This is a genomic window from Microbacterium pollutisoli, from assembly GCF_053586795.1.
Window position 1 is genome coordinate 851703 of the sequence record NZ_JBNYWT010000001.1, and the last position, 57671, is coordinate 909373.

At 71.0% G+C, this 57671-nt stretch carries 51 protein-coding genes and 1 pseudogene (2 of these 52 cut by a window edge); 31 read left to right on the forward strand and 21 right to left on the reverse strand.

The window, feature by feature from the left end:
• The 4 genes in view from ACQ143_RS04125 to hemE are tightly spaced (each overlapping or abutting the next) and all read right to left on the reverse strand, a layout consistent with a single transcriptional unit that may run on beyond the window.
• Nucleotides 1-203, reverse strand: the start of a protein-coding gene (locus ACQ143_RS04125; RefSeq protein WP_449569426.1) for a ferrochelatase. 1024 nt of this gene lie to the left of the window's left edge; the window shows 203 of its 1227 coding nt (coding positions 1-203); the start codon lies at nt 201-203; the stop codon falls past the left edge of the window.
• Nucleotides 203-904 carry a hydrogen peroxide-dependent heme synthase gene (gene hemQ, locus ACQ143_RS04130; protein ID WP_449569427.1) on the reverse strand — a complete coding sequence of 234 codons (702 nt, stop codon included), beginning with the start codon at nt 902-904 and terminating at the stop codon, nt 203-205. Before hemQ ends, ACQ143_RS04125 begins: the two co-directional genes overlap by 1 nt.
• Entirely contained in the window at nt 897-2294 is a 1398-nt protein-coding gene (locus tag ACQ143_RS04135) for a protoporphyrinogen/coproporphyrinogen oxidase (RefSeq protein WP_449569428.1), read from the reverse strand. The genes hemQ and ACQ143_RS04135 overlap by 8 nt, the downstream gene beginning before the upstream one ends.
• Nucleotides 2291-3412 carry a uroporphyrinogen decarboxylase gene (hemE, locus tag ACQ143_RS04140; protein ID WP_449569591.1) on the reverse strand — a complete coding sequence of 374 codons (1122 nt, stop codon included), beginning with the start codon at nt 3410-3412 and terminating at the stop codon, nt 2291-2293. Before hemE ends, ACQ143_RS04135 begins: the two co-directional genes overlap by 4 nt.
• 58 nt (nt 3413-3470) lie before the next feature.
• Here hemE and ACQ143_RS04145 point away from each other — a divergent pair, with 58 nt between their 5' ends.
• Together ACQ143_RS04145 and ACQ143_RS04150 are read left to right on the forward strand one after the other, a co-directional pair.
• Nucleotides 3471-4730: a glutamyl-tRNA reductase gene (locus tag ACQ143_RS04145; RefSeq protein ID WP_449569429.1), complete on the forward strand. Its 1260-nt coding sequence runs from the start codon at nt 3471-3473 to the stop codon at nt 4728-4730.
• Nucleotides 4727-5701, forward strand: a complete 975-nt coding sequence (locus tag ACQ143_RS04150; protein ID WP_449569430.1) for a LacI family DNA-binding transcriptional regulator — start codon at nt 4727-4729, stop codon at nt 5699-5701. The genes ACQ143_RS04145 and ACQ143_RS04150 overlap by 4 nt, the downstream gene beginning before the upstream one ends.
• A 12-nt stretch (nt 5702-5713) precedes the next feature.
• Here the strand turns inward: ACQ143_RS04150 and ACQ143_RS04155 are convergent, their stop codons facing one another.
• From ACQ143_RS04155 to ACQ143_RS04170, 4 genes are all read right to left on the reverse strand, one after another.
• On the reverse strand, nt 5714-6595 hold the full coding sequence (locus ACQ143_RS04155; protein WP_449569431.1) for a TatD family hydrolase: 882 nt from the start codon (nt 6593-6595) through the stop codon (nt 5714-5716).
• Nucleotides 6596-6602: 7 nt separating this feature from the next.
• The gene (gene metG, locus ACQ143_RS04160; protein WP_449569432.1) at nt 6603-8162 is read right to left on the reverse strand and encodes a methionine--tRNA ligase; all 1560 of its coding nucleotides are present in this window, start codon (nt 8160-8162) and stop codon (nt 6603-6605) included.
• Nucleotides 8159-8680 carry an ArsR/SmtB family transcription factor gene (locus ACQ143_RS04165; protein WP_449569433.1) on the reverse strand — a complete coding sequence of 174 codons (522 nt, stop codon included), beginning with the start codon at nt 8678-8680 and terminating at the stop codon, nt 8159-8161. The genes metG and ACQ143_RS04165 overlap by 4 nt, the downstream gene beginning before the upstream one ends.
• A 339-nt stretch (nt 8681-9019) precedes the next feature.
• On the reverse strand, nt 9020-10030 hold the full coding sequence (locus ACQ143_RS04170; RefSeq protein WP_449569434.1) for a LacI family DNA-binding transcriptional regulator: 1011 nt from the start codon (nt 10028-10030) through the stop codon (nt 9020-9022).
• Nucleotides 10031-10231: 201 nt separating this feature from the next.
• Here ACQ143_RS04170 and ACQ143_RS04175 point away from each other — a divergent pair, with 201 nt between their 5' ends.
• From ACQ143_RS04175 to ACQ143_RS04190, 4 genes are all read left to right on the forward strand, one after another.
• Nucleotides 10232-12256 (forward strand): beta-galactosidase, encoded by a 2025-nt coding sequence (locus ACQ143_RS04175; protein WP_449569435.1) that lies wholly within the window; start codon nt 10232-10234, stop codon nt 12254-12256.
• A 154-nt stretch (nt 12257-12410) separates the two neighbouring features.
• Nucleotides 12411-13649 (forward strand): sugar ABC transporter substrate-binding protein, encoded by a 1239-nt coding sequence (locus ACQ143_RS04180; RefSeq protein ID WP_449569436.1) that lies wholly within the window; start codon nt 12411-12413, stop codon nt 13647-13649.
• A gap of 65 nt (nt 13650-13714) precedes the next feature.
• The gene (locus ACQ143_RS04185; protein ID WP_449569437.1) at nt 13715-15322 is read left to right on the forward strand and encodes an ABC transporter permease subunit; all 1608 of its coding nucleotides are present in this window, start codon (nt 13715-13717) and stop codon (nt 15320-15322) included.
• A complete protein-coding gene (locus tag ACQ143_RS04190; RefSeq protein WP_449569438.1) occupies nt 15322-16239 on the forward strand; it encodes a sugar ABC transporter permease in 918 nt (305 codons plus the stop codon). Before ACQ143_RS04185 ends, ACQ143_RS04190 begins: the two co-directional genes overlap by 1 nt.
• Here the strand turns inward: ACQ143_RS04190 and rsmI are convergent.
• Nucleotides 16229-17056 (reverse strand): 16S rRNA (cytidine(1402)-2'-O)-methyltransferase, encoded by an 828-nt coding sequence (gene rsmI, locus ACQ143_RS04195; RefSeq protein ID WP_449569439.1) that lies wholly within the window; start codon nt 17054-17056, stop codon nt 16229-16231. The genes ACQ143_RS04190 and rsmI overlap by 11 nt on opposite strands.
• Nucleotides 17057-17079: 23 nt before the next feature.
• On the opposite strand from rsmI, the gene ACQ143_RS04200 reads away from it, so the two are divergent.
• Complete coding sequence (locus ACQ143_RS04200) at nt 17080-18621, forward strand: dolichyl-phosphate-mannose--protein mannosyltransferase (RefSeq protein ID WP_449569440.1); 1542 nt, start codon at nt 17080-17082, stop codon at nt 18619-18621.
• On the opposite strand, the gene ACQ143_RS04205 is transcribed toward ACQ143_RS04200, so the two are convergent.
• Complete coding sequence (locus tag ACQ143_RS04205) at nt 18618-19445, reverse strand: aldo/keto reductase (RefSeq protein WP_449569441.1); 828 nt, start codon at nt 19443-19445, stop codon at nt 18618-18620. The two genes, ACQ143_RS04200 and ACQ143_RS04205, sit on opposite strands and share 4 nt — an antisense overlap.
• Before the next feature lie 41 nt (nt 19446-19486).
• Between ACQ143_RS04205 and hrpA the strand changes: the two genes are divergently transcribed.
• The 3 genes from hrpA to ACQ143_RS04220 are packed head-to-tail and all read left to right on the forward strand — an operon-like array spanning nt 19487 to nt 25462.
• A complete protein-coding gene (gene hrpA / locus ACQ143_RS04210; protein ID WP_449569442.1) occupies nt 19487-23434 on the forward strand; it encodes an ATP-dependent RNA helicase HrpA in 3948 nt (1315 codons plus the stop codon).
• Nucleotides 23435-23491: 57 nt separating this feature from the next.
• The gene (locus tag ACQ143_RS04215) at nt 23492-24433 is read left to right on the forward strand and encodes a quinone oxidoreductase family protein (RefSeq protein ID WP_449569443.1); all 942 of its coding nucleotides are present in this window, start codon (nt 23492-23494) and stop codon (nt 24431-24433) included.
• Nucleotides 24434-24481: 48 nt separating this feature from the next.
• On the forward strand, nt 24482-25462 hold the full coding sequence (locus tag ACQ143_RS04220) for a Gfo/Idh/MocA family protein (protein WP_449569444.1): 981 nt from the start codon (nt 24482-24484) through the stop codon (nt 25460-25462).
• Nucleotides 25463-25469: 7 nt separating this feature from the next.
• Here ACQ143_RS04220 and ACQ143_RS04225 read toward each other — a convergent pair whose 3' ends face one another.
• Complete coding sequence (locus ACQ143_RS04225; RefSeq protein ID WP_449569445.1) at nt 25470-25847, reverse strand: PLD nuclease N-terminal domain-containing protein; 378 nt, start codon at nt 25845-25847, stop codon at nt 25470-25472.
• Nucleotides 25848-25924: 77 nt separating this feature from the next.
• Between ACQ143_RS04225 and ACQ143_RS04230 the strand changes: the two genes are divergently transcribed.
• The 12 genes and pseudogenes from ACQ143_RS04230 (at nt 25925) to ACQ143_RS04285 (ending at nt 38017) form a co-directional block, all read left to right on the forward strand.
• Nucleotides 25925-26791: an NYN domain-containing protein gene (locus ACQ143_RS04230; RefSeq protein ID WP_449569446.1), complete on the forward strand. Its 867-nt coding sequence runs from the start codon at nt 25925-25927 to the stop codon at nt 26789-26791.
• A gap of 124 nt (nt 26792-26915) precedes the next feature.
• A pseudogene (locus tag ACQ143_RS04235) lies at nt 26916-27329 on the forward strand (MFS transporter); the annotation flags it as partial.
• A gap of 64 nt (nt 27330-27393) precedes the next feature.
• The gene (locus tag ACQ143_RS04240; protein ID WP_449569447.1) at nt 27394-28581 is read left to right on the forward strand and encodes an ROK family transcriptional regulator; all 1188 of its coding nucleotides are present in this window, start codon (nt 27394-27396) and stop codon (nt 28579-28581) included.
• Complete coding sequence (locus tag ACQ143_RS04245) at nt 28578-29624, forward strand: sugar ABC transporter substrate-binding protein (RefSeq protein ID WP_449569448.1); 1047 nt, start codon at nt 28578-28580, stop codon at nt 29622-29624. The genes ACQ143_RS04240 and ACQ143_RS04245 overlap by 4 nt, the downstream gene beginning before the upstream one ends.
• 5 nt (nt 29625-29629) lie before the next feature.
• Nucleotides 29630-30496, forward strand: coding sequence for an ATP-binding cassette domain-containing protein (locus ACQ143_RS04250; RefSeq protein ID WP_449569449.1), 867 nt, complete (start codon nt 29630-29632; stop codon nt 30494-30496).
• Entirely contained in the window at nt 30493-31698 is a 1206-nt protein-coding gene (locus ACQ143_RS04255) for a sugar ABC transporter permease (RefSeq protein ID WP_449569450.1), read from the forward strand. The genes ACQ143_RS04250 and ACQ143_RS04255 overlap by 4 nt, the downstream gene beginning before the upstream one ends.
• A gap of 142 nt (nt 31699-31840) precedes the next feature.
• A complete protein-coding gene (locus tag ACQ143_RS04260) occupies nt 31841-32947 on the forward strand; it encodes a sugar ABC transporter substrate-binding protein (RefSeq protein WP_449569451.1) in 1107 nt (368 codons plus the stop codon).
• A 92-nt stretch (nt 32948-33039) separates the two neighbouring features.
• Nucleotides 33040-33828, forward strand: a complete 789-nt coding sequence (locus ACQ143_RS04265) for an ATP-binding cassette domain-containing protein (RefSeq protein WP_449569452.1) — start codon at nt 33040-33042, stop codon at nt 33826-33828.
• On the forward strand, nt 33825-35096 hold the full coding sequence (locus tag ACQ143_RS04270; protein ID WP_449569453.1) for a sugar ABC transporter permease: 1272 nt from the start codon (nt 33825-33827) through the stop codon (nt 35094-35096). The genes ACQ143_RS04265 and ACQ143_RS04270 overlap by 4 nt, the downstream gene beginning before the upstream one ends.
• Nucleotides 35097-35148: 52 nt before the next feature.
• Nucleotides 35149-36417 carry a DUF4921 family protein gene (locus ACQ143_RS04275; RefSeq protein ID WP_449569592.1) on the forward strand — a complete coding sequence of 423 codons (1269 nt, stop codon included), beginning with the start codon at nt 35149-35151 and terminating at the stop codon, nt 36415-36417.
• On the forward strand, nt 36414-37529 hold the full coding sequence (locus ACQ143_RS04280; RefSeq protein WP_449569454.1) for a class I SAM-dependent methyltransferase: 1116 nt from the start codon (nt 36414-36416) through the stop codon (nt 37527-37529). The genes ACQ143_RS04275 and ACQ143_RS04280 overlap by 4 nt, the downstream gene beginning before the upstream one ends.
• Before the next feature lie 8 nt (nt 37530-37537).
• Nucleotides 37538-38017 (forward strand): DUF3817 domain-containing protein, encoded by a 480-nt coding sequence (locus ACQ143_RS04285; protein ID WP_449569455.1) that lies wholly within the window; start codon nt 37538-37540, stop codon nt 38015-38017.
• Nucleotides 38018-38056: 39 nt separating this feature from the next.
• Here ACQ143_RS04285 and ACQ143_RS04290 read toward each other — a convergent pair whose 3' ends face one another.
• Nucleotides 38057-38467 (reverse strand): MarR family winged helix-turn-helix transcriptional regulator, encoded by a 411-nt coding sequence (locus ACQ143_RS04290; protein ID WP_449569456.1) that lies wholly within the window; start codon nt 38465-38467, stop codon nt 38057-38059.
• 180 nt (nt 38468-38647) lie between these two features.
• Between ACQ143_RS04290 and ACQ143_RS04295 the strand changes: the two genes are divergently transcribed.
• Genes ACQ143_RS04295 through ACQ143_RS04305 form a run of 3 tightly spaced genes read left to right on the forward strand, consistent with a single transcriptional unit; the run spans nt 38648 to nt 41609 of the window.
• Nucleotides 38648-38884, forward strand: a complete 237-nt coding sequence (locus ACQ143_RS04295; protein ID WP_449569457.1) for a heavy-metal-associated domain-containing protein — start codon at nt 38648-38650, stop codon at nt 38882-38884.
• A gap of 27 nt (nt 38885-38911) precedes the next feature.
• Nucleotides 38912-40936, forward strand: coding sequence for a heavy metal translocating P-type ATPase (locus ACQ143_RS04300; protein ID WP_449569458.1), 2025 nt, complete (start codon nt 38912-38914; stop codon nt 40934-40936).
• 7 nt (nt 40937-40943) lie between these two features.
• A complete protein-coding gene (locus tag ACQ143_RS04305; RefSeq protein ID WP_449569459.1) occupies nt 40944-41609 on the forward strand; it encodes a Crp/Fnr family transcriptional regulator in 666 nt (221 codons plus the stop codon).
• A gap of 9 nt (nt 41610-41618) precedes the next feature.
• Here ACQ143_RS04305 and ACQ143_RS04310 read toward each other — a convergent pair whose 3' ends face one another.
• The 7 genes from ACQ143_RS04310 to ACQ143_RS04340 form a co-directional block, all read right to left on the reverse strand.
• Nucleotides 41619-41948 carry a metal-sensitive transcriptional regulator gene (locus ACQ143_RS04310; protein WP_449569460.1) on the reverse strand — a complete coding sequence of 110 codons (330 nt, stop codon included), beginning with the start codon at nt 41946-41948 and terminating at the stop codon, nt 41619-41621.
• A 16-nt stretch (nt 41949-41964) separates the two neighbouring features.
• Nucleotides 41965-44241, reverse strand: a complete 2277-nt coding sequence (locus tag ACQ143_RS04315) for a heavy metal translocating P-type ATPase (protein WP_449569593.1) — start codon at nt 44239-44241, stop codon at nt 41965-41967.
• Between the two features lie 76 nt (nt 44242-44317).
• Nucleotides 44318-44527 carry a cation transporter gene (locus tag ACQ143_RS04320; RefSeq protein ID WP_449569461.1) on the reverse strand — a complete coding sequence of 70 codons (210 nt, stop codon included), beginning with the start codon at nt 44525-44527 and terminating at the stop codon, nt 44318-44320.
• Between the two features lie 545 nt (nt 44528-45072).
• Nucleotides 45073-46050, reverse strand: coding sequence for a class 1b ribonucleoside-diphosphate reductase subunit beta (gene nrdF, locus ACQ143_RS04325; protein WP_449569462.1), 978 nt, complete (start codon nt 46048-46050; stop codon nt 45073-45075).
• A gap of 32 nt (nt 46051-46082) precedes the next feature.
• Complete coding sequence (gene nrdE / locus ACQ143_RS04330) at nt 46083-48239, reverse strand: class 1b ribonucleoside-diphosphate reductase subunit alpha (RefSeq protein WP_449569463.1); 2157 nt, start codon at nt 48237-48239, stop codon at nt 46083-46085.
• Entirely contained in the window at nt 48221-48658 is a 438-nt protein-coding gene (nrdI, locus tag ACQ143_RS04335) for a class Ib ribonucleoside-diphosphate reductase assembly flavoprotein NrdI (protein WP_449569464.1), read from the reverse strand. Before nrdI ends, nrdE begins: the two co-directional genes overlap by 19 nt.
• A 4-nt stretch (nt 48659-48662) precedes the next feature.
• Nucleotides 48663-48896: a redoxin NrdH gene (locus ACQ143_RS04340; RefSeq protein ID WP_036312128.1), complete on the reverse strand. Its 234-nt coding sequence runs from the start codon at nt 48894-48896 to the stop codon at nt 48663-48665.
• A gap of 351 nt (nt 48897-49247) precedes the next feature.
• Here ACQ143_RS04340 and ACQ143_RS04345 point away from each other — a divergent pair, with 351 nt between their 5' ends.
• The 6 genes from ACQ143_RS04345 (at nt 49248) to ACQ143_RS04370 (ending at nt 55130) form a co-directional block, all read left to right on the forward strand.
• On the forward strand, nt 49248-50453 hold the full coding sequence (locus ACQ143_RS04345) for an MFS transporter (protein ID WP_449569465.1): 1206 nt from the start codon (nt 49248-49250) through the stop codon (nt 50451-50453).
• Nucleotides 50454-50473: 20 nt separating this feature from the next.
• Entirely contained in the window at nt 50474-51229 is a 756-nt protein-coding gene (locus ACQ143_RS04350; protein WP_449569466.1) for an alpha/beta fold hydrolase, read from the forward strand.
• Nucleotides 51230-51302: 73 nt separating this feature from the next.
• The gene (locus ACQ143_RS04355; RefSeq protein ID WP_449569467.1) at nt 51303-52463 is read left to right on the forward strand and encodes an acyl-CoA dehydrogenase family protein; all 1161 of its coding nucleotides are present in this window, start codon (nt 51303-51305) and stop codon (nt 52461-52463) included.
• A gap of 24 nt (nt 52464-52487) precedes the next feature.
• The gene (locus ACQ143_RS04360; RefSeq protein ID WP_449569468.1) at nt 52488-53759 is read left to right on the forward strand and encodes a DUF445 domain-containing protein; all 1272 of its coding nucleotides are present in this window, start codon (nt 52488-52490) and stop codon (nt 53757-53759) included.
• A 7-nt stretch (nt 53760-53766) separates the two neighbouring features.
• A complete protein-coding gene (locus ACQ143_RS04365; RefSeq protein ID WP_449569469.1) occupies nt 53767-54663 on the forward strand; it encodes an arginase family protein in 897 nt (298 codons plus the stop codon).
• On the forward strand, nt 54660-55130 hold the full coding sequence (locus ACQ143_RS04370; protein ID WP_449569470.1) for a SixA phosphatase family protein: 471 nt from the start codon (nt 54660-54662) through the stop codon (nt 55128-55130). Before ACQ143_RS04365 ends, ACQ143_RS04370 begins: the two co-directional genes overlap by 4 nt.
• A 68-nt stretch (nt 55131-55198) precedes the next feature.
• Here the strand turns inward: ACQ143_RS04370 and hutI are convergent, their stop codons facing one another.
• Together hutI and hutU are read right to left on the reverse strand one after the other, a co-directional pair.
• On the reverse strand, nt 55199-56380 hold the full coding sequence (gene hutI, locus ACQ143_RS04375) for an imidazolonepropionase (protein WP_449569471.1): 1182 nt from the start codon (nt 56378-56380) through the stop codon (nt 55199-55201).
• Nucleotides 56377-57671, reverse strand: the 3' portion of a protein-coding gene (gene hutU / locus ACQ143_RS04380) for a urocanate hydratase (protein WP_449569472.1). 427 nt of this gene lie beyond the right edge of the window; the window shows 1295 of its 1722 coding nt (coding positions 428-1722); the start codon falls outside the window, past its right edge; the stop codon is at nt 56377-56379. The genes hutI and hutU overlap by 4 nt, the downstream gene beginning before the upstream one ends.

The window sequence follows — 57671 nt, forward strand, 5'->3', positions numbered from 1 at the left end:
AACGGGATGACGTCGTCCTGCCCCTCGGGTCCGCCGAAGCCGAGCAGGATGACCGCGTCGTAGTCGACCGGCCCGGTCGCGAACGGTTCACCGGCCCGGGTGGCGGACGTGCCGGCGGGCACCACGGCGCCCTCGGCGACGAACGCGGGGCGGTCGGCGGCGGGCACCTTGGGCCGGCAAGCGGTGGTCGGCTGCGCGTCCATCAGCCCAGCACCTCCGCGAGTTCCGCGACCTCGATGCGCCGCCCGGTGTGGAACGGCACCTCCTCGCGCACGTGGCGACGCGCGTCGGTGGCGCGCAGGCCGCGCATGAGGTCGACGATGCTGACCAGGTTGTCGCTCTCCATGGGCAGCAGCCACTCGTAGTCGTTCAGCGCGAACGCCGAGATGGTGTTGGCGACGACGTCCGAGTACGTGGCCCCCTTGCGGCCGTGGGTGGCGAGCATGTGCGCGCGCTCCTCGTCGGGCAGCAGGTACCACTCGTGGCTCCGCACGAACGGGTACAGGCACAACCAGTCACGGGCGCGTTCGCCGCGCATGAATCCGGGGATGTGCCGCTTGTTGAACTCGGCCTCGCGGTGCACGCCCATGGCGCTCCAGATGCAGGTGAACTCGCGCAGCGCCTCGGTGCGTCGGAGGGTGCGCAGCGCCTTCTGCAGAGCGGCGGCGTCGTCGTCGCCGGGGGCCAGGTGCAGCCAGACCATGAGGTCGGCGTCGGCGCGCATACCGGTGACGTCGTAGAGCCCGCGGAGGGTGACTCCGGCGTCGGCCAGCGCCACGATCTCGTCCGACAGCGCGGTCAGCGCCTCGGGCGTCGGTGCGGCCGTCCGGGGACGCGGACCGGAAAGGATCGCGAACAGCGCGAAGCCGACGGGGTTGTCTTCGAGCGCGTTCTGGTCAGACATGGACTCTCCCTTGTGAGGCGGCGGATGAGGGGGCGGAGGTGAGCTCGCGGGCCAGGGCCCGGGCGTGCGGGACGATCGAGGCGAGGCCGGTGCCGGCGGCGGCTGCGCCGGCGAGGTGGATGCCGGTGCGCGCCAGCGCGGCGGCCTGCGGCGCGTCGACCGGCGGTGCCGCGACGGCGTCGGTCCAGATCCGGTCGACGACGTCGAGGACGTCGACGGTGTCGGCCGGGATGCCGGTGAGGCGGGCGATCTCGCCGGCGATCTCGGCGGGGGTGTCGAGCCCTGCCGCGTCGGCGTCGCGTGCGGACAGCCGGACGATGTGACGGCTCGCGCCGCCGGAGCGTGGGGCCGCGGCCGCCCACTCCCACTTCGCGGTCACGTGGGTCAGTGCCTTGGCGGCGCCGGGTACATCCGGGGCGACGATGACGCCGGTGCCGACCGGGTGACCGTCCAGCCCCGGGGCGTGCACGAGTGCCGCGATGACGCGCACCCGCGCGTGCGCGGCGACCGGCGCGGGATCGGCCGGTGCCAGCAGGGCGCGCGCGGCTGCGGTGCCGGTGGCCACGACGACACGGCGCGCCGCGATCTTGTCGCCGTCGGCGGTCGTGATGTGCACGAGGCCGTCGACCGCGTCGAGCGCGGCGACCACCACGCCGGTGCGCAGCACGGCCCCGTGCCGCACGGCGGCGGCATGGACGGCAGCCGGCAGCTGCCAGACGCCGCCGGTGATCCCGGCCACCGCCGACCCGGCGCGCTGACCGTCGGCGACGGAGGCGGCTGCGGCCAGCAGCGACCCGCCGGCGGTGAACGCGCGCCACAGGGCCGGGTTGAGCTGGGACAGGCGCACGGCCGAGGCCGGCCGCGAGTAGACGCTGCGGCACAGCGGGTCGACGAGGCGCCGCGCGAGCACCGCCCCGCAGCGCTCGGCGACGAGTTCGGCCAGCGACGGCTCCGGCCCGCGGGGCGCCGGCATCGACCGTTCGGCGGCGGCATGCTCGGCGGCCGCCGGCCCGATGATGCGCACGACGTCGTCCGCGAGCGGGTCGGCGGGGATGCCCAGCACGGTCCGCCGCGGCAGCGGTGCGATCTGCACGGCGCCCTCGCCCGGGGTGTCGAGGAAGGCGAGGTGGGCGCCGCCGGTGCCCGGCCGGGTCGCGCGCAGTTCGGGTGCGACGTCGGCGAGCAGCTCGGCGACCCCGGCGGTGCGGGTCGCGAACGACTCGGCGCCCACGTCGACGGACACACCGCCCAGCAGTGCCGGGCGCACCATGCCGCCGGTGCGGTCATCCGACTCGAGCAGCTCGACCGAAAGACCGGCTCGCGCGGCGTCGTGGGCGACGACCAGTCCCGCGATGCCGCCGCCGACGACGACCAGATCGCGTACGGTCACCGCGGCCGCCACTCGTGGACGGTGCGCACCACGGCGGTGAGGGCCTCGGGACCGGTCTCCATCGGCACACCGTGGCCGAGGTTGAACACGTGGGCGCGGGCGGCGCGGCCGGCTTCGAGCACCCGGTGCACGGCGGCGGTGCGCACCGGTTCGGGCGCGAACAGCAGCGCCGGGTCCAGGTTGCCCTGCACCGTGACGTCACGACCGGCACGGCGGTACGCCTCGTCGAGCGGCACCCGGTAGTCGACGCCGAGCGCGTCGACGTCGATCGAGGCCATGTCGGCGAGCACCTCGCCGGCGCCCACCCCGAAGTGCACCAGGGGGATGTGCGGCACGCTGTCGGGCACCGGCAGCGCGCGCACGTACTCCAGCGCCGCAGCCGAGGCGGGCAGCACCGTGGCGCGGTAGTCGTCCGGGGCGACGCCGCCGGCCCACGAGTCGAAGAGCTGCCCGGCGCTGGCACCGGCATCCACCTGCAGCGCGAGGAAGCGCCCGGTGACCTCGGCGAGCCACATGGTGAGGTCGCGCCAGGCGGCGGGGTCCTCGTGGATCATGCGGCGTGCAGCGAGGTGGTCGCGCGAGGGTCCGCCCTCGATGAGGTAGGCGGCCAGCGTGAACGGTGCTCCGGCGAAGCCGATCAGCGGCAGTGGCTCGCCGCGCTCGGCCGACAGCTCGGCGAGCATCTCGGTGGTGCGGGTCACCGCCTCGACGATGGGGCCGCCGCGCTCGGTGACCAGGGCCGGGTCGATGCGCACGGTGTCGGCGATCTCCCGGGCGGTGCGCAGCGGTCGGGCGAACACGGGGCCGCGACCGGCCACGATCTCGACGTCGATGTCCAGCAGCTTCAGCGGCACGATGATGTCGCTGAAGAAGATCGCGGCGTCGACGCCGTGGCGGCGGACCGGCTGCATCGTGATCTCGCTGGCCAGCGCCGGGTCGAGGCAGGCGTCGAGCATGCTGCCCTGCGCGCGCAGCGCCCGGTATTCGGGCAGCGAGCGGCCGGCCTGACGCATGAACCATACGGGGGTGACGTCGGGACGGTCGCCGAGCAGCGCCCGGACGAGGCGCGACGCGCTGGTGCCGTGGACGGAAAGGGGGTGAGTGGATGCCGGGATGATGACGCTCCTGGGATCGGTTAATCGTTATACTAGCCGGGATCTCTGGAGGTTCCGAACGGTGCTCGTCTGCCTGACCGCGCATCAGCGCACCACTCCGCTCGAGGCCCTCGAGCGGCTGTCCGTCATCGGCGACGACCTGGCCCCGCGGCTGCGCGATGCGCACGAATCGATCCGCGGCGCCGTCGTGCTGTCCACGTGCAATCGGTTCGAGGCGTACTTCGACCTGGCCGACGACCCGGAGCTGCCCTCCCCCATCCCCGCGATGGATGCCGCGATGGAGCAGCTGTCGGATCTGGTGGGCCTGCCCTATCGCGCGGTGCGCGACACCGTCGACTTCGCACACGGCAACCGCGTCGCCCATCACCTGTTCGCCGTGGCCTCCGGGCTGGACTCGGTCGCCGTCGGCGAGGAGGAGATCTCGGGCCAGGTGAGCCGGGCCCTCGCCGCCGCGCGCGACCGCGGGATGACGACCGCATCGCTGGAGCACCTGTTCCAGCGGGCCGCCGAGACCTCGCGCGCCGTGAAGAACGGGACCCAGCTCACCGAGTCCGGACGGTCGCTCGTGCGACTGGCCGTCGATCTGGTCTCCTCGCGGCTGACCTGGGCCACCGCCCGGGTGCTGCTGGTGGGCACCGGCCGCTACGCCGCCGCAGCGCTCGCAGCGCTGCGCACTGCGGGAGCCCAGGACATCCGGGTGCACTCCCGTTCCGGCCGGAAGCGCTTCGCGCAGCAGGAGCACCTCACCGTCGTCTCCGTCGACGACTACGCGACCGAGGCCGCTGTGGCCGATCTCATCGTCACGTGCACCACGGTGACGGATCGCTTCGTGCTCGACGCCGACGCGCACGCCGAGGCGCGCGGCACCCGCACCCAGCCGCAGATCATCATCGACTTGGGCATGCCCCGCAACGTCGACCCGCGCATCGGCGACTTCGACGGGGTCGAGCTGCTCGACCTCGACACGATCCGCGTGCACGCACCGGTCGACGAGACCGCCACGATCGGGCAGGCGCGCGAGATCGTCGCGGCGTCCGCCCGCCGTCATGCCGCCGCCCGCCGCGTGCACGAGGTGTCGGGAGAGGTCGTGCACCTGCGCCGCTTCGTGCAGCACCTGGTCGACGACGAGCTGACCCGCAACCGCCGCGCCGGGGCGCCGCCCGAGGTGGAGAGCGCCCTGCGGCACCTGTCGGGCGTGCTCGTGCACCATCTGATCGCCCAGGGACACCGCCTGGCCGCGAGCGGGGCCGGCACCGCGTGGGCCGACGCGGTGCGCACCGTGTTCCCCGACCTGCCCGCCGACTCCGACCCCGCGTCATGAGCCGGGTCACGCTGAAGGACATCGCCGAGCGCGCCGGCGTCTCGACGGCGGCGATCAGTCAGGCGCTCAACGACCGCGGCAACCTGCGGCCCGAGACGAGGGACCGTATCAAGGCCGTCGCGGCCGAGCTCGGCTATGTCCCCAACAAGGTCGCCACGGCCCTGCGCCGCGGCAGTGCGATGTCGATCGGGTTCGTGCTCTCCGAGGAACACGGCGACGAGTCGTCCCGCCGCTGGGCCGTGCAGCGGGCGCGCCAGCTCGACGCCCTCGTGCAGGTCGCGGCGGCGCACGGGTTCACCGTCACGGTGCTGCCGCAGTCGCGACCGGACCTCGTCGGCGGTGCACACGTCGACGTGCTGTACGTGCCCGACGGTCAGGGCAGCCACGAGGTGCTGCGCGCGGCCGCCGCACGCGGCATCCCGATCGTCGCCGACGACCTGTATGTCGACACCGCGCGCGGGGTGAGCATCCGCACCGGATACGACGCGGCCGTGCGCGCGGGCCTGGAGCTGCTGGCCGATGCGGGTGCCGAGCGCATCGCGTTCCTGGTCGATGAGGGCTCGCACCCCCGCGACGAGATCGGCACCACCGCATTCCAGACGTGGAGCACGGTGCGCGGGCGCACACCGCTGGTGGTCACCGTCGATGCCGCCCGGCGGACGCTGTCCCGCGTGGTGCGCGACGTGGTCGCCGACGGCGCCGATGCCATCTTCGCGTTCTGCGAGGACGGCCCCGACATCTACCTGCAGCTCGAGTCACGCGACCTGGTGATCCCGCGCGACGTGCAGCTGGTCGCCCTGTGCACGACCGAGTGCGCGCTCAACGACCGTCTGTCGGTCACCCACGTCTGCGTGCACCCCGAGCGTGCCGCCGACGCGCTGTTCTCCGCGCTGCCGCGGGTGGAGAACACCAACGGCCCCGTGGTCGTCGACCTGCCGTGGGAGCTCGTCAGGGGTTCGACGACGCGGTAGCCGGAGTCCGGGTCACTCGAACGACCCGTAGACCTCGCGCGTGTTGGCCGCCAGCTGTGCGCACAGCTCGTCGACGTCGATGCCGAGTTCGGCGGCCATGAACCGCACGGTCACCGGGATCAGGTACGGCGCGTTGGGCCGGCCGCGGTGCGGGGTCGGCGTGAGGAACGGCGCGTCGGTCTCGACAAGGATGCGCTCACGTGGCGTGACGGCCAGTGCGTCGCGGAGGTTCTGCGCGTTCTTGAAGGTGATGTTGCCGGCGAAGCTCAGCCAGTAGCCGCGCGTGGCGGTGTAGCGGGCCATCTCGGCGTCGCCGGAGAAGCAGTGGAACACGGTGCGCTCGGGCGCCCCGACCCGCTCCAGCGTCTCGAGCACGGCGTCGTGCGCGTCGCGGTCGTGGATCTGCATGGCGATGCCGTGCTTCTTCGCCAGCGCGATGTGCGCTTCGAAAGCTTCGAACTGGGCGGGGCGCCCGTCGTCGTCGGTGCGGAAGAAGTCGAGCCCGGTCTCCCCGATCGCGCGCACGCGCGGCTGTGCGGCCAGTTCGTCGATGACGGCGATGGCCTCATCGAGACGCCCTTCGGCCGCGTATGCGGGTGCCTCGTTCGGGTGGATCGCGACGGCTGCGAGCACGCGGGGGTGGGATGCCGCGGCGTCGGCCGACCAGCGACTCGACTCGATGTCGCCCCCGGCCTGCACGACGCCGATCACGCCGACCTCGGCCGCACGCTCGAGCTGCTCGTCGAGGGTGCGTGGCTCATCGCCGTCCGAGATCTCGAGGTGCGCGTGGTTGTCGTACACCGGCACAGCGAGCGGCTCCGGCGCCGCCGGCCACCGCACGTCGCGGCTGCCGTCGTTGTAGCGCTCGCGGATGTAGCCGCTGGGGTCGCTCATGCCGGGCCTACTGCTCGACGCGCGGGAACAGCGGCGCGAGCGTGTGCACGGTCGTCCGCGGGACGAGCTGCCCCCACCGCCCCGCGTCGCGGATCGGCTGGTCGACGAGCTGCCCGTCCTGCCCGAGCGCGTCCCACAGGGTGGCGGTCGCGGCGGGCATGATCGGCGAGAGCAGCACGGCGAGGGCACGCAGGCTCTCGGCGGCGGTGTACAGCACGGTGCCCAGGCGGGCGCGCTGCGCGTCCACCTTGGCCAGTGCCCACGGCTCGGTCTCGGTGATGTAGCCGTTCACCGCGTCGACAATCGTCCAGATCGCGTCGATGGCCTCGTCGGGCCGGAAGTCGGTCATGTGCCGGTCGGCCGCCGCTGCGGCGTCGGCCACGGTCTGCTGGATCTTCCGGTCGAGCTCGGTGTATTCGTCCGGCGTCGGAACGACGCCGTCGAAGTAGCGGCCGATCATCGCGACGGTGCGGGATGCCAGGTTGCCGAACCCGTTAGCCAGCTCGGCCTGGTAGCGCGCGGCGAGGTCCTCCCACGAGAAGGAGCCGTCCTGCCCGAAGGCGATGGCCGAGAGGAAGTAGAACCGGTAGGCGTCGGAGCCGAACACGTCGGTGATCTCGGTGGGCGCGATGCCGGTGAGCTTGGATTTCGACATCTTCTCGCCGCCCACCAGCAGCCAGCCGTGGGCGAACACACCGCGGGGCACGTCGAGCCCGGCCGCCATGAGCATCGCGGGCCAGATGACGGCGTGGAAGCGCAGGATGTCCTTGCCCACGACGTGGTAGGCCGGCCAGCGCCGCGCGAAGTTCTCCTCGTCCTGGCCGTAGCCGACGGCGGTCGCGTAGTTGAGCAGCGCGTCGACCCACACGTAGATGACGTGCGAGGTGTCCCACGGCAGCGGGATGCCCCAGTCGAACGTCGAGCGGGAGATGGAGAGATCCTTCAGGCCGCTGCGGACGAACGAGATGACCTCGTTGCGCGCCGAGGAGGGGCGCACGAAGTCGGGCTGGGTCTTGTAGAGCTCGAGCAGTCGGTCCTGGAACTCGCTGAGCTTGAAGAAGTAGTTCTTCTCCTGCAGCAGCTCGAGTGGCTTGGAGTGGATCGCGCAGACCTTGAGGCCTTCGAACGGCCCGGTGCCGTCGACGATCTCCGAGTCGGGCTTGAACTCCTCGCAGCCCACGCAGTACAGGGCTTCGTACTCGCCGGCGTAGATGTAGCCGGCGTCGTAGAGCCGCTGGAAGAACACCTGCACGCTCTTCTCGTGCCGCTCCTGCGTCGTGCGGATGAAGTCGTCATTGGCGACGTCGAGGGTCTCCAGCAGGGGGAACCAGGACTCGCTGACGAGCTTGTCCACCCATTCCTGCGGGGTGACGCCGTTGGCCGCGGCCGCGCGCAGCATCTTCTGGCCGTGCTCGTCGGTGCCGGTGAGCATCCAGGTGTCGTCCCCCGACTGCCGGTGCCAGCGCGCGAGCGCGTCGACGGCGACCGTCGTGTACCCGTGGCCGATGTGCGGAACGTCGGACGGGTAGTAGATCGGGGTCGTGATGTAGAAACTGCCGGTGGTCACCCGTCGATTCTAGGCTGGACCGGTTCGATGCCCGCCGCGTGTGACGCCGGCTCGTCGGGCCACGGGGGCAGGTACGTCGGGTAGACGGGGAACAGCCCGAGGTCGGGCTCGCTCGCGAAGTAGCGCTCGGTCTGCCGTCCGCGCATCCCCCGCCGTGACTTCCGCGCCGGCCCTCTCGTCTTCACCTGTGCGAGCCCGGCGAGCGGATCGTGGTCGCACCGGTTCTCGTGGTCGTAGCCGGCCGCGCCGGCCATCTTCTCGCGCAGTTCGGCCAGCGCCACGTCGATGCCGTCGAACGCGCTGCGCTTCAGGTAGTACCAGCGCCACTGCTGATCGCCCACGACACCGACGAAGTCGGCATCGCGCAGCACCCGGAGGTGTTTGGAGATGGCCGTGCGGCTGACGCGGAACTCGGCACCCACCGCGGCCGCAAGCTCGCCCGCCGTGTGCTCGCCGCTGGCCAGCACCTCGACGAGTCGCCGCCGCACCGGCTCTGCCATCACCTCGAATGGATCCATGCCGCGCACCCTACGGCGCACCTCCGACATCCCCGCCGCCGCAGCCACAACGGTGGCCACACGCGCCTTCCTCCCGAAAGAGCCATGTGAGTTCCACGTCACACACGATCTCGCTCACGCGAACGCTGCCACCCTCTCCTCCAGACACCATGTGACTTCCGCTGCACACAACGGCGGCCACAGACATCATGTGACTCCTCCGGACACCATGTGAGCCGGAAGTTACATGGACTGCGAGGAGACACCCTGCGGATTGGTCGAGCAGCCGCGGGCCGGTCGAGCCGCCCAGCGGGCCGGGCGTGGCACCCAGGGGACAGCCGAGCAGACCAACCGCGCGGATCAGGCGCTCTCGCGCACCACGAGCGCGGTGGGCAGGACGACCGAGTCCGGGCGCTCGCCGCGGATGACGTCCAGCAGCATGTCGACCATCAGTGTGCTGATCTGCGTCCAGGGCTGGCGCATCGTCGTCAGCGGCGGCTCGGTCGTCTCGGCCAGACCCGAGTCGTCGAATCCGGCGACGGCGACGTCCTCGGGCACGCGTTTGCCCGCGCGCCGCAACGCCGATACGGCGCCCGCGGCCATGACGTCAGAGGCCGCGAAGACGGCGTCGATGTCGGGGGCGCGCTCCAGCAGCGTCATCATCGCCGCGGCACCCGCCTCGCTCGAGTACACATCCTGCACGACCAGCTCGGGGTCGAACCGGTCGCCCATCTCGGCCCGGAACCCGACCAGCCGGTGCCGGCCGCCCGGCGTGTCGTTCGGCCCGGTGATCACGCCGATGCGGCGGTACCCGCGGCCGATGAGATAGCGGGTCATCTCCCGCGCCGACGCCTCCTCGTTCACCGAGACCGTCGGCACGGCCACCGGGTCACCCAGCGGGACACCCGTGCACACCGTCGGGACGCCGGCCGCGATGAGCGAAGCCAGAAGCGGGTTCGACTCGTGCGACGAGATGAGCAGCACGCCGTCGACGTGGCCCGCGCGCACATAGTTCTCCACGTTCGCCCGTTCCAGGGGCGTGTCGGCCACCAGCAGCACGAGCGTCATGCCGCGCTGTGCCAGTGCCTCGGTCGCCCCCCGCAGCAGCAGCGCGAACGTCGGGTCGTTGAACAGCAGATGCTGCGGCTCGGTCAGCAGGAACGCCACCGAGTTCGCGCGCCCGGTCGCCAGGCTCCGCGCCGCATGGCTGACCGTGTAACCGGTGGTCCGGATCGCCTCTTCCACAGCCGCCCGCGCCTCCGGCGACACCCAGTGCCCGCCGTTGATGACCCGCGACACGGTGCCGTGCGACACGCCGGCCACCGCGGCCACATCACGAATCGTCGGTCGTCGCGCGCTTGAGGGCCCCACGCGCCGACTCTATCGCGCAGCCGCAACCGGAGGCGGTAAGGCCCCACGGCACGACCTTCCTCGCTGTGACCGGTCACAGTTCGGTAACGGCGGCGGGCGCCGAACCGAAAGGCCGCCTAGACTGGGACACGACACTGGGACCGGTCACAGGTGCAGTTCGCACCGTTGCGATCGCGTCCGCGAGGAACGAGGAGAAGGACAATGAGCTCCCCGCGCTGGCCCGACCTGGACGCGATCGCCTACGGCGGCGATTACACGCCCGAGCAGTGGCCCCGTGAGGTGTGGCGCGAAGACGTCGCCCTCATGCGCGAAGCCGGTGTCAACCTCGTCAGCATCGGCATCTTCGCCTGGGGACTGCTCGAGGTCCGCGAGGGCGAGTTCGACTTCGCCTGGCTCGACGAGGTCATCGAGCTGTTGCACGCCAACGGCATCAAGGTCGACCTGGGCACACCGACCGCTTCGCCGCCCGCCTGGTTCTTCGCGAACCACCCCGACGCGCGCGTGGTCACTCGCGACGGCGTCACCCTCGGCTTCGGCGCCCGCGGCATGGCCTCCCACTCCGCCCCCGCCTACCGCGAGGCCGCCGTGCGCATCGCCACCGAGCTCGCGAAGCGCTACGGCGATCACCCCGCCGTCGTGCTCTGGCACGTGCACAACGAGTACGGCGTGCCCGTGGGCGAGGACTACTCCCCCCACGCCGTACGTGAGTGGCGGCTCTGGCTGCAGGAGCGCTACGGCACCCTCGACGCGCTCAACGCCGCCTGGGGCACCGCCTTCTGGGGCCAGCACTACGGCGAGTGGGAGCACATCGGGGCTCCGGCCGCGGCCCCCAGCGTCGTCAACCCCGCCCAGCGCCTCGACTACGCGCGGTTCACCGACCACCAGCTGCGCGCCTGCTTCATCGCGGAGCGCGACGCGATCCGCGCGCACAGCGACCGGCCGATCACCACGAACTTCATGGCGAACCAGCACAACGGCTGCGACCTGTGGGCGTGGGCCCGCGAAGTCGACGTCGTCTCGGACGACCACTACCTGTGGGCCGCCGACGAAGAGGGCGAGATCGGGCTGGCGATCGCCGCGGACCTGACCCGTTCGGTCGGCGGCGGCAACCCGTGGATCCTGATGGAGCACTCCACGTCGGCCGTCAACTGGCAGCCGCGCAACGTCGCCAAGCGTCCCGGCGAGATGGCCCGCAACTCGCTGGCGCACCTGGGCCGCGGAGCCGACGGCATCCTGTTCTTCCAGTGGCGCGCCGGCCGCAGCGGGGCCGAGAAGTTCCACTCCGCGATGGTCCCGCACGCCGGCACCGACTCCCGCGTGTTCCGCGAGGTCACCGACCTCGGCGCGAAGCTGGCCACCCTCGGCGAAGTGCGCGGGTCGCGCGTGGATGCCGATGTCGCGATCCTGTGGGACTTCGAATCGTTCTGGGCGCAGGACCTCGAATGGCGCCCGAGCGAGGACCTCAGCCACGCCGAGCGCATCCGCGCGTACTACGAGCGGCTCTGGCGCGACGGCATCACCGTCGACTTCGCCTTGCCCGGGCACGACCTTTCCGGCTACAAGCTCGTGATCGCGCCCGCCCAGTACCTGCTGCGCACGGTCGACGCCGACAACCTCAACCGCTACGTCGAAGCCGGCGGCACCCTGCTGGTCTCCTACTTCTCGGGCGTCGTAGACGAGAACGACGCTGTGCACGTGGGCGGCTTCGCCGCACCGCTGACGCCGTCACTCGGCATCCGCGTCGAGGAGCACCTGCCGCTCCGGGAAGGCGCGACCGCCACCGTCGAGTTCGACGGACGCCCGCTGCGCACCGACGTCTGGCAGGAGGACCTCGTCCTCGCCGGCGCGGAGGTGCGCGGCCGCTACCTCAGCGGACCGGCCGCCGGCGCCCCCGCCATCACCCGGCGCGCGCACGGCACCGGACACGGCTGGTACGTCAGCACCCGTCCGGACGCGGAAGGACTGGCCGCGATCATGACCGAGGTGTACGCCGACGCGGGCATCGCCCCGGCGGATCTGCCCCCGGGCGTCGAGGCCGTGCGCCGCCGCGGAACCGACGCGGACTACCTCGTCGCGATCAACCACGGGACCGAGACCGTTTCGTTGTCTGTTTCCGGCACGGATCTGTTCACACAGACCGCTGCCGAGGGCATGCTGGAACTGGCGGGCGGCGACGTCGCCGTCATCCGCACGCCGCACACAGCCGGAGAGGGAGGTTCGCACTGACGCTCCCCCTCACCACCCCGTGCGCAGGCATCGCCTGAGCACACCGCACTGAGAAAACCGGTTGCGCCCACCCGGCGCAGCCACCACCATCGGTCGTAAGGGCGCGACCTCACCTCGAGGCCCGCAGGATCGACCACCTATGGAAGGAAAATCCATGCGCAAGATGGCAATCGGCATCGCCGCGCTCGCGGCGTCCAGCCTTCTGCTCGCCGGCTGCGCCGGCGGCGGCTCCGAGGCTCCGGAAGAGCCGGACGAGCCGATCGACGCGAGCGGCGTGACGCTCACCGTCTGGACCGACGAGAACCGCAAGCCCGCCATCGAGGCCGCCGCCGCGGCCTTCGAGGAGGAGACCGGCGCCACGATCGAGCTCGTTCAGAAGAACTTCGAGGACATCCGCGCCGACTTCACCAACCAGGTTCCCACCGGCGAGGGCCCCGACATCACCATCGGCGCCCACGACTGGCTCGGCGGCCTCGTGCAGGCCGGTGTCGTCTCGACGCTCGACCTGGGCGACAAGGCGGGCGAGTTCGAGCAGGTCGCGCTGGACGCGATGACCTACGACGGCCAGCTCTACGCGCTGCCCTACTCGCTCGAGACGATCGCGCTCATCCAGAACACCGACATGGTCGGCGAGGACGCTCCGGCGACCTGGGACGACATGATCGCCGCGGCCGACGCGGCCGGCGCCGAGCGCGCGATCGCGATCAACACCGCCGGTCAGACCGGTGACGCCTACACGATGTACGGCTTCCAGACCTCGTTCGGCGCCCCGGTGTTCGTCCAGGACGACTCCGGCTCGTACACGAGCGAGGTCGGCATGGGCGGCGAGGCCGGCGAGGCGTTCGCGGCCTGGCTCGGCGAGAACGGCGAGACCGGCACCGGTGAGATCTCGACGACCGTCGACTACGACATCAACAACGAGCTGTTCGCGTCCGGCAAGGCCGCGTACACGGTGCAGGGTCCGTGGGCCATCGAGGCGCTGACCGCTCAGGGTGTCAACATCAAGGTGAACCCGATCCCGTCGGCCGGCGGCGAGACCGCGTCGCCGTTCGTGGGCGTGCAGGGCTTCTACCTGAGCGCCGAGAGCGACGAGCCCCTCGTCGCGCAGGAGTTCCTCGTGAACTACCTCGCCACCGAAGAGGCCCAGCAGGCCCTCTACGACGCCGACCCGCGCATCCCCGCGTGGACGACCGTCGCCGAGAAGGTCTCCTCCGACCCGGTGATCGCCGGCTTCCTGGCCTCGTCGCAGAACGGCGTGCCGATGCCCTCGATCCCCGAGATGGGTCAGGTCTGGGACCTGTGGAACGCTGCCCAGGTGCAGATCATCAAGGGCGCCGACCCCGCGGCGACCTGGAACCAGATGATCACCGACCTTGAGGCCGCGATCGGCTGATCCCGCTCCGGGGGTGGATGCCACCGCATCCACCCCCGGATCTCACCTGAGCTGAAGGAGATGACATGACGGTTCCGCAGGGAACGCTCGCCCCGCCGCCGGATGCCACCGCGCCACCGGCACGCCCGGAACCGCACGGCCGCCGCTGGGCGGGCATGGGCTGGGGCTTCCTGGTGAAGCTGTTGATCATGGCGGTGATCAACGCCTTCGGGCTGATGGGGATCATCGCCGCGTTCCGCGCGGAGTCGTGGCTCATCTTCAGCGCAGCGGTCATCCTCCTGGTGGCCGCCGACATCATCTACTTCACCAAGCGCGCACTGCCGCTGAAGTACCTGCTGCCGGGCCTGACCTTCCTGCTCGTGTTCCAGGTGTTCATCTTCGGCTACACCGCCTACATCGCCTTCACCAACTACGGCGCCGGCCACGTGGGCTCGCAGGAGCAGGCCGTCAACGCCGCGCTCAGCCAGGGTGAGCGGCGCGTGGACGGGTCGCCGACCTACCCGCTGTCGGTCGTGGAGCAGGGCGGCACGCTCGGCTTCGCCATCAACGACGACGGCCGCATCATGGTCGGCTCGGCCGACCAGCCCCTGCAGGACGTCGGCGCCGCCGGCAGCGGCGCACCCGACGAAGTGCCCGGCTGGAACGTCCTGCCCCGCAGCGTCCTGATCCAGATGCAACAGGAGGTCGTCGCGCTCCGGGTGCCGATCTCCGACGACCCGAACGACGGGTCGATCCGCACGCGCGAAGGCACCACCGGCGCCGTGTACCTGTCGACGATGGTGTGGGATGCCGAGGCGCAGACCATCACCGACACCACGACCGGAACGGTCTACCACGCCACCGATGCCGGCCGGTTCACCTCCGACGACGGGCAGAGCCTGGCGACCGGCTGGACCGTGAACGTCGGCTTCGCGAACTTCGCCCGGCTGTTCACCGACCCCGCACTGTTCCAGCCGTTGGCGATGGTGACGCTGTGGACCTTCGTCTGGGCGATCCTGTCGGTGCTCATCCCGTTCGCGATGGGCCTGATCTTCGCGATCATCTTCAACGACCCACGGGTGAAGGGCCGCAAAATCCTGCGGACCCTGTTCATCCTCCCCTACGCCTTCCCGGCGTTCATGTCGGCGCTGCTGTTCCGCGGGATGTTCAACGCCGAGTTCGGCGTGATCAACGAGCTGTTCTTCGGCGGGGCCAACATCGACTGGCTGGGCGATCCGTGGCTGGCCCGCGGCGCCGTGCTGTTCGTGAACGTGTGGCTGACCTACCCGTACTTCTTCCTCGTGTGCACCGGTGCGATCCAGGCGCTGCCGTCCGACGCGCTGGAAGCGGCCTCGATCGACGGCGCCGGCCGGTTCCGCCAGCTGCGCTCGATCATCCTGCCGCTGGTGCTGGTGTCGACCGCGCCGCTGATGATCTCGTCGTTCGCGTTCGCGTTCAACAACTTCACCGTGATCTACATGTTCAACAACGGCGGCCCGGCCATCCCCGGGGCGCCCTACGCGCTCGGGGCCACCGACATCCTCATCTCGGCGATCTACGACATCTCCGGGGTCTCCGGCGGCAAGGCCGACTACGGCCTGGCCAGCGCCCTGTCGATCCTCGTGTTCATCGTCGTCGGCCTCATCTCCGCGCTGGCGTTCCGCCAGACCAAGAAGCTCGAGGAGTACCAGTGATGTCCGCTCCCGCACAGCCCGTGACCGCCACCGTGCCGCGCGGTGCCGCCGCCCCGAGCCGCAGCAGTGCGCGCCGCAAGCGCTGGCTGCTCGAGGTCGGCTGGAAGTACCTGGTCGCCGCCGTCATCCTGTTCTACGCGATCTTCCCGCTCGTGTACGTGCTGTCGGCCTCGCTCAACCCGAGCGGGAGCCTGGCCGCCAGCAACGCCCTGTTCAGCGCTTTCGACCTGTCGAACTACGCGAGCCTGAGCGACACCGCGTACTGGACCTGGTACGGCAACACCCTGCTGGTCGGCGGCGTCTCGGCGATCGGCGCCGTGCTGATGGGCGCCGCCGCGGCGTACGCCTTCTCCCGCTTCCGCTTCACGGGGCGCCGGGTGGGCCTGACGGCGCTGCTGATCATCCAGATGTTCCCGCAGGCGCTCGCGTTCGTCGCCATCTTCCTCATGCTGCTGGCGCTGGGCGAGGTGTTCCCCGCACTCGGGCTGAACTCGAAGGTCGCCCTGATCTGCGTGTACCTGGGCGGGGCCCTGGGTGTGAACACGTTCCTCATGTACGGGTTCTTCAACACCGTGCCGATCGAGATCGACGAGTCCGCGAAGATCGACGGCGCCACCCACGCGCAGATCTTCTGGAAGCTGATCATGCCGCTGGTGACCCCGATCCTGGCCGTGGTCGCCCTGCTGGCGTTCATCGCGGCGTTCGGCGATTACATCGTGGCCAAGATCGTGCTGGTCTCCGAAGACAACTGGACCCTCGCGGTCGGCATGTTCCAGTGGGTGTCGAACCAGCTCGCCAGCAACTGGGGGCTGTTCGCCGCCGGCGCCGTGCTCGCATCGATCCCGGTGCTCGCGCTGTTCCTGTCGCTGCAGCGCTACATCGTCGGCGGTCTGACGGCCGGTTCGGTCAAGGGCTGACGCTGCGGGCGGCCAGCGCCGCCTGATACAGCTCGCGCGACGAGCGACCCGTGGCGGTGGCCACCTCGCCGGCGGCATCCTTCAACCGGATGCCGTCGGCGACCAGCCGCAGCACTTCCGCGACGGCCTCCTCCTCCGACACCCCACGCGCCGGAGCGCCGGAGACCACGACCACGATCTCCCCGCGCACCCCGTCGGCGGCCCAGTCCGCCAGCTCCGCCAGCGGACCGCGAACGACCTCTTCGTGCAGTTTGGTCAGCTCGCGGCACACCGCCGCTCGCCGGTCGGCACCGAACGCGTCGGCCATCGCCGTCAGGGTCTCGGCCAGGCGGGAGGGTCCTTCGAAGAACACCATGGTGCGCGGTTCGGATGCCAGTGCCGACAGCGCCGCGCGCCGCTCCCCCGCCTTGCGCGGCAGGAACCCCTCGAAGGTGAACCGGTCGGTGGGCAGGCCGGCCACGGCGAGCGCGGTGATCACGGCGCTGGGCCCCGGGAGGGCGGTCACGGTGACCCCCTGTGCGACGGCTTCGGCCACCAGCGCGAAGCCCGGGTCGCTGACGGTCGGCATTCCCGCGTCGCTGAGCACGAGCAGGTCGGTCTCGGCGGCCTGGGCGACCAGTTCGGCGGCCCGCTGCTTCTCGTTGTGGTCGTGCAGGGCCAGCAGCCGGGGCCGGTTCTCGACGTTCAAGGCGCGCAGCAGCCGCTGCGCGGTGCGGGTGTCCTCGGCGGCGACGACCGGGGCCGCCTCCAGCGCGGCCACCAGCCGCGGCGACGCGTCGCCCAGATTGCCGATCGGGGTCGCCGCGAGGATGATCACCGCCCCAGCATAGGCTTGTCCGCGTGACCTCCGCCGTGCCGCTGCTGCCCGCTCCCGGGTCGTTCGTCGACCGCTGGCGCGAGCGCTACGCGGCCGACCCAGCGCTGCAGCGCCGGTACCGCTGGCTCGTGCCCACGCTGGTGACGCTGCTGGCCGGCGTGCTGCGGATCGTCAACGTCGGACACCCGCACGCGCTGGTGTTCGACGAGACGTACTACGTGAAAGACGCGTGGTCGCAGTGGAACCTCGGATACGCGGTGACCTGGCCCGACGACGCCGACGCGCGCTTCGTCGCCGGCGAGACCGATATCTTCACGACCGACCCGAGCTTCGTGGTCCACCCGCCGCTGGGCAAGTACCTCATCGGCCTGGGCATGGCCGTCTTCGGCGCCGATTCGTCGTTCGGCTGGCGCATCGCCGCGGCACTGTGCGGCACGGCCTGCGTACTGGTGCTGTACCTGCTCGCCAAAGCCCTGACGAACTCCGTGGCCTTCGGTGGCGTCGCCTCGTTCCTGCTCGCGATCGACGGCATCGGCATCGCGATGAGCCGCGTCGCACTGTTGGACATCTTCCTGACCCTGTTCATCCTGCTGGCGTTCTGGTTCCTGGTGCTCGACCGACGCCGCCACCTCGACCGACTCGCCGACCGCGTCGTGTACCTCGACGGCGATCCGCCGCGGTGGGGCCCGCTGCTGTGGAACCGGCCGTGGGTGATCGCCGCCGGCGCGGCGGCCGGCGCCGCCACCGCCGTGAAGTGGTCCGGCGTGTGGGTGCTGGCCGCGATCGGCATCCACCTCGTCGTCACCGACGCGCTCGAGCGGCGCCGGCTCGGCATCGCGGCGTGGCCGATGGATGTCGTGCGTCAGGGTGCGGCATCCTTCGTGCTGCTGGTGCCGGTGGCTGCCCTGGTCTACCTGGCGTCATGGACGGGCTGGCTGGTCACCGACGGCGGGTACGGACGGCACAAGGCCGACTCAGCGCTGGCGAGCCTGTGGGAGTACCACGTCACGATCTACAACTCGATGGCGACCATGGACACCGCGCACAACTACATGTCGCCGGCGTGGGCGTGGGCGTTCCTGTGGCGTCCCACGTCGATGTACGCCGCGAGCACCGCCGACGGCGAGGCCGGCTGCGCGAGCGCGAGCGGCTGCCTGCAGATCATCTACAGCATGCCCAATCCGCTGCTGTGGTACGCCGGTGTCGCCGCGGCGGCCTGGCTCCTGTACCGGTTCGTCGTCGCCCGGGACGGGCGGCACGCGGTGGTGCTGACCGCCCTGGCGGCGACGTGGCTGACGTGGCTGCTGTTCCCCGAGCGCACGACGTTCCAGTTCTACACCGTCGCGATCATGCCGTTCCTGCTGCTCGCGCTCACCTTCGCCCTGCGGGCGATCAGTGGTGCGCGGCATGCGCCGCCCGACCGCCGGCTGACCGGACAGCGCGTCGTCGGGGTGTTCCTCGTGTTCGCGGTGCTGCTGTCGGCGTTCTGGTACCCGCTGTGGTCGGCGATCGAGGTGCCCTACGAGTTCTACCGCCTGCACAACTGGCTGTCCGGCTGGGTCTAGTTCACCTCGTTCGGGTGCGACGACACCCGGCCCCCGCGCTCGAGCGCGGTGATCGCGGCGACCTCGTCACCGGTCAGCTCGAAGTCGAACACGTCGATGTTCTCGCTCATGCGCTCGGCGCGGTTCGACTTCGGGAACACGATGAACCCCTGCTGCAGGTGCCACCGCAGCACGACCTGCGCGGGGGTCTTGCCGTGCGCGGCGGCGGCCGCCACGACCGGCTCTTCCTCGAACAGCGGGTACTTGCCCTGACCCAGCGGCCCCCACGCCTCGATGCGGATGCCGCGCTCGGCGGCGTAGGCCGTCACGTCACGCTGCTGGTAGGCCGGGTGCAGTTCGATCTGGTCGACGGCCGGGACCACGCCGGTGGCCGCGATCACGGCATCCAGATGCTCGGGAAGGTGATTCGAGACCCCGATGCTCGTGGCCTTGCCGGCCTCGCGCAGGGCGACCATCTTCTCCCACGCGTTGACGTAGTGGCCGTTGGCCGGAGCCGGCCAGTGCGACAGGTACAGGTCCACCCGGTCGAGGCCGAGCTTGTCGAGGCTGGCGTCCAGCGCGGCGACAGGCTTGTCCCCGGCCTGCTCGGTGAACCACAGCTTGGTGGTGATGTACAGCTCGTCGCGGGGGATGCCGCTGGAAGCGATCGCCCGGCCGACCCCCTCCTCGTTGCCGTAGATCGCGGCGGTGTCGATGTGCCGGTAGCCGGCTTCGAGGGCCTCGCTCACGATGCGCTCGGTCCCGGCCGGATCCACCTTGAAGACGCCGAAGCCGAGCTGCGGGATGGTGTGGCCGTCGTTGAGGGTGATCGTGGGAATGCTCATCCATTCAGCCTACGGCGGCGCTCGTCATACGATGGAACGCTATGCCCTCTCCCGAACCCCGCATCTCGTACCCGCCCGAGCTGCCCGTCAGCGCCGCGCGCGACGAGATCGCGCGCGCCATCGCCGACCACCAGGTCGTCATCGTCGCCGGAGCGACCGGGTCGGGCAAGACGACGCAGCTGCCGAAGATCTGCCTCGAGCTCGGGCGCACTTCGATCGCCCACACCCAGCCGCGCCGCATCGCCGCGCGCACGATCGCCGAGCGCATCGCCCAGGAGCTGGAGGTGCCCCTGGGCGGCGCCGTGGGCTACAAGGTGCGCTTCACCGACCAGGTCGGCGCCGACACGAAGGTCGCGCTGGTCACCGACGGCATCCTGCTCAACGAGATCCACCGCGACCGCCTGCTGCGCCGCTACGACACGATCATCGTCGACGAGGCCCACGAGCGGTCCCTGAACATCGACTTCCTGCTCGGGTATCTCGTGCGCATCCTGCCCGAGCGGGCCGACCTGAAGGTGATCATCACCTCGGCCACCATCGACCCGGAGAGCTTCGCGAAGCACTTCGCCGGCCCCGACGAGGCCCCGGCGCCGATCATCGAAGTCTCGGGGCGGACGTATCCGGTCGAGATCCGCTACCGCCCGCACGACGACCCGGACGCCCCCGACGACGTCGACGGACTGCTGGCCGCGCTCGCCGAGCTCGATCGCGAGCCCGACGGCGACGTGCTGGTGTTCCTCCCCGGCGAGGCCGAGATCCGCGATGCGGCGGATGCCGTCCGCGGCATGTACTCCGCGCAGGCGCGCCCCACCGAGGTCCTGCCGCTGTACGGGCGGCTGTCGGCGGCCGAGCAGCACCGCGTGTTCGAGCCGTCCACCGTCGCCGGGGTGCGGCGCCGGGTGATCCTGGCCACCAACGTGGCCGAGACGAGCCTGACCGTGCCCGGCATCCGCTACGTGGTGGATGCCGGGACCGCGCGCATCTCGCGCTACAGCAACCGGTCGAAGATCCAGCGGCTGCCGATCGAGCCGGTGTCGCAGGCTTCGGCGCAACAGCGCTCCGGACGCGCCGGCCGCACATCGGCGGGCATCGCGATCCGCCTGTACAGCGAAGAGGACTTCGCGTCCCGGCCCGAGTACACCGAGCCGGAGATCCGCCGCACGTCGCTGGCCGCGGTCATCCTGCAGATGCTGGCGCTCGGGTTCGGCGACATCGCCGCCTTCCCGTTCCTCACCCCGCCCGACAGCCGCGGCGTGAAGGCGGCCTTCGACCTGCTCACCGAGCTGCGCGCGGTGACCCGCGGCCGTGACGGGCGCGGGGAGCCCCGCCTCACCAAGATCGGCCGCCAGATCGCGCGGCTGCCCATCGATCCGCGCTTTGCGCGCATGCTCATCGAGGCGCAGCGGCTGGGCGTGACCCGGGACGTGCGGGCGATCGTCGCCGGGCTGTCGATCCAGGACGTGCGTGAACGCCCCTCCGTGGACGAACCGGGCAAGCGCGCCGAGGCCGATCGGCTGCACGCACGGTTCACCGACCCGACCAGCGACTTCCTCACCCTGCTGAACCTGTGGAACCACCTGCGCACCCAGCAGCGCGAACTGGGCTCGAGCGCCTTCCGCCGCCTCGTGCGCGCCGAGCACCTCAACTATGTGCGCGTGCGGGAATGGTTCGACGTGCACCGGCAGCTGCGGCAGCTCACCGGCGACGCCCGCCGCTCCGACGGCCCCGACGAGGCCGGCACCGAGGCGGCCGCCGACCCGGCGCTCGTGCACCACGCGATCCTGTCCGGCCTGCTCTCGCACATCGGCATCCTCGACACGCGCAGCCTCGCCAAGCAGGGCGGGGGCAAGGATCCCTCGCGACGCAAGCCGCTGGCCGAGTACCGCGGGGCGCGGGGCGCGTCGTTCGCGATCTTCCCCGGGTCGGGGCTCCGCAAGGCCTCGCCCGACGCGGTGATGGCCGCCGAGCTCGTCGAGACCTCGCGGCTGTTCGCGCGGACCGTCGCGGTCATCGACCCGGCATGGGCCGAAGAGCTCGCCGGCGACCTCGCGCACCGGTCCCTCTCCGACCCGCACTGGTCGAAGGATGCCGGGGCGGCCGTCGCCGCCGAGAAGGTGACCCTGTTCGGGGTCGAGATCATTCCCCGGCGCCGCGTGCAGCTGGCCCGCACGGACCGGGAGCTGGCCCGCGAGCTGTTCCTGCGCCACGCCCTGGTCGACGGCGAGTGGAACACGCACCACCTCGACAAGCGGCTCACGGCGTTCGAGCGCCGCAATCTCGAGCAGCGTCGCCGGTTGGAGAAGCTCGAGGAGCGCGAGCGGCGCCGCGACATCCTCGCCGGTGACGAGGCCGTGTACGCGTTCTACGACGCGCGCATACCCGCCGACGTGTTCGACGTGCGCTCGTTCGAGACGTGGTGGCGCGAGCAGATCACGGCCACCCCGCACCTGCTCGACCTCACTGAGGCCGACCTGGTCGACGACGCCACGCGCGCCGACGAGCGCGCCTTCCCGACGCGGTGGCAGCAGCGCGATCAGACGCTGTCGCTGGCCTACCGGTTCGAGCCCGGCGCGCCCGACGACGGGGTGAGCGTCGTGATCCCGCTGCCCCTGCTGGCACAGGTGACCCCGGACGGCTTCGACTGGCAGGTGCCGGGCCTGCGCGACGAGCTCATCGCGGGGCTGCTTCGGGCCCTGCCCAAGGCGATCCGGCGGCATGTGGTCCCGGCGGCCGATTGGGCGGCACGGCTGGGCGCGGAACTGGTGGGCGCCGGTCCCGAATCGCACGACGGGATGCCGCCGACCTCGTTGCGGGCCGCCCTGGCCGCCCGCATCCAGCACGTCGCGCACCAGCCGGTCAGTGCCGACGACTTCGAGATGGACCGGGTGCCGGCCCACCTGATGATGTCGTTCCGTGCCGTGGATGCGCGCGGGCGGACCGTCGGCTCCTCCCGCGACCTGACAGCGCTCCAGCGGCAGCTCGCCGACCGCGCCCGCGACTCGGTGGCGCGCTCGCTCGCCGCGCCCGGCCGCGGCGGCGGGCGCGGCCGGGCGGGTGGCGCGGCGGATGTCGCAGGAGCGGCCGGCCCCGCACGCGGTCCGGTCCCGGGCGGGGCCGACCGCGCCGGCGTGGTCGAACGCCGCGGGCTGACCACGTGGGAGGTCGGCGACCTGCCCGACGTGGTCGACACGAAGGTCGCCGGCGGTGTCGTGCGCGGCTACCCCGCCCTGGTCGACGAGGGGTCTTCGGTCGCGGTGCGGATCGAGGCGACCGCCGAGCGGGCCGCGGACCTCACGCGCACCGGCATCCGCCGCCTGTTGCTGCTGGCCGTCCCATCGCCGGCCCCCTATGTGCTCGAGCGCCTCACCGCGAACGAGAAGCTGGCGCTGGCCGCCTCGCCGTATCCGTCGGCGAAAGCGCTCATCGAAGACGCGCGGGCCGCGGTGGCCGACGCCGTACGCGGTGACACCCCGGTCCGCACGCAGGCGCAGTTCGAGGCCGTGCGCGACCGGCTTTCGGCCGTCGTGGTCGACGAGCTGTTCCAGACGGTGTCGCTGACCGCGCGGATCCTCATGCTGCAGCGCGACGTCGACAAGGCGGTGCGCGCACAGAACTCGATGACGCTGCTGGCGGCGCTCGGCGACGTGAAGGCCCAGGTGGCGGGTCTCGTGCACCCCGGGTTCGTCTCACGCACGGGCGTCACGCGACTGGCCCACCTGCCGCGCTACCTGCAGGGCGCGCTCGAGCGGGTGCAGGCGCTGGCCGACAACCCGGGGCGCGACCGGCAGCGCATGACCGAGTTCGAGCGGGCCGCGGCGCTGTTCGCGGATGCCGGGGGCACCATCCCGCTGCCACCCGACGCACCGCCGGCGCTCGCCCACGTCCGCTGGCTGCTCGAGGAGTACCGCGTGAGCCTGTTCGCGCAGCGCCTGGGCACCGCCGAGCCCGTGTCGCTGCAGCGGATCACCAAGACCCTCGCCGGGCGCTGAGCGCCCCCGCCCGCGGTGCGGCGGAATAGGCGCCGAGCCGGCCCGGTTGGCCTGGATATGACCACTGCGCTGACCTACTCGGCCCTCGGCGGCCCCGACGTCCTCGAACTCAGCGACCTGGGAGCCTCCACTCCCGGACCGGGTGAAGTCCTGGTGCGCATCGAAGCGTCCGGCGTCAACCCGATCGACCACAAGCTCCGCTCGGGGGCGCGCTCCTCGGCCCCACTGACCGGACCCCGCCGCGTCGGCAGCGACGGCGCAGGCGTCGTCACCGCCGTCGGCGCCGATGTCGACGGCTTCCGCGTCGACGACGCCGTGGTCGTGTTCGGCGCGCAGGGCACCGCCGCCACCGACCTGATCACCACCCCGGCCCAGCTCACCCCGCGCCCCCCGCAGGTGTCGGCGGCCCAGGGCGCCGCCCTCGGCATCCCCGTCGGCACCGCCTACCAGACCCTCCGGTCGCTGGCGGTCGGACCGGGCGACACCGTGCTCGTCCACGCCGGTTCGGGATCGGTCGGCCAGGCGGTGATCCAGCTCGCCGTCCTGTGGGGCGCCACGGTCATCGCCACCACGAGCGACCGCCGCGCCGACCGGGTGCGCGAGCTCGGCGCCACCCCGATCTCGTACGACGCAGGAGTCGCCGACCGCGTGCGCGCCGCCGCACCCCAGGGCGTGACCGTGGCGATCGACCTCGCCGGGACGGACGAGGCCCTCGCCTCGTCGATCGAGCTGGTCGCCGACAAGAGCCGCATCGCGACGCTCGTCCGCGGGGCGGACGCCGCCGGCCTCGGCATCCGGGCCTTCTCGGGCGGCAGCCCGCAACCGCTCACTCCGCAGCAGCTGATCTGGCGTGCCGAGGCCGTGCCCGTCACCGTGAACCTCATCGCCGCCGGCCGGTTCTCGGTGGAACTGGGCCCGCAGTTCGCGCTGGCCGATGCCGCCGCCGCGCACCGCGCGGTCGAGGAGGGCGTGGACGGAAAGGTCGTGCTCATCCCCTGACCGGATGCCGGGTACGAGCGACCCGGTGCACACCGATAGTCTCGACGCATGACCGGACTGCGTTGGGGAATCCTTGCCACGGGCGGTATCGCCCACCTGTTCACGAGCGACCTGCGCACCGCCGGCCTCGATGTGCGCGCCGTCGGCTCGCGCCGCCCGGAGGCGGCCGCGCAGTTCGCGCAGACCTTCGACATCGACCGGGCGCACGGCTCCTACGAGGCCCTCGTGGCCGACCCCGACATCGACATCATCTACATCGCCACGCCGCACAGCCACCACCTGGAGACCGCGGCCCTGGCCCTGGAGCACGGCAAGCACGTGCTCATCGAGAAGCCGGTGACCCTCGACGCCGACCAGGCGCGCGCCATCGGCGACCTCGCCGCCGACAACCGGCTGCTGGCGATGGAGGCGATGTGGACGCGCTACCTGCCGCACATGATCCGCATCCGCGAGATCATCGCCGCCGGCACCCTCGGCCAGATCCGGGCGCTGCACGCCGACCACACCCAGCGCATCACCGCCGACCCCGCCCACCGGCTCAACGCCCTGGAGCTGGGCGGCGGGGCCCTGCTCGATCTGGGCATCTACCCGGTCTCGTTCGCCTGGGACATCCTCGGCGCGCCGGAGACCATCACCGCCGCCGGCCGTCTGGGCGACACCGGCGCCGACACCGAGGTGGGCACCGTCTTCACGCACGCCGGCGGCGCCGTGTCGACGACCCTCACCTCATCACGGGCCGCCGGTCCCAACACCGCGCACATCATCGGCACCGAGGCCCGCATCGACATCGACCGGGTCTGGTACTGCCCGACGTCCTTCCGCGTCACCGCACACGACGGCACCGTGCTCGAGACGTACGAAACACCGGTGCCCGGCCGCGGCATGCAGTACCAAGCGCTGTACGCCGAGCAGCTCATCGCGGCCGGGCGCACCGACAGCGACCTGCTGCCCTTCGCCGACAGCATCCGCATCATGGGCACGCTCGACGAGATCCGCGCGCAGATCGGGGTGCACTACCCCGCGCGCTGAGCCGCCGCTACCCCGCCGCGGGCCCGGTGCCGGTGTCGCCGCGCTCGGCGCGCCGCCGGGCGATCTCCGCGCGCAGCCGCTCCTCTTCGATCTCCCGCTCCAGCGCCGCCAGCTGCTGCTCGGTCGACAGGCGCGGTGCCACCGGAGCCGGGGCCGGCGGAGCCGAGGCCCACGGCGCGAACTGCGGCGGGGCCGGGCGCGCCTCGCGCACGGGGTACTCCCGGCCCAGGGCGAACCACAGGATCGTGCCCAGCATCGGCAGCATGATCACCAGGATCAGCCACACCGGCTTCGGCATGTGCTTCACCTGCCCGCTGTCGCGCAGGATGATGTCCACGATCGCGAACACCATGGCGGCCAGCACGATCAGCGAGAGCAGGGGCATGCCGTGAGTCTATGGCCCTGCTGTGCGCGTACTCAACGTGCCTGCGCCGCGGGCGGCCGGACTGTCAGACTGGGGGCATGCCTGAGCTGCAGAGCGCCCGCGTCGCCGTCTACCTCGACTTCGACAACATCGTCATGAGCTGGTACGACCGGGTGCACGGGCGGAACGCCTACTCCCGCGACCGCCAGCGCATCGCCGAGAACCCCGCCGAGCCCGAGATCGCCGAGCGCCTGGCCGCCGCCACGATCGACGTGGGCGCGATCATCGACTACGCCGCCTCGTTCGGCACGCTCGTGCTCACCCGCGCCTACGCCGACTGGTCGTCCCCGGTCAACGCGGAGTACCGGTCGCAGCTGGTGGCCCGCGCCGTCGACCTCGTGCAGCTGTTCCCCGCGGCGGCGTACGCCAAGAACGGCGCCGACATCCGCCTGGCCGTCGACACCGTCGAGGACATGTTCCGGCTGCCCGATCTCACCCACGTCGTCATCGTCGCCGGCGACAGCGACTACGTCCCGCTCGCCCAGCGCTGCAAGCGCCTGGGCCGCTTCGTCGTCGGGGTCGGCGTGGCCGGCTCCACCGCGAAGTCGCTGGCCGCCGCATGCGACCAGTTCGACGCGTACGACACCCTGCCGGGGGTGCAGGCGCCGACCACGGAGAAGCAGAAGAAGGTGGATGCCACCGCTTCCCCCACCCGGCGGCGCACCAAGGCCGACCCCACCGCCGAGCTCCTGCGCCGCGCGCTGCGCCTGGAGCAGGAGCGCACCGACGAGGAGTGGCTGCACCTGTCGGCGGTCAAGAACCTGCTGCGCCGCATGGACCCGTCCTTCAGCGAGAAGGCCCTCGGGCACCGCTCGTTCTCTGACTTCGTCAAGGCCTACCCGGCCGTCGCCGACCTCGACGAGTCCACCAACATCGTGCGCGTGCGTCTGCACACCGACACCTGAAACAGGCCGTGCACTGGCGCACATCGCCTGTGCGCGCACGATCCTTGAACCTGAACGACCTCTCAGCTAGCGTCGCGATCGCGGCATCCCCCCTGCCGCCGCGCTCTACAAGGAGGTACCGCGCCTGGTCGTGACCTTCTCGGTCACCTACCTGAAGATCGCGCTCGAGATGGAGACCAGCGCCATCCTGGCCATCTGCCTGGGCCTGGTGATCCACTCGTTCATGTACGCACCCCAGCCGTCGATCATGTCCGAGATGTTCCCCACCCGGATGCGGTACTCGGGGGTCTCCCTCGGCTACCAGGTCACTTCCATCGTGGCCGGGTCGCTCGCCCCGATCATCGCGTCGTCGCTGCTGTCGAGCTTCGGCAACTGGATGCCGGTGGCGATCTACCTCGCCATCGCCGCGGCCATCACGCTGGTCGCCGTCGTGTCCATGCGCGAGACGAAGGGCATCTCCCTGCACGAGATCGACCAGGTCGACCGCGACCGGCTCACCGCGGAGACCGCCGCGATCCGGACCCCGCAGAATCGCTGATCCGCCGCAGATCGTCGGCCCCGAACCCGTCGCGGTTCGGGGCCGACGCGGTACAGTGGCCGGTGTGGTGCGCCGCAACACTCCACCCGGATCGCAGTCCTCACTGCGGGAAGCGAATCGAGCACGACTGCTCGATGCGCTCAAGCGGCATGGGCGCCTGACGCAGATCGAGCTGGCCGGCAGCACCGGGCTGTCGCCGGCCACCGTCTCGAACATCGTCAAGGAGCTCACCGCCTCCGGCATCCTGCACACCTCGTTCACCTCCCGCAGCGGACGGCGGGCCACCCTCGTCGCACTCGCCCGCGAGGTGGGCCTGGTCGCCGGGGCGCACTTCTCGACCCGGCAGCTGCACATCCAGATCGCCGACGCGACCCGTACCACCGTCGCCGAGACCTCCATCCCGCTCGCGCCCGGCCACCGCCATGACGCCGAACTCGACCGGCTGAGCATCATGCTCGGCGAGATGATGGAGTCGCTGGGCGGCACGATCGGCGATCTGCTCGCGATCGGCCTGGGCGTGCCCGCCCCCGTCGACCCGCGCAGCGGCATGATCTCCACCCCCGGCCTGCTCCCCGGGTGGGAGGGCATCGACATCGCGACGAGCCTGTCGACCCGCACCGGGCGGCCTGTCTTCGTCGACAGCGAGCCGAACCTCGGCGCCCTCGCCGAAGCCCGTGAGGGCGCCGCGCGCACCGCCTCCTCGTCGGTGTACATCCGGGTGGGTCACACCATCAGTGCGGGCCTGGTCGTCGGGGGCGATCTGTTCCGCGGCGCCAGCGGCAAGACCGGTCAGATCGGCCATATGACGATCGACGAGAACGGGCCCATCTGCCGGTGCGGCAACCGCGGCTGCCTCGAGATGTACGCCGCCGGCCCCGCCCTGCTGGCCCTGTTCCCGCCCGACGACGGCATGCAGCGCCTGCGCGACCTGCTCGCCGCCGCGGATGCCGGGGTCTCCGGCGCGCAGCGCGCCTTGGCCGATGCCGGCCGCCACATCGGCATCGCCGCCGCGAGCCTGTGCAACCTGTTCGACCCGGAGGTCATCGTCGTCGGCGGCGAACTGGCCGGCGCGGGCGAGATCCTCATGGCCCCGATGCGCCACTCGCTGCAGCGCTCCGCCCTGGCGGCCGCCGGCGGTCTGCCGGAGATCGTGGCCAGTTCCTACGGGGAGTGGACCGAGACGCGAGGAGCGATCGCGGTGGCCCTCGACCACGTCCGGGTCGATGCGGGCGTGGCTGCGATCACGGCATGATCCGGCTGGTGTGCCTCGCCGTGGCGGCGATCCTCGCCGCGTGTGCGCTGACCGGCTGCACACCCCGCGGCACGAGCGCCTACGGCCCCATCGCCCTGCTGCTGCCCGACAAGAAGACCGCGCGGTACGAGACCTTCGACCGGCCCGTCTTCGAGCAGCGCATCGCCGAGCTGGGCGACTACGACGTGATGTACGCGAACGCCGACCAGGATGCCGCGCGCCAGCAGCAGCAGGCCGAATCGGCGCTGGCCGCCGGCGCTTCGGTGCTGGTCCTCGACCCGGTCGACGGGCGTGCGGCCGTCACCATCGTGACCGCCGCCAACGCGCAGGGCGTGCCGGTCATCGCCTACGACCGCATGATCGCCGGCGGGGAGATCGCCTTCTACATCTCGTTCGACAACGAACGGGTGGGCACCCTGCAGGCCACCGCCCTGGTGGCCGAGCTCGAGGCGCGCGGGCTCGGCGACGCCGCCATCCTCATGGTCAACGGCTCCCCCACCGACAGCAACGCGTCCCGGTTCCGTGAGGGCGCCCGCGCGGTCATCGACGCCAGCGACCTCACGCTGCTCGCCTCGTACGACACGCCGGACTGGAGTCCCGACAAGGCGCAGGACTGGGTGGCGGGCCAGATCTCCCAGTTCGGCGACCGCATCGCCGGGGTCTACGCCGCCAACGACGGCACCGCCAGTGGTGCGGTGGCCGCGCTCCGGGCCGCCGCGGTCGATCCGTTCCCGGTGGTGACCGGTCAGGACGCCGAGCTGACCGCCCTGCAGCGGATCGTCGCGGGCGACCAGTACATGACCGTCTACAAGGCGCTGAAACAGCAGGCCACCCTCGCCGCCGACGCGGCCGTCGACCTCATCCACGGGCGCGAGATCGCCGCGGAGACCACCGTCGACGGCACCCCGGCGACCCTGCTCGACCCGGTCGCGGTGACCGTCGACGACATCCTCGACACCGTCGTGGCGGACGGCTTCTGGACCGTCGACGACATCTGCACGCCCGCCTATGCCGACGACTGCGCCGCCGCGGGTATCCTCTGAACTCCATGAGCATCCCCCACCGCGCCGGCCGGCCCCGCGAGCAGGTGCTGTCGATGCGCGGCATCGACAAGCACTTCGGTGCCGTGCGCGCCCTCACCGGCGTCGACTTCGACGTCAACGAGGGCGAAGTGGTGGCCCTGGTCGGCGACAACGGCGCCGGGAAGTCCACCCTCGTCAAAGTCCTCGCCGGCGTCCATCCGCCCGACGCGGGCACGATCCGGTTCGACGGCGAGCCGGTGCACATCGGCAGCCCGGCCGCCGCGCAGGAGTTCGGCATCGCGACCGTCTTCCAGGACCTCGCACTGTGCGACAACCTCGACGTCGTCGCCAACCTGTGGCTCGGGCGGGAGCTGGTCGACGGTGCGCGTCTGGACGAGGTCGACATGGAGCAGCGCACCTGGGCGCTGCTGCGCGAGCTGTCGGCCAAGATCCCCTCGGTGCGCACGCCGGTGGCGTCGCTGTCGGGCGGTCAGCGCCAGACCGTCGCCATCGCCCGGTCGCTCATCGGCGAGCCGCGCGTGGTCATCCTCGACGAACCCACCGCGGCGCTCGGCGTCGCGCAGACCGCCGAGGTGCTCAACCTCATCGAACGGCTGCGCGAGCGTGGGCACGGCGTCGTGCTGATCAGCCACAACATGGCCGACGTGCTGGCGGTGGCCGACCGCATCGTGGTGCTGCGCCTGGGGCGCAACAACGGCGAGTACAACGCCGCCGAGGTCACCAGCGAAGTGCTCATCGCCGCCATCACCGGTGCCGTCGACAACTCCGTCAGTCGCCGATCGGCCACCGCGCCCGAGCCGGCCGTGCGCACCGACGGCACGATCATCCCGCTGAGCGCACGCGGTCGCCGTCGCGACGGGGGCGCCTCGTGACGACGGACCTCGACGACGTCGGCGTGAGCAGCACCGCCGCCCGCGCGTGGGCGCGGCTGCGCGGAGGCGACCTGGGCGCGGCGCCGGTGATCGCCGGCCTCGTGGTCATCTGGGCGGCGTTCCAGGTGCTCAACCCGGTGTTCCTGTCCAGCCGCAACCTCGTCGACCTGACGATGCAGTGCGCCGCGATCGGCACCATGGCCCTGGGCATCGTGCTGGTGCTGCTGCTGGGCGAGATCGACCTGTCGGTCGGATCGGTGTCGGGGCTGGCGTCGGCCATCCTGGCGGTGACGTTCGTGCAGTTGCAGTGGCCGCTGGTGGCGGCCATCGGCGCGGCCCTCGCCGCCGGGTGCCTGGTGGGGATGCTCTACGGCATCCTGTGCATCCGGCTCGGGCTGCCCAGTTTCGTCATCACCCTCGCGGGCCTGCTGGGCTTCCTCGGCGTGCAGCTGTGGGTGCTGGGCGACGCCGGCTCGATCAACCTGCCCTTCGACTCGTGGCTCGTGCAGTTCGCGCAGCACCTGTTCCTGCCCGCGTGGGCGTCGTACCTGGTGGTCGTCGCCGCCGTCGGCGCCTACGCCTGGTCACTCGTGCAGCGCTCCCGGCGCCGGGCGGCGGCCAACCTCGACAGCCAGGGCTACCGGAGCATCGCGCTGCGGGCCGGCGCCCTGCTGACGGTGCTGCTGGTGGCCGCCTGGTATCTCAACCAGTCCCGCGGCGTGGCGGTGATGTTCCTCGTGTTCCTCGCCCTGGTGGTCGTGGCCCACCTCGCGCTCACCCGCACGCGCTGGGGGCGCGCCGTCTACGCGGTCGGCGGCTCGATCGAAGCGGCGCGACGTGCCGGCATCCGCGTCGACCGCATCTACCTGTCGGTGTTCGCCCTGTGCTCGACGCTGGCCGCCACCGGCGGCGTGCTCGCGGCCGCCCGGCTCGCCGCCGCCAACCAGAGCTCGGGCGCCGGCGACACCCATCTCAACGCCATCGCGGCCGCCATCATCGGCGGCGCGTCGCTGTTCGGCGGCCGCGGCACCGCCTTCGCCGCGCTGCTCGGCGTCATCGTCATCCAGTCGATCTCCTCCGGGCTCACGCTGCTCAACCTCGACGCGTCGATCCAGTTCATGATCACCGGCGTGGTCCTGGTGCTCGCCGTCACCGTCGACGCCCTGTCGCGCCGCAGCCGCGCCGCCAGCGGCCGCGCCTGACACCGCTGCGTTCACCGGTCGAACCGGGTGCGGCAGATGCGAAAGCGTTACGTTCAAGTCTTGACGCCAAGACGTGAACGCATCATGATCGTCTTCAGCGCACCGACGCGCTGCACCCGAATCGCTCGATGACGAGAGGCGAATGATGAAGAAGTCTTCCCTGTCCACCCTTGCCGCCGTCAGCGGCCTGGCCCTGCTGGCCCTGACCGGCTGTGCCGGCGCCGGCGACCCCGCCCCCACCGGCGGGAACGGCGACGGCGACGGCGACGGCGACGTCACCGCCGCCCGCGCCTGCGTGATCCTGCCCGACGCGGCCTCCTCCCCCCGCTGGGAGAACTTCGACCGCAAGTACCTGCAGGAGGGCCTGGAGGCCGCCGGCTTCGAGGTCGACATCCAGAACGCACAGGCCGACACCTCGAAGTACGCGACCATCGCCGACCAGCAGCTCACGCAGGGCTGCGGCGTCATGCTCCTGGTCGACTACAACGGCGCCGCCGAGGGCGTGGCCACCAAGGCCAGCGGCCAGGGCATCCCGGTGATCGCCTACGACCGTCCGTTCACCGGTGCCGACTACTACGTGTCGTTCGACAACGTCGAGGTCGGCCGCCTGCAGGGCCAGACCGTGCTCAACGGCCTCGAGGCCGCCGGTGTCGACCCGGCCGACGCGCAGGTGTTCTACATGGGCGGCGACCCGACCGACGGCAACGCCGCCATGTTCCGCGCCGGCGCGGTCGAGGTCATGGAGGGCGCGGGCATCACCCCTGTGGCCGAGCCGACCGGTGTCTGGGACGGCGCGAAGTCGCAGACGAACTTCGAGCAGGCCCTCACCGCCAACGACGGCAAGGTCGACGGCGTCTGGGCGGCCAACGACACCAACGCCGACGGCGTCATCAAGGTGCTGCAGGACAAGAGCATCACCGGGGTGGCCGTGTCGGGTCAGGACGCGAACCTCGAGGGCCTGCGCAACATCCTCACCGGGTGGCAGACCGCGACGGTCTACAAGCCGGTCAAGATCGAGGCCGAGGCCGCCGTGGAGGTCGCCATCGCCCTGCTCAGCGGTGAGACGCCCAGCGCCGACCAGGAGCTCGAAGACGGGACGCCCTACATCGCCGTGACGCCCCAGCTGGTGGGCCCGAACGAGGTCAAGGACGTCGTCGCCGCCGGTGACGCCTCGGCCGACGAGGTGTGCGCCGGTGAGATCGACGGGGTCAGCCTCGCCGACAAGTGCGCCGAGTTCGGCGTGCAGTAAGCAGCCATCGGGCGAGGGGCGTCGCGTCGTCACCGGCGCGGCGCCCCTTCGCCACCTCGCCGCCCGCACCCGAAGCACAAGGAAGCGAATCCATGACCACCCCCATCATCGAACTGCGGGATGTGAAGAAATCCTTCGGTCCCGTCAACGTCCTGCGCGGCGTGAATCTGAAGGTCCATCCCGGCAAGGTCACCGCCCTGGTCGGTGACAACGGCGCCGGCAAGTCCACCCTCATCAAAGGCCTGGCCGGCGTGCAGCCCTACGACGACGGCGAGGTGCTGGTCGACGGAGTCCCCGCCGCTCTGCACACGCCCCGTGACGCCGCCCACCTGGGCATCGAGGTCGTCTACCAGGACCTCGCCCTGTGCGACAACCTCGACATCGTGCAGAACATGTTCCTCGGACGTGAAGAGATGTCCACCGGCACCTTCGACGAGGGCCGCATGGAGCGCGAGGCCTCCGACACGCTGCGGTCACTGTCGGTGCGCACCGTCAAGTCGGTGCGCCAGAAGGTGTCGAGCCTGTCCGGCGGGCAGCGCCAGACCGTCGCCATCGCCCGCGCCGTGCTCAAGAAGGCGCGCGTGGTCATCCTCGACGAGCCCACGGCGGCGTTGGGCGTGGCCCAGACCGAGCAGGTCCTGAACCTCGTCGAGCGGCTGAGCGAGCAGGGCGTGGCCGTCGTCCTCATCAGCCACAACCTCGCCGACGTGTTCGCCGTCGCCGACGACATCGCCGTGCTCTATCTGGGCCAGATGGTCGCGCAGATCGACGCGGCCGACACGACCCGCGACGACGTCGTGGGCTACATCACCGGCACCAAGGTGCCCGCCGGCGTCGAGCTGATCGGCACCAGCAACATCCCCGTGGGAGGCGACGCATGACCGCGCAGACGACTCCGCGCACCGCCGCGGCACCCGACCCGGTCGCCGGCGACCTCATCGGCAGCGGTGTCGAGGGTGGCCTGGCCGAGCAGTTCACCGCCTGGTGGCAGCGCGTCCGCGGCGGCGACATGGGGGCCCTCCCCGCCATCGCGGGGCTGGTGTTCCTCGCCATCCTGTTCGGTTTCCTCAGCCCGTACTTCCTCACGCCCACGAACTTCGCGAACCTCATGAACCAGGCCGCCTCGCTCGTGGTGCTGGGGATGGCCCTCGTGTTCGTGCTGCTGCTGGGCGAGATCGACCTGTCCGCCGGGGTCACCGGCGGCGTGTCGATCGCCGCGTTCGCGGTGCTGAATGTCAAGTTCGACGTCCCCTGGCCGCTCGCGCTGCTGCTCGGCTTCGGCGTCGGCTTCGCCACCGGGGCCCTCATCGGGTTCCTCGTGGCGCGCGTCGGCATCCCCTCGTTCGTCGTCACGCTGGGACTGTTCCTGGGGTACCAGGGCCTCGCGCTGCTGATCATCGGGGCCGGCGGCCTCTACCCGATCAACGCCCCCGAGCTCATCGCACTGCAGAACGGCCGACTTCCGGTGTGGGGCGGCTGGGTGATGCTGGCGGTCATGCTGGCGATCTCCGCGGGCATGTCGTTCTGGGATCGCAGCCGCCGCACCCGTGCCGGGGTGCCCAACCGGGCGATCTCGCTGGTCTGGATCAAGCTCGGCGTCATCGCCGTGCTCGGCGGGGCGGCCGTGGCCATCCTCAGCCTCAACCGCTCCCAGTCGGTCATCCCCATCGAGGGCGTGCCCGTCATCGTGCCGGTGGTCCTGGCGATCCTGTGGATCGGCACGTTCGCCCTCGACCGCACCCGTTTCGGCCGGTACGTGTACGCGATCGGCGGCAATGCCGAGGCGGCCCGTCGCGCCGGCATCAAGGTGCGCTGGGTGAAGTGGTGGTGCTTCGTGATCTGCTCAGGCTTGGCCGTGATGGCGGGACTGTTCGCGCAGACCCGCATCGGCTCGGTCGACGGCGCCGCCGGCCGGGACATCGTGCTGTCGGGCGTGGCCGCCGCCGTCGTGGGCGGGGTGAGCCTGTTCGGTGGACGCGGACGGCTGCTGCACGCCGCCATCGGTGCCCTGGTGATCGCGTCGATCACCAACGGCCTGGCACTGCTCAAACTCGGGGCGGGCATCAACCTGCTGGTCACCGGCGGCGTGCTGATCCTCGCCGCGACCGTCGACGCCCTGTCCCGGCTGCGAGGGGGCAACGTCAGATAGCCGCGGGTAGGCTGGCGGGGTGAGCGAGGCGACACAGCAGCCGATCGTGCGCATGCCCGACGGCACGGTCAAGCAGACAGGGCCGCTCACCGGCACCCGGGTGTGGACCGTGCCGGGGCGGGCGCATCGCCCGCTGACGGCGGCGCGCCCCGAACCCCGCCGGCTCGCCCGCGGCGAGCACACCCGCCTGTGCGCGTTCTGCCCGGACCGCTACCTCGAGACCACCCCCGAGAAGGCGCGGCTGGTCGGCCCGGACTTCGTCGAACATCGTCACGTTCCGGCCTCGCGGCTGTTCGACAGCGTCGCCGAGTTCCGCCGCTTTGCGAACCTGTTCGAGATCGTGTCGGCCGAGTACTGGCGGGAGAACCACGGGTTCCGCCAACCCGCCGCGGTGTTCGAGTGGGCCCAGGAGTACCTGTCCGATCCCGCCGGCCGCGCGCACATCGAGCAGCTCGCCGCGGTGCGCGCGGCGGCGTCGGGCACCCAGGTCTCGCTCGAGGAGGCCGCGCTGGACCTGCTGGGCGGGTCGCACGACGTCGTGGTCGCACGGCGCCATGTCGTCGACGACGCGCAGACCGACGATCAGCTGGTCTCGTCGGGCGTGCTGAGCTCCGACGAGCATGCGGCCTACTTCGCCTTCACGGTGCGCTCCCTCGCCGAGATCCAGGCCGCCCAGCCCGGCGCCGCGTACACCGCGGTGTTCCAGAACTGGCTGCGGCCGGCCGGCGCCTCGTTCGACCACCTGCACAAGCAGCTGGTCGCGATCGACGAACCGGGGCCGCAGGTCGACCGCGAGCTGCGCATGCTGGCATCCGACCGCCATCTCTATCAGCACCGGGAGGTGGATCTCGCCGTCGGGCAGCGCCTGCTGGTGGCCGCCACCGACGGCGCGGTCGCCTTCGCCGGCGTCGGGCACCGGTACCCCGCGTTCGTGGTGTGCTCCACCTCCGATGCGAACCTGCCGCAGGAGCATTCGGATGCCGGCATCCGCGCGGTCTCGGATCTCGTGCACGCGCTGCACGCGGCCACCGGCGTGCACGTGCCCACCAACGAGGAGTGGCACTACCGGCCGCCGTCGGCCCCGTGGCCCATGCCGTGGCGGGTCGTGCTGAAGTGGCGCATCTCCAACCCGGCCGGGTTCGAGGGCGGCACGAAGGTGTACGTGAACACGATCGACCCGTGGGAGCTGCGGCGCCGCGCGGTCGAATCACTGCTCGACCTGCGGGCGCAGGGCCGGCTGGCATCCGGCATCCGCATCGGTGACGAGTGCGTGCCCGCCGACGCACGGCTGCGCTACGCGGACGGGTCCGACGGCGAGTGAGCTTCTTCCCCTTCGATGCGCTCCGTCGCTGGCCCGACGTGTCGGGTTCGGACCTGGTCGCCGCCGACACCGCCGACCGTCTCATCCTCGATGAGGCGGATGCCGCACTGGCCACCGCCGGCGACGGCGAGATCGTCGTCATCGGCGACGGCTATGGCGCGTTGTCGCTGGCCGCCGCGCACGCCGGCGCCCGCGGCGTGCGGGTGCACCAGGACGCGGTGACCGGCGAGCGGGCCCTGGCCGCCAACGCCGAGCGGCTCGGCCTGACGGTGCGGTCGATGCCGCTGAGCGCCGACCTGGTCGCCGGAGCGCGGGTCGTGCTGCTGCGCCTGCCCCGGTCGCTCGACGCGCTGCGCGACATCGCCGGGCTCATCGCCGCCCACGCCGCCCCCGACGTCACGGTATATGCCGGCGGACGCATCAAGCACATGTCGCTGTCGATGAACGACGTGCTGCGGGAGCACTTCGACACCCTCGATGTCACGCACGCCCGGCAGAAGTCCCGGGTGCTGATCGCCCGGGGGCCGCGCAACGGGCGCGACCCGGTGCCGGCGGCCGGCCGCGACGGCACCCTCGAGCTGCGCGCCTACGGCGGCGCGTTCGCCGGCGCGCGGCTCGACATCGGGACGCGGCTGCTGCTGGCCTACCTCCCCTACCGGCCACCGGGCGGCACCGCCGACGACCCGTTCATCGATTTCGCGTGCGGCACCGGTGCCGTGGCCGCCCATTTGGCCCTGCGGCATCCGAAGCACTTCGTCTATGCCACCGACACGTCGGCGGCGGCGGTCGCCTCGGCGCGGGAGACGATGCTCGCCAACGGCGTCGCCGACCGGGTGACGGTGGTGCGCGACGATCTGCTCAGCCGGCGTCCCGACGCGGGCGCCTCGTTCATCGCCCTGAACCCGCCGTTCCACAGCGGCGGCGCCGTGACCGACCGGGTGGCCCTGCGCATGTTCGAGGAGGTCTCCCGCGTGCTGCGGCCCGGCGGTGAGCTGTGGTGCGTGTGGAACTCACCGCTGAACTACCGCAGCGAGCTGGAGTCGCTGGTCGGCCCCACCGTGCAGATCGCCCGCAACGCCAAGTTCACCGTCACCCGGTCGACCCGATCCTAGAGGTGCCCATGACCACCCCCACCCGGACCGCCCCCATCACCCCGCGCGCCCTGTTCCGCACGTTCGCCATCGCCGAGATGTTCACATGGGCGGGGCTCATCGCCGCCCTCATCCTGCGCGCGGTCGGCGTGGCCGAGTTCGTGCCGATCGCCGGCGGCATCCACGGTTTCGTGTTCCTCTGCTACGTCGCGAGCACTGTGTTCGTCTGGGTCAATCAGCAATGGCGGTTCGGCCTGGGACTGACCGGCGTGCTGCTGGCCATCATCCCGTTCGCGACCGTTCCGTTCGAACTGCGACTGGACCGCCGCGGTCTGCTGGCCGGTGACTGGCGCCTCGCCCCCGGCGGCGCTCAGCCGGTCGGCTTCGTGGAGCACGTGCAGGCGTGGGTGCTGCGGCGCCCCCTCCTGTCGGTCATGCTGCTGCTCGCGCTTCTCGCCATCGTGTTCGTGACGCTGCTGTGGCTCGGCCCGCCGATCCCGAAGAGCTGAGCGGACCCCACGACCGAGGCCGGCCGGCGGCGCGGCGGGTCAGACGACGCCGGCGCGGATGCCGTCGAGCGAAGCCGCGACGTTCGGCATCCGCTGCGTGAGCGCGCCGTCAAGCTGAGCGAGCCGGTCGCGGGCCTCCTGCAACACGCGGGCGCCCTTGTCGGTGAGGCTCAGGTCGCTGGCCGCGCCCGCCTGCGCGGTCGCGTCGGTGACGAGCCCGTCGTCGACGAGGGTGCGCACCGCCGTGTGGGCCGACTGGACCGTGATGTGCGAACGGCGGGCCAGCTCGGAGAACGAGATGCCGGGCTCGGCGTGGATGTGGCCGAGCAGGCCGAACTTGCGCGTGGAGATGCCCAGGTCCTTCAGTACGGCGGCCAGCTGGGTCTCCCACGTCGCCGACACCGCGAGCAGCGCGATGACGGGACTGAAGCGGGGCGCGTCTTCCGGCATACGCACAATGCTAGCGATCCGCCGTCGCCGGCCGGAACGACCCGTCCGTTTCTCTTGCCCGCCGGCCCGGGCTTGATCCCGGTCAAGGCGCGGGAGGGCCCGGCTGCGTACAGTGGGCCGCGCCACCGGGAACAAGTCCCCGGTCACGGTTGGAAAACCGGCTGAGAGAAAGGCACTGTCATGACCACGGCATCCCCCACCGTCCACACTCTGCTGCGCGCCGAAGGGTTCTCGTGCCCCTCGTGCGTCGCCAAGATCGAGAAGCAGGTCGGACGCCTCGACGGCGTCTCCCGCGTCAACGTGCGATTCGCCTCCGGACGCATCGAGGTCGAGCACGATCCGCGCCGCGTCTCCGCCGACGATCTCGTCGCCGCGGTCGCCACGGCGGGTTACCGCTCGACCGTCTCGTCGTATTGACCCCGTGAGTCGAAGGGCGGTCATCTCATGAACACGCGGCGCACCCGGCGGTGGGGCGGTGGGCTCGTCCCGGCCGTCGCGGGACTGCTGATCCTGATCGCGCTCGCCCTCCCGCACCTCGGCGGCGGGGCGGCCGATGTCGCGCTGGCGCCGCGATGGTGGCTGGATGCCGGTGGGCACGCGCACGGGCCGGGCACCGCGTTCCGGCTCTCCGACGCGACCCTGCTCGCCGCCGCGGCCGTCGCCGGCTTCCGCATCGTGGTGGCCGCCGTCCGCGCGCTGCGGGTGCGGTTCCTCAGCATCGATGTGCTGGTGTCGGTGGCCGCGATCGGCGCCGTCGTCATCGGCAACTTCTGGGAAGCCGCGGCGGTCACCTTCCTGTTCGCGGTCGGGCACGCGCTCGAGACGCGCACGATGGACAAGACCCGCGCGGCCCTGGCCGCCCTGGTGGCCATCGCCCCGGACCGGGCCATCGTCGTGCGCGACGGCGCGCAGGTCGAGATCGCCGCCGCCGAGGTGCCCACCGGTGAGACCGTCCTGGTCAAGAGCGGCGCGAAGGTCCCGGTCGACGGCGTGGTGAGCGCCGGCAGCGGTGCGATCGATGAGGCGTCGATCACGGGCGAGTCGATCCCGGTCGAGAAGGGTCCGGGCGACCGCGTGTTCGCCGGCACCGTCTCCCGCGGCGGCTTCCTGCAGGTGGAGGCGACCGGGGTCGGCGCCGACACCACGCTGGCCCGCATCATCCACCGCGTCGAAGAGGCGCAGGACGCCCGGGCGCGGACCCAGGCGTTCATCGACCGCTTCTCGAAGGGCTACACGCCGGCTGTCATGCTCCTCGCCCTGATCGTGGGGCTGGTCACCGGTGATGTCGTGCTCGCGCTGACCCTGCTGGTCATCGGCTGCCCGGGCGCACTGGTCATCTCGATCCCGGTGGCGATCGTGGCCGGCATCGGCCGGTCGGCCCGCCGCGGCATCCTCATCAAGGGCGGCGAGCACCTCGAGACGTCCGCGCGGATCACGGCCGTCGCCGTCGACAAGACCGGCACCCTCACCGAGGGCCGGCCCCACCTGACCGATGTGGTCGTGCTCGACGATGCGCTGGACCGGCGCGATGTGCTGCGCTGGGCGGCGGCCGCCGAGGCCGGGTCGGAGCACCCGTTGGCGCGGCCGATCGTCGCCGCCGCCGAGGCCGAGGGGGTGGCGCCCACCGGGGTCCCCACCCGGGTCATCCCCCTGACCGGCCAGGGCATCGTCGCCGCGGTCGACGGACGCCGGGTGCTCGTGGGCAATGCCGCGCTGCTGGCGGCGGACGGCGTGCACGATGACGCGCGGGCACGGGCGGTGGCCGAAGACCTCGCCCGGGCCGGACGCACGGCGATGATCGTCGTCGTCGACGGGGCCGTCATGGGCGTCGTCGCCGTCGCCGACGCGATCCGCGAGGGCGCCGCGGAGATGGTCCGCCGACTCCATGCAGCCGGCGTGCAGAAGGTCGTCATGCTCACCGGCGACACCCGGCCGGTGGCCGAAGCGGTCGGCCGCGCCGTCGGCATCGACGAGGTGCACGCGGCACTGCTGCCCGAAGACAAGCTGGCGGCCGTCGCACGCCTGCAGAGCGAGGGGCACACCGTGGCCATGGTCGGCGACGGTGTGAACGATGCGCCCGCGTTGGCCGCTGCCGACATCGGCGTGGCCATGGGCGCGGCCGGATCGGCGGTGGCCGTCGAGACGGCCGATATCGCCCTGATGGCCGACGACCTGCTGAAGCTCCCCGAGGCGATCGGGCTGGCGCGGCGCACCGTCCGGGTGTTGCGACAGAACATCGCGATCGCTCTGGTGACGGTGGTGCTGCTGCTGGCCGGTGTCTTCGCCGGCGGGGTGACCATGGCGGTGGGCATGCTCGTCCACGAGGGTTCGGTGCTCCTGGTGATCCTGAACGCGATGCGGCTGCTGCGGCCCCGGCGCGATCCGGCCACGACGGCGGGCGGTCGCCGATACTGGAGAAAGGAGAGGAGGGGGCATCATGACCTCGTCATCACTGGATCAGGGCGATGATCCGTGCGTGCGCAGGGTGCCGCTGTTCCAGGCGCTGACCCTCGCCGAGCAGCGTGAGGTCGCCGCGGTCGCGCGTCCGACCCGGGTCGCGCAGAACGAGCACGTGTACGCCGCGGGCGCCGACGTGTCGCAACTGGTCGTGGTGCACACCGGACGGGTGAAGGTGGCCCGGACGAGCGCCGACGGCCACGAGCAGATCCTCCGGGTCCTCGGCCCCGGCGACTTCATCGGCGAGTCGGCCTTCCTCACCGGCATCCACCCCGACCACACCGCGACCGCGCTGGAGGACTCGCGGCTGTGCGTGTTCCGGCATGCGGATCTGGGCATGCTGATCGACCGGCACGCGAGCATCGGCCTGCGCATGCTGCAGAGCGTGAGCCGGCGGCTGGGCGAGGCCGAGGCCCGGCTGGCGGCGGCCATCTCCAGTGACGTGAGCGCGCGATTGGCCGACTATCTGCTCGGCCTGCCGGCCCACGCCGAGCCCGACCGCCACCCCGAGGTGGTGCTGCCGCTGGCCAAGAAGGACGTCGCCTCGCTGCTGGACACGACCCCCGAGTCTCTGAGCCGCCAGCTGCGTGCGCTGACCGATGCCGGCGTGATCGCGCAGGGCACCGGCGGCCGCATCACGATCCAGGACGTCGATGCCCTCAGCGCCCTGGCAGGGCACCTCTGAGCCGGCGTGCTACCGGGTGAAGCGGGCGATGGCTTCGGCAGCCTCCGTGAACTTGGCGTCCGCCTCCTCACCGCCGAGCACCGCCGCATCGCGGAGGCAGTGCCGCATGTGGTCGTCCAGCAGCCCGAGGCCGACGTTGCGCAGGGCGGAGGTGAGCGCGGAGATCTGGGTCAGGATGTCGATGCAGTACTGCTCTTCGTCCACCATCCGCTGCAGCCCGCGCGCCTGCCCCTCGATCTTGCGCAGCCGGGCCAGGTAGCGGTCCTTGTCGCTGATGTATCCGTGGTGGGCGGATGCGTGCGGCTCGGCGTCGGCGTGCGTTTCGGTGTCCGTCTTCATGGTTCTCCCCCTGTGGTCACTTCTTCTCGTCGACGAGTTCGCGCTCGGCGGCCGAGATCGCCGTACCCACCGGTGTCTCGACGCCGCCGCGTGTCGATCGGAATCCGCGCAGCGTGAGCGAGTTCGACACCACGAACACCGACGAGAAGCCCATTGCGATGCCGGCGAGGGCCGGGTTCAGCAGACCGAGGGCGGCGACCGGGATCAGGGCGACGTTGTAGGCGAACGCCCAGAACAGGTTCCCCTTGATCGTCCACAGCGTGCGGCGGGACAGGCGGATCGCGTCACCCGCCGACCGCAGGTCGTTGTTCATGAGGGTGATGTCTGAGGCCTCGATCGCGACATCGGTGCCGGCACCCATCGCCAGGCCGAGATCGGCCTGTGCCAGGGCGGCGGCGTCGTTGACCCCGTCGCCGACCATCGCGACGCGCGCACCCTGCGCCTGAAGCCGTTCGACGGCGGCGACCTTGTCCTCCGGCAGGACGTCGGCGATGACGTGCGCGGCGTCGATGCCGACCTCGGCCGCGACCGCCGCCGCCGCCCGGGCGTTGTCCCCGGTGAGCAGATAGGGCGTGAGCCCGAGCTTCGTGAGCTGCGCGATCGCCGGCGCCGACGAGGCCTTGACCGTGTCGCGGACGACGACCACGCCCGCCGAAACCCCGTCGATGGAGACCGCGACGGGGGTCGCGCCCCGGGCCTGCGCCGCGTCGAAGGCCTGCGCCAGCGCCGGGGGCAGCGCGCCGTCCGGGCGGCCCACGACGACGGTCTGCCCGTCGACGACGGCGGTCACCCCGCGCCCGGCGGAGTTGGTGAAGCCGGTGGCGGCGGGCAGTTCTCCCCGCGCCGACGCGGCCGAGACGATCGCCTTCGCGATGGGGTGCTCGGAGCCCACCTCGACCGCGCCCGCCCGTGCGAGGACGGTGTCTTCGTCGAAGCCGGCTGCTGCGCGCACGTCGGTGACCGACATGACACCCTCGGTGACGGTGCCGGTCTTGTCCAGGACGATGGTGTCGACCTGACGCGTCGATTCGAGCACCTCCGGGCCCTTGATGAGCAGGCCGAGCTGGGCGCCGCGCGAGGTGCCCACCAGCAGCGCCGTCGGCGTGGCGAGCCCGAGCGCACAGGGGCAGGCGATGATCAGCACCGCGACAGCCGCCGAGAACGCCCAGTTGACGTCGCTTCCCTGCAGCAGGTGGACGATCAGCGCGAGCGCAGAGACGGCGATCACGGCGGGCACGAACACCGCGGAGATCTTGTCGACGAGTCGCTGCACGGGCGCCTTCTTCGCCTGCGCCTCGGTCACGAGCTTGGCCATCTGGGCGAGCGTCGTGTCGGCGCCGGTGCGCGTGACCTCGACGAGCAGCCGACCGGACGTGTTGATGGTGGCGCCGGTGACGAGGCTGCCGGGGGTGACGTCGACCGGCACCGATTCGCCGGTCAGCATCGATTCGTCGATCGCGGATTCGCCCTCCACGACACGGCCGTCGGTGGCGAGCTTCTCCCCCGGGCGCACGACGAAGATGTCACCGACCGCCAGTTGCGCGACGGGCACCCGCACCTCACGGCCGTCGCGGATCACCGCCGCGTCTTTGGCGCCCATGTCGAGGAGCGCCTTGAGGGCCGCCGACGAGGCCCCCTTCGCGCGCACCTCGAACCAGCGGCCGAGCAGCAGGAAGGTGATGACCACCGCGATCGTCTCGAGGTAGATATGGTCCATGCCGTCCGCGCGGGGGAGAAGGCTCATCTCCATGGTCATGCCGGGGTGCCCCGCGGTGCCGAAGAACAGCGCCCACACAGACCACGCGTAGGCGGCGGTGGTGCCCAGCGACACGAGGGTGTCCATGGTGGTCGAGCGATGCCGGAGGTTGAGCAGCGTCGCGCGGTGGAACGGCATGCCGCCGTACAGGTAGATCAGGGTCGACAGCACGAGGATGAGCCACTGCCAGTTCATGAACTGCAGGGCCGGGATCATCGAGATGGTCACGACCGGCACGGAGAGGATCGCCGACCACACGAGGCGCCGGCCCAGGTCCTTCGCCTCGGCGAGGCGCGCCTGTTCGTGCCGGTCGACGGGTTCGTCGGCATCCGAGGTGGCGGCGGGCTCCTCCTCGGTGACCATCGTGAAGGCGTCGTAGCCGGCGCCGCGAACCACGTCGATGAGCTCGGCCTCGGTGATCTTGCTCGGGTCGTAGTCGATCGACGCGGTCTCCGTGGCGTAGTTGACGATCGCATCCGCGCCGTCGACCTTGTTGATCTTCCGCTCGATCCGTGAAGAGCACGACGTGCACGTCATCCCCGTCACCCCGAGTTCGAGGTGGACGTAGTCAGTGCCGTCCGTCAGTGTCACGTGCTCTCCCTTCCCGAGAGGGTTACGCCTTGAGCGTGTAGCCGGCTTCGGCGACCGCGGCGGCGACCTGCTCGTCGGTGAAGTTCTCACCCGTGACGCTGACCGTGCCGGCAGCAGCGGATGCCAGGACTTCCGACACGCCCGCGATCTCGCCGACCTCTTCCTTGACCGACATCTCGCAGTGTCCGCAGGTCATGCCCTCGACGAAGTACTCCTTGGTGGTGGCAGCCATGGCCCATCCTTTCGCTCCGATGCCAGCGTTCGCTGCCATCAGTGCGATTCTATACCCCCTAGGGGTATGGGTGGGGTCTGCGACTGAACTCGCACAACCGCGGCCCGGCGATCTTCAGCGAGCACTCCATGGCCCTGCTCCTCGCCGAACCCGAGGAGGTGGCCATCCCGGAACTGACCGCGGCATAATCAGAACCAGCTGACCCGCACGGTGTTGAGAAACTCCACCACTCAGCGGGACGTCACCCCCTGGGGCGCGCGGAACACCTACTGATCGGACCTTTTCTGCGAATGCCGGCGCACTCAGTGGCACGGAGTGGCACGACCCCGCCGGCGCATCGAAGTCGAATTCCGGCTGCTGAGCCACCCCGCTCTCGGCAAAGAGGTGCGCGCGTGCCACCCCCGTGCCACTCCGAACGGCCATTCGAGTTCATTGCTGTCCTCCTCTGTCTCTTGAGAGAAGGCACAAGAGAGGCCCGAATCCGCAGATTCCTGCAGTTCCGGGCCTCTCACCAGCCGTTTCGGGCCGGAGTCAGAATCGGGAGGTCAGAAGTCCCAGTCGTCGTCTTCGGTGGCCACGGCCTTGCCGATGACGTACGAGGAGCCCGACCCGCTGAAGAAGTCGTGGTTCTCGTCCGCGTTGGGCGAGAGGGCCGACAGGATCGCCGGGTTCACGTTGGTGACGGTGGCCGGGAACATCGCCTCGTAGCCGAGGTTCATGAGGGCCTTGTTGGCGTTGTAGTGCAGGAACTTCTTGACGTCCTCGGTCAGCCCGATGCCGTCGTAGAGGTCCTGCGTGTACTGCACCTCGTTGTCGTAGAGCTCGTACAGCAGCGAGAACGTGTAGTCCTTCAGCTCGTCGCGCTCGGCCTGCGTGAGCTTCTCGAGGCCCTTCTGGTACTTGTAGCCGATGTAGTAGCCGTGCACGGCCTCGTCACGGATGATGAGGCGGATGATGTCGGCCGTGTTGGTCAGCTTGGCTTTGGACGACCAGTGCAGCGGCAGGTAGAACCCCGAGTAGAACAGGAACGACTCGAGCAGGGTCGAGGCGACCTTGCGCTTGAGCGGCTCGTCGCCACGGTAGTAGTCCATGACGATGCGCGCCTTCTTCTGAAGGTTCTGGTTCTCCACCGACCACCGGAACGCGTCGTCGATCTCGGGCGTCGAGCACAGCGTCGAGAAGATCGACGAGTAGCTCTTCGCGTGCACCGACTCCATGAACGCGATGTTCGTGTAGACGGCCTCCTCGTGCGGGGTGAGCGCGTCGGGGATGAGCGAGACGGCGCCGACGGTGCCCTGGATGGTGTCCAGCAGGGTGAGCCCGGTGAACACCCGCATGGTGGCGGTCTGCTCTTCGGGGGTGAGCGTCGCCCACGACTGCACGTCGTTGGACAGCGGCACCTTCTCGGGCAGCCAGAAGTTGTTCACGAGACGGTTCCACACCTCGAGGTCCTTGTCGTCCTGGATGCGGTTCCAGTTGATCGCCTGGACGTGATCGATGAGCTTGAGCGATTCGGGGGTCATTGCTTCTTTCCTAAAAATCCCAGATCAGAGCATCACAGCATGCAGCTGACGCACTCGGACATGTCCGTGCCCTCGAGCGCCATCTGCCGCAGACGGATGTAGTAGATCGTCTTGATGCCCTTGCGCCAGGCGTAGATCTGCGCCTTGTTGATGTCGCGGGTGGTGGCGGTGTCCTTGAAGAACAGCGTCAGCGACAGGCCCTGGTCGACGTGCTGGGTCGCGACCGCGTAGGTGTCGATGACCTTCTCATAGCCGATCTCGTACGCGTCCTGGTAGTACTCCAGGTTGTCGTTGGTCATGAACGGCGCCGGGTAGTAGACGCGGCCGATCTTGCCTTCCTTGCGGATCTCGATCTTCGACGCGATCGGGTGGATCGAGCTCGTCGAGTTGTTGATGTACGAGATCGAGCCGGTGGGCGGCACCGCCTGCAGGTTCTGGTTGTAGATGCCGTGCTTCTGGATCGACTCCTTCAGCTCCACCCAGTCGGCCTGCGTCGGGATGTGCTTGCCGGCGAACAGCTCCTTGACCTTCTCGGTCTCCGGCTCCCACGCCCGCTCGATGTACTTGTCGAAGAACTCCCCCGACGCGTACTTCGAGTTCTCGAACCCGTCGAAGGCGACGCCACGCTCGATCGCCAGCAGGTTCGAGGCACGCAGCGCGTGGTACAGCACCGTGTAGAAGTAGATGTTCGTGAAGTCCAGGCCCTCTTCGGAGCCGTAGTGGATGTGCTCACGGGCCAGGTAGCCGTGCAGGTTCATCTGGCCCAGGCCGATGGCGTGCGAGCGGTCGTTGCCCTCCTCGATGGAGCGCACCGACGAGATGTGGCTCTGGTTGCTGACGGCGGTCAGGCCCCGGATGGCCGTCTCGACCGTCTTGCCCAGGTCCGCGGCATCCATCGCCAGCGCGATGTTCATCGAGCCCAGGTTGCAGGAGATGTCCTTGCCGATCTGGTCGTACGAGAGGTCCTCGTGGTACGTGGTCGGCGTGTTCACCTGCAGGATCTCGCTGCACAGGTTGGACATGTTGATGCGCCCGGCGATCGGGTTGGCCCGGTTCACCGTGTCCTCGAACATGATGTACGGGTAGCCCGACTCGAACTGGATCTCGGCGATGGTCTGGAAGAACTCGCGCGCCTTGATCTTGGTCTTCTTGATGCGGGCGTCGTCGACCATCTCGCGGTACTTCTCGGTGACCGAGATGTCACCGAACGGCACGCCGTAGACCCGCTCGACGTCGTACGGCGAGAACAGGTACATGTCCTCGTCGTTCTTGGCCAGCTCGAACGTGATGTCGGGCACGACCACACCCAGCGACAGGGTCTTGATGCGGATCTTCTCGTCGGCGTTCTCACGCTTGGTGTCGAGGAAGCGCAGGATGTCCGGGTGGTGCGCGTTGAGGTACACCGCGCCCGCGCCCTGCCGGGCACCGAGCTGGTTGGCGTAGCTGAAGCTGTCTTCGAGCAGCTTCATGACCGGGATGATGCCGCTGGACTGGTTCTCGATCTGCTTGATCGGCGCACCCGACTCGCGGATGTTCGACAGCAGCAGCGCCACGCCGCCGCCGCGCTTGGACAGCTGCAGCGACGAGTTGATGCCGCGCGAGATCGACTCCATGTTGTCTTCGATGCGCAGCAGGAAGCAGCTGACCAGCTCGCCGCGCTGTGCCTTGCCCGCGTTGAGGAAGGTCGGGGTGGCCGGCTGGAAGCGGCCGGAGATGATCTCCTCGACCAGGTCGATCGCCACCTGCTCGTCGCCGTCGGCGAGCGCCAGCGCGGTCATCACGACACGGTCCTCGAAGCGCTCGAGGTACCGCTTGCCGTCGAAGGTCTTCAGCGTGTAGCTCGTGTAGTACTTGAACGCGCCGAGGAAGGTCTCGAAGCGGAACTTCTTGCTGTACGCGAGGTCGTTGAGCTTCTGGATGAACTCGTGCGAGTACTTCGCCAGCACGCTGCCGTCGTAGTACTCCTTCTCGACGAGGTAGTCCAGCCGCTCCTTGAGCGAGTGGAAGAACACCGTGTTCTGGTTCACATGCTGCAGGAAGTACTCCCGCGCCGCACGCTTGTCGGCGTCGAACTGGATCTTGCCGTCCGCGCCGTAGAGATTGAGCATCGCGTTGAGGGCGTGATAGTCGAGCCCATCGAACCGCGCGTCAGTCTTGAAGGTCGTCTCGGTCACTGCAGCTTCCACCATGATTCCAATCCGTCGCGCACACGGGCGACGTCCTCGGCCGTGCCGAACACTTCGAGCCGGTACAAGTACGGCACGTTGCACTTGCGGCTGATGATCTCCCCGGCCAGGCCGTAGGCCTCACCGAAATTCGAGTTCCCCGCGGCGATCACACCGCGGATGTTGCTCCGATTGCGCTCGTCGTTGAGGAACCGGATGACTTGCTTGGGGACCGCGCCCTTCTCGTGGTTGCGGCCCTGCCCCCCGCCGTAGGTGGGAGTGACGAGCACGAACGGCTCGGTCACCACCAGCGGCGCTTCCCGGGCATGCAGCGGGATACGGGATGCCGGCATGCCCAGCTTCTCGATGAACCGCGCCGTGTTGCCCGACACGCTCGAGAAGTACACGAGCAGCGGCGCGCTGGTCGCCGTCGCCGTGTTCATGGTCTCAGACCAGGCGGGATGCCAGCTCGTCGATCTTGTCGGGACGGAAGCCCGACCAGTGGTCCTCGTCGGTGACGACGACCGGCGCCTGCAGGTAGCCCAGCGACTTGACGTGCTCGAGGGCCGCCGGGTCTTCGGACAGGTCGAGGATCTCGTAATCGATGCCCTTCGAATCCAGTGCCCGGTACGTCGCGTTGCACTGCACGCAGGAAGGCTTGGTGTAGACCGTGATCGCCATGATGAACCGGCGTCTCCCCTCAAAGATCTGTGTTTCCCCGGTGAAGCCCGACCGGGAGTCCAATACTACATATGGGTACCGACATTCGTTAGCACCACAAGGGATAGTAGTTACATCCGTGTAGTTTTCCCACCTCTCTCCCCAGGTACAACACATGTTGTCCACCATTTCATCCACAGGTGCCCGGCGTGTCGCGGGAGGGGAAAAGCGCTGAATCACGCGCCTTTCGTCACCCGCGGTCTCCCCCTGTCCACAGGCCCGACGATAGGACCGGGTTCCGACATCGATCTGCCTGTGGAAACTCGTTCCGGCGTGTCGTCGGCGTGTCGCGCCCGGAGGTACCGTGGAGGGGTGGCGGGCTACCGTGATCTTCTTCGCACTCCGGGCGTCGCGCGCATCATCGCCGCCCAGCTGACGGCCCGCTTCCCCAACGGCATGACGAGCCTGGCGATCCTGCTGCACATCGAGCAGATGACCGGCTCCTACGGCGCCGCCGGCCTCGTGCTGGCGGCCACCTCGGTGGGCCAGGCCGTGTCGGGCCCGGTCACCAGCCGGTGGATGGGCGTGTGGGGCATGCGCCGCGTGCTGACGCTGACCACCGCCGTGTGCGCCGCGGCCATCCTGGTGCTCGCCCTCGCCCCGATGGCACTGCCCGGCTACATGCTGTTCGGACTGCTCGCGGGTCTGTCCACACCCCCGGTCCAGTCGGCGGTACGCACGATCTACCCGAAGCTGGTGACGTCGCGGCACCTCACACCGCTGTTCTCCCTGGATGCCAGTCTGCAGGAGATCATCTGGGTGCTCGCGCCCGTGGTCATCACCCTGGTGGCCACCCAGGTCGGCACCGTACCGGCCCTGCTGCTGATCGTGGTGTTCCTCGTCGGCGGCGGCGCGTGGTTCATCGCCTTGCCCGAGGTGGGCCGGGTCCGGATCCCCCGCGCGCGCCGTGGGTTCGGCCGCGTGCTCGGAAAGCCGGTGGTGCTGCTGGCCACCATCACCGGGTTCCTGCTCATCGGGGCCACCGCGGCCGTCGAGGCCGGCGTCGTCGCCACCTTCGGCCACGGCGGACTCGAGGCCGGGCTCGTCCTGGCGGTCTTCTCGCTCGGCAGCCTCGCCGGCGGCCTGTCGTTCGGGCACATCCCCATCGGCCGGTGGGCCATGGCGCGCCGCCTGGCGATCTTCACCGTGGGCGTGAGCGCGACCGTGCTCTCCCTGACGTTCTGGTGGCTGGGCGCGTCGCTGTTCGTCGCAGGTCTCGGCATCGCGCCGGCGCTGGCGGTGATGTTCGCCATGACGTCGGCGAGCGTGAAGTTCAGCGAGACCGCCGAGGCGTACGGGTGGATCAACACCGGACAGCTCATCGGTGCGGCCGCCGGCTCCGCCGTCGCGGGCTTCCTCATCGACGGCGTGGGCCCCGTCGGTGCCTACTGGGCCGGTGCGCTCTTCGCGGTCGCCGGCGTGATCGTGGCCGTCACGTGCGTACGCGGATTCCCCGACCTGCGCGGCCGCGACGTCAGCCCCATCCCCGACACCGAACCGGTCACGACCATCACCTGACCGGTCGTAGTGTGGAGGGCATGCCGGCGCCTGTGACCCTGCCCCGCCTGTCCTGGGGGTCGCCCCTCGCCCCGCGCCGCGCCCTGCTGGTGCACGGGCTGGGCTCGAACGCGGCGCTCATGTGGCGTTACGGGGTCGCGCTGGCCGATGCGGGCTGGCGCGCCGACGCGGTCGACCTCCGCGGTCACGGCACCGCCCCGCGCGCCCTCGACTACTCGATCGCCGCGTACGCCGTCGATCTGCAGCATGCCGCGACCGACGACGACGCCCCTTGGGACCTCGTGGTGGCGCATTCCCTGGGCGGCGCGGCGGCGGCCGTGGCCAGCGCCGATGCGCCCGCGTGGACACGCCGCCTCATCCTCATCGACCCGGCCATCGCGCTGAACGAGCGCGACCGCGCCGTCGTCCGCAACAGCCAGGAGCGCTCGTTCGCCGACCCCAGCGTGGCCGCCGTCCGCGCCGAGCACCCCGATTGGCACGAGCACGACATCGAGCTGAAGGCGCTGTCCGCGCAGCAGGCGAGCCTGTGGGCGGTGGAGCAGACCAGCGCCCAGAACACGCCGTGGGACGTCCGTGGGGCCGCCGCGCGCCTGACCGTCCCCACCCACATCATCGCCAGCGACCCGAAGGTGTACTCCATCTTCAAGGGGGCCCTGGCCGAAGAGGTGCTCACCAACCCGGTCATCACGATGTCGGTCGTCACCGGCGCCGGCCACTCCCCGCACCGCGACCGCCCCGAAGACACGATGCGCCACCTGCACGACGCGCTGGCCTGACCGGCCGCGCCCTCGGCATCCTTTGCCCGCCGACACCGCGCCACCCCGGCGCCGACGGGGCCACAATGGTCGGGTGACATCCTTCGATGCGACCACCCATCTGCCCGACGACCTGCTCGCCCGCATCCGCGACCGCGCCGCGCAGGTCGACCGCGACAACGTCTTCCCTGACGACGATCTCGCCGACCTGGTGGATGCCGGATACCTGAAGATCCTGGTGCCCGAAGACCTCGGCGGCGCGGGCCTCTCGCTCGCGCAGGCGTCCGTGCTGCAGCAGCGCCTGGCCACAGCGTCGCCGGCGACGGCCCTGGCCGTCAACATGCACCTGGTGTGGACCGGGGTCGCCAAGGTCGCCGGCGACCGCGGCGTGGACACGATGCGGTTCGTGCAGGAAGGCGCCGCCGCCGGCGAGATCTTCGCGTTCGGGGTCAGTGAGGCCGGCAACGACCTCGTGCTCTTCGGCAGCGACACCGACGCGGTGCCGCAGCCCGACGGGTCGTACACATTCACGGGCACCAAGATCTTCACCTCGCTCGCCCCGGTGTGGACGCAACTGGGCCTGCACGGCCTGGACACCACGAGCGCGGACGGACCGCGGCTCGTGTACGGGTTCGTGCCCCGCACCGACGCGGTCGTCACCCGCGACGACTGGGACACTCTGGGCATGCGCGGCACCCAGTCGCGCACCACCGAGTTGCACGGCGCCACCGCCCCGGCCGACCGCATCGTGCGGCGCCTGGCCCCCGGCCCGAGCCCCGACCCGTTCGTGTTCGGGATCTTCAGCGTGTTCGAGCTGCTTCTGGCGTCGGTCTACACCGGCGTCGCCCGCCGCGCGCTCGATGTGGCCGTCGAGGTCGCGCAGACCCGCAGGTCGAAGAAGACCGGCACGACCTACGCGCAGGACCCCGACATCCGGTGGCGGGTGGCCGAGATGGCCCTCGCCTACGACGCGATGCTCCCCCAGCTGGCCGCCCTCACCCGCGACGTGGACGAGCGGGTCGACCACGGCGCGCTGTGGTTCGCCAAGCTCAGCGGCGTCAAGCACCGCGCGGCCATGACGGCCAAGCAGGTCGTCGACCAGGCCATGCTCGTCGCCGGCGGCTCGTCCTACTTCACGCGCAGCGAGCTCAGCCGCCTCTACCGCGACGTGCTCGCGGGGCTGTTCCACCCCTCCGACCCCGAATCCGCACACAGCACGGTCGCCACCGCCTGGCTCGGCCCCATGGAGGCGTGAGCGCGCACCTGGCAGGATGACCACATGGCGCGCACTCCCACCGACCTGCTGAGCATCGCCGACCAGGAGCGTCGGCACGGCCTGCGGGTGATGAAGGGGGTCGCGCTGGGCGCCCTCCTGCTCATGGCGATCGTGTTCATCGTCGCCTTCGTGCTGCAGGACCGGTATCCCTGGCTGGGGTACGTGCGCGCCGCGGCCGAGGGCGGCATGGTCGGCGCGCTGGCCGACTGGTTCGCCGTGACGGCCCTGTTCCGGCATCCGCTCGGCATCCCGATCCCGCACACCGCGATCATCCCCCGGCGCAAGGACGAGATCGGGCGGAGCCTGGGCGACTTCGTCGAGACGAACTTCCTGGAAGGCGAGGTGGTGCGCGGCAAGCTCGAGCAGACCGCGATCGCCCGCCGCGCCGGTCAGTGGCTGCGCGAACCCGAGCATGCCGATGTGGTGGCCGCCGAGGCCGCGACGATGGCCGCCGGCATCCTGCACGCCCTGTCCGACGACGAGGTGCAGGACCTCATCAGCGATCTGGCCCGCGAGCACCTCATCGACCCGCAGTGGGCGCCGGCGCTGGGCGGGTGGCTGAGCCGGGTGGTGGATGCCGGTGCCCACCACGGCGCGGTGGATCTCGCCGTCGACAGCATCACCACGTGGCTGCACGCCAACCAGCAGGCCTTCAGCGGCCTCGTGTCGCGCCGGCTGCCGTCGTGGGTGCCGTCGATCGCGATGCGGCTGGTGGACGACACGGTCTACCACGAGGCGGTGAAGTTCGCCGAGGCCGTGCAGCGCGACGCCGGCCACCCCGCCCGCGCCGCCGTCGACGGATACCTGGCGCGGCTGGCCGACAGCCTGCAGCACGACGCGGCCACGATCGCCCGTCTCGAAGACGCCAAGGGCGCCGTGTTCGACAGCCCGCGCGTGCGGGAGCTCGCCGCCGAGGCGTGGCACACCGCGAAGACGGGTCTGCTGCGGGCGCTGGAGGACCCGGCCAGTCCGCTGCGCCGCCGGGTGACCGCCGCCCTCGCCGAGATCGGCGGGCGTCTGGCGACCGATCCGGCCCTGCAGCAGCGGGTGGATGCGCGCATCACCGACGCCGCTGTGTTCCTGGTCGACCGGTATCGGCACGACATCGCGTCGATCATCACCGACACGGTGGAGAAATGGGACCCGGCCGAGACCACCGAGAAGATCGAGCTGATGGTCGGCCGCGACCTGCAGTACATCCGCCTGAACGGCACGATCGTCGGCGCCCTGGCGGGCGTGGCGATCTACACGATCGCGCACCTGGTGCTGGGATGAGGGACCGATGAGCGTATCCGCATTGAGCGCCGACCCGCTGTGGCCCCGCGCGGGCGGGTGGCCGGCACCCGCCGGCGACGACTGGCTCGACGCCGTGCTGCTGGGGGTGCCCGCCTTCCGCACGTCGCTGTCGCCGACCGGCGCCAACGCCACGCCGCCGGCGGTGCGCGATGCGCTGCGTCGCTTCAGCGCGACGCTGCTGGGGCCGCCGCCGATCAACCTCGAGGAGGTGCTGCGCCTCGCGGACGCCGGCGACATCGTCGAGCCCGACGGTCCCGCGGGCGAGGCCCGCACGCGGGAGCGGGTGCGGGAGCTGACCGAGCGAGCGGGCCTGCTCATCGCCCTCGGCGGCGACAACTCGGCCACCTACGCCGTCGCGCAGGGCGCCGGGGCGGCGGGGCTGATCACGCTCGACGCGCACTTCGACCTGCGCGACGGCGTCTCCAACGGTTCGCCCGTACGTCGCCTGATCGAAGACGGCCTCGACCCCCAGCGCGTCGTGCAGATCGGCATCGCCGACTTCGCGAACTCCGCGGCCTACGCGCACCGCGCCGCCCACCTGGGCATCACGGTCATCACGCTCGATGACGTGCGGCGCCGGGGTCTGGCCGATGTCACGGACGAAGCGCTGGAGGTCGCCGGCGCCGACGGCGGCGAAGTGCACCTCGACATCGACGTGGACGTGTGCGACCGCGCCGTCGCCCCCGCGTGCCCGGCCTCGGTGCCCGGGGGCCTGCAGGCGTGGGAGCTGCGCGCGCTCGTGCGGGCCCTGGCATCCGACCCCCGCGTGCGCAGCGCGGACATCGTCGAAGTGGATGCCACGGCCGACACCACCGACGGGTGCACGGTGCGCCTCGCGGCGCTGTGCGTGCTCGAGCTGCTGGCCGGAAGGGCGCGGACATGACGACACTCGTGCTGGTGCGGCACGCCAAGAGCGACTGGGGGCAGCCCGGGCTCGACGATCACGACCGGCCGCTGAACGCGCGCGGAGAGCGGGATGCGCCGGTGATGGCGGCCCGGCTAGCGGCGACGGGCTTGCGCCCCGAGCTCGTGCTGTCGTCGACGGCGCTGCGGGCGCGGACCACAGCGGCGGCGTTCGCCGAGGCGCTCGGCGCCGAGCTGCGGTTGGACGCGGACCTGTACGGCGCCCCCGGGTCGCGACTGCTGGATGCGGCAGCCGCGACCGGACTGCCGCACGTGGTGGTCGTGGCCCACGACCCCGGGATGACGGTGCTCGCCGAGCGGCTCTCCGGCGGCGGCATCGGCCACATGCCCACCTGCGCGGTCGCGACCTTCACCTGGCACACCGACGACTGGGACGTCGCCACCGCCGTCGACCCCGACGACTGGACCGTCGACACCCCGCGCTGAGGCGCGGCGGGCCGCGGGCGGGTCGGGTCGCGGGCCGGCGGCGGGTCGGAGTCACGGCGCCGGCGCGCCTACGCCGGCGCTGCGCCTCCCAGGTAGACCGTGTGCACGAGCGGCACGCCGGGGCGATAGGCCAGGTGCACGCGGGTGGGGGCGTCGAGCACCACGAGGTCGGCCCGCGCGCCGACACCCAAGTGGCCGACGTCGTCGCGGCGGAGGGCACGGGCGCCCCCGGCCGTCGCGGCCCACACCGCCTCGGCCGGGGTCATCGCCATCTCGCGCACCGCCAGGGCGATCATGAGCGGCATCGAACTGGTGAAGCTCGAGCCCGGGTTGCAGTCGCTCGCGATCGCGACCGTCAACCCGGCGTCGATCAGGCGGCGGGCATCCGGGTAGGGCTGTCGCGTGGAGAACTCGACGCCGGGCAGGAGCGTCGCCACCGTGTCGGATGCGGCGAGGGCGGCGATGTCTGCGTCGTCGAGGTACGTGCAGTGGTCGACGGATGCTGCGCCGAACTCGACGGCCAGCCGCACCCCCGCGCCGGGGCCCAGCTGGTTGCCGTGCACCCGCGGCGCGAGACCTGCAGCGATCCCGGCGGTAAGGATGACTTCGGACTCCTCCGCAGTGAATGCTCCGCGCTCGCAGAACACGTCGATCCACCGGGCGTGCGGCGCGACGGCATCGAGCATCGGCCCGCGCACCAGGTCCACGTAGGCGCCGCGGTCGTCGGCGTACTCGGCGGGCACGACATGGGCTCCGAGGAAGGTCACCTCGTCGGTCACCTCGGCCGCCAGCCGGGCCAGCCGGGCTTCATCGTCGACGGTCAGCCCGTAGCCGGTCTTCACCTCGAAGGTCGTGGTGCCCTGCCCGCGCAGTTCGGCCACGAACCCGGCCAGGCGTGCCCGCAGCTCGTCGTCACTCGCCGCCCGCGTGGCCGCGACCGTGCGCCGTATGCCCCCTGCGGCATACGGCGTGCCACTCATCCGGGCTTCGAACTCGTCGGCGCGGTCGCCGCCGAACACGAGGTGGGTGTGGCTGTCGACGAACCCCGGGATGACGGCCCGCCCGCCCACATCGACGACCTCGACGTCGTCATGGCCGGCTACAGCACGCGCATCCGCCGCGGGACCGAACCACGCGATGCGGCCGTCCTCGATGAGCAGGGCGGCGTCACGCAGCGTGCCGCACGGATCACCGGGCGTGGCGACGTTGGTCGTCAGCTCGCCGATGCCGGTCAGCAGCGTCCTGGTCACAGCCCGGCATCCCCCGCCTGCGACACCGCCGGCCCGTCAGCCCCCATCTCCGGCACCGCCGCCCCGGCATCCATCATCGGCACGTTCAGCCCCCGCTCGCGCGCCACCTCGACCGCGCGGTCGTACCCGGCATCCACGTGCCGCATGACACCCGTGCCGGGGTCGTTGACGAGCACCCGGGCGAGCTTCTCGGCGGCCAGCTGAGACCCGTCGGCGACGATGACCTGCCCGGCGTGGATCGACCGGCCGATGCCGACGCCCCCGCCGTGGTGGATCGACACCCACGAGGCCCCCGAGGCCGTGTTGAGCAGGGCGTTGAGCAGCGGCCAGTCCGCGATGGCGTCCGAGCCGTCGGCCATCGCCTCGGTCTCGCGGTAGGGCGAGGCGACCGATCCGGCGTCGAGGTGGTCGCGGCCGATGACGATGGGTCCGGCCAGCTCTCCCGAGGCCACCATCTCGTTGAACTTCAGACCGGCGAGGTGGCGCTCCTGGTAGCCGAGCCAGCAGATGCGCGCGGGCAGCCCCTCGAAGTGCACGGCGTCGCCGGCCTTCTCCAGCCACCGCACCAGACCCGCGTTGTCGGGGAACAGGTCGCGCACGGCGCGGTCGGTCTTGCGGATGTCCTCCGGGTCGCCCGACAGTGCCACCCACCGGAAGGGTCCGCGCCCCTCGGCGAACTGGGGCCGGATGTAGGCGGGCACGAACCCGGGGAAGGCGAACGCGTTGTCCAACCCGCCGAGCTTCGCCTCCGCGCGGATCGAGTTGCCGTAGTCGAACACCGCGGCGCCGGCGTCCTGGAACCCGACCATCGCGGCGACATGACGTGCCATCGAGGCCCGTGCGGCGGCGGTGAAGCCCTCCGGATCGCGCGCGGCCTCGGCGCGCCAGTCGTCGAAGGCGATGGATGCCGGCAGGTACGCCAGTGGGTCGTGCGCGCTCGTCTGGTCGGTCACGATGTCGATGGCGACGCCCCGTTCGAGCAGGGCGGGGAAGACCTCGGCGGCGTTGCCGACCACCCCGACGGATAGTGCCTCGCCGGCATCTTTGGCGGCGAGGACGCGGGCCACCGCCTCGTCGAGCGAGGAGGTGTACTGGTCAAGGTAGCCATGGTCGACGCGGCGGGCAAGTCTCGATTCGTCGACGTCGACGATCAGCACCGCTCCCCCGTTGAGGGTGACGGCGAGCGGCTGCGCGCCGCCCATACCGCCGGCCCCCGCGGTGAGGGTGAGGGTGCCGGCCAGGTCGTCGCGGCCGAGGGAGCGGGCCACGGCGGCGAAGGTCTCGTACGTGC

Coding starts and splice junctions, on each gene's coding strand:
- hemQ (WP_449569427.1), bottom strand. CDS start 904: ATGTCTGACCAGAACGCGCTCGAAGACAACCCCGTCGGCTTCGCGCTG.
- ACQ143_RS04150 (WP_449569430.1), top strand. CDS start 4,727: ATGAGCCGGGTCACGCTGAAGGACATCGCCGAGCGCGCCGGCGTCTCG.
- ACQ143_RS04155 (WP_449569431.1), bottom strand. CDS start 6,595: ATGAGCGACCCCAGCGGCTACATCCGCGAGCGCTACAACGACGGCAGC.
- ACQ143_RS04165 (WP_449569433.1), bottom strand. CDS start 8,680: ATGGATCCATTCGAGGTGATGGCAGAGCCGGTGCGGCGGCGACTCGTC.
- ACQ143_RS04175 (WP_449569435.1), top strand. CDS start 10,232: ATGAGCTCCCCGCGCTGGCCCGACCTGGACGCGATCGCCTACGGCGGC.
- ACQ143_RS04180 (WP_449569436.1), top strand. CDS start 12,411: ATGCGCAAGATGGCAATCGGCATCGCCGCGCTCGCGGCGTCCAGCCTT.
- ACQ143_RS04185 (WP_449569437.1), top strand. CDS start 13,715: ATGACGGTTCCGCAGGGAACGCTCGCCCCGCCGCCGGATGCCACCGCG.
- ACQ143_RS04190 (WP_449569438.1), top strand. CDS start 15,322: ATGTCCGCTCCCGCACAGCCCGTGACCGCCACCGTGCCGCGCGGTGCC.
- ACQ143_RS04205 (WP_449569441.1), bottom strand. CDS start 19,445: ATGAGCATTCCCACGATCACCCTCAACGACGGCCACACCATCCCGCAG.
- hrpA (WP_449569442.1), top strand. CDS start 19,487: ATGCCCTCTCCCGAACCCCGCATCTCGTACCCGCCCGAGCTGCCCGTC.
- ACQ143_RS04215 (WP_449569443.1), top strand. CDS start 23,492: ATGACCACTGCGCTGACCTACTCGGCCCTCGGCGGCCCCGACGTCCTC.
- ACQ143_RS04220 (WP_449569444.1), top strand. CDS start 24,482: ATGACCGGACTGCGTTGGGGAATCCTTGCCACGGGCGGTATCGCCCAC.
- ACQ143_RS04225 (WP_449569445.1), bottom strand. CDS start 25,847: ATGCCCCTGCTCTCGCTGATCGTGCTGGCCGCCATGGTGTTCGCGATC.
- ACQ143_RS04230 (WP_449569446.1), top strand. CDS start 25,925: ATGCCTGAGCTGCAGAGCGCCCGCGTCGCCGTCTACCTCGACTTCGAC.
- ACQ143_RS04245 (WP_449569448.1), top strand. CDS start 28,578: ATGATCCGGCTGGTGTGCCTCGCCGTGGCGGCGATCCTCGCCGCGTGT.
- ACQ143_RS04250 (WP_449569449.1), top strand. CDS start 29,630: ATGAGCATCCCCCACCGCGCCGGCCGGCCCCGCGAGCAGGTGCTGTCG.
- ACQ143_RS04260 (WP_449569451.1), top strand. CDS start 31,841: ATGATGAAGAAGTCTTCCCTGTCCACCCTTGCCGCCGTCAGCGGCCTG.
- ACQ143_RS04265 (WP_449569452.1), top strand. CDS start 33,040: ATGACCACCCCCATCATCGAACTGCGGGATGTGAAGAAATCCTTCGGT.
- ACQ143_RS04270 (WP_449569453.1), top strand. CDS start 33,825: ATGACCGCGCAGACGACTCCGCGCACCGCCGCGGCACCCGACCCGGTC.
- ACQ143_RS04275 (WP_449569592.1), top strand. CDS start 35,149: ATGCCCGACGGCACGGTCAAGCAGACAGGGCCGCTCACCGGCACCCGG.
- ACQ143_RS04285 (WP_449569455.1), top strand. CDS start 37,538: ATGACCACCCCCACCCGGACCGCCCCCATCACCCCGCGCGCCCTGTTC.
- ACQ143_RS04290 (WP_449569456.1), bottom strand. CDS start 38,467: ATGCCGGAAGACGCGCCCCGCTTCAGTCCCGTCATCGCGCTGCTCGCG.
- ACQ143_RS04295 (WP_449569457.1), top strand. CDS start 38,648: ATGACCACGGCATCCCCCACCGTCCACACTCTGCTGCGCGCCGAAGGG.
- ACQ143_RS04300 (WP_449569458.1), top strand. CDS start 38,912: ATGAACACGCGGCGCACCCGGCGGTGGGGCGGTGGGCTCGTCCCGGCC.
- ACQ143_RS04310 (WP_449569460.1), bottom strand. CDS start 41,948: ATGAAGACGGACACCGAAACGCACGCCGACGCCGAGCCGCACGCATCC.
- ACQ143_RS04315 (WP_449569593.1), bottom strand. CDS start 44,241: ATGACGTGCACGTCGTGCTCTTCACGGATCGAGCGGAAGATCAACAAG.
- ACQ143_RS04320 (WP_449569461.1), bottom strand. CDS start 44,527: ATGGCTGCCACCACCAAGGAGTACTTCGTCGAGGGCATGACCTGCGGA.
- nrdF (WP_449569462.1), bottom strand. CDS start 46,050: ATGACCCCCGAATCGCTCAAGCTCATCGATCACGTCCAGGCGATCAAC.
- nrdE (WP_449569463.1), bottom strand. CDS start 48,239: ATGGTGGAAGCTGCAGTGACCGAGACGACCTTCAAGACTGACGCGCGG.
- nrdI (WP_449569464.1), bottom strand. CDS start 48,658: ATGAACACGGCGACGGCGACCAGCGCGCCGCTGCTCGTGTACTTCTCG.
- ACQ143_RS04340 (WP_036312128.1), bottom strand. CDS start 48,896: ATGGCGATCACGGTCTACACCAAGCCTTCCTGCGTGCAGTGCAACGCG.
- ACQ143_RS04350 (WP_449569466.1), top strand. CDS start 50,474: ATGCCGGCGCCTGTGACCCTGCCCCGCCTGTCCTGGGGGTCGCCCCTC.
- ACQ143_RS04360 (WP_449569468.1), top strand. CDS start 52,488: ATGGCGCGCACTCCCACCGACCTGCTGAGCATCGCCGACCAGGAGCGT.
- ACQ143_RS04365 (WP_449569469.1), top strand. CDS start 53,767: ATGAGCGTATCCGCATTGAGCGCCGACCCGCTGTGGCCCCGCGCGGGC.
- ACQ143_RS04370 (WP_449569470.1), top strand. CDS start 54,660: ATGACGACACTCGTGCTGGTGCGGCACGCCAAGAGCGACTGGGGGCAG.